The sequence below is a fragment of the Streptomyces mexicanus genome, from assembly GCF_902506575.1.
GTDB lineage: Bacteria > Actinomycetota > Actinomycetes > Streptomycetales > Streptomycetaceae > Streptomyces > Streptomyces mexicanus.
In genome coordinates this window covers 551,634-598,883 of record NZ_LR732544.1, presented here as the reverse complement: position 1 = coordinate 598,883, position 47,250 = coordinate 551,634, and the positions used below count along the sequence as shown (strand labels likewise).

The 47,250-nt window shown below is 73.4% G+C and carries 43 protein-coding genes and 1 pseudogene; 19 read left to right on the top strand and 25 right to left on the bottom strand.

Features of this window, described 5'->3' with window-relative positions:
• Nucleotides 1–846 (top strand): FAD-dependent monooxygenase (locus GV126_RS02755; protein ID WP_236569849.1); only part of this gene is annotated, 846 nt, incomplete at its 5' end.
• Between the two features lie 134 nt (nucleotides 847–980).
• Nucleotides 981–1,892, top strand: a complete 912-nt coding sequence (locus tag GV126_RS02750; RefSeq protein WP_159662360.1) for a Gfo/Idh/MocA family protein — start codon at nucleotides 981–983, stop codon at nucleotides 1,890–1,892.
• Here the strand turns inward: GV126_RS02750 and lnt are convergent.
• A complete protein-coding gene (lnt, locus tag GV126_RS02745; RefSeq protein WP_159662358.1) occupies nucleotides 1,810–3,384 on the bottom strand; it encodes an apolipoprotein N-acyltransferase in 1,575 nt (524 codons plus the stop codon). The two genes, GV126_RS02750 and lnt, sit on opposite strands and share 83 nt — an antisense overlap.
• A 215-nt stretch (nucleotides 3,385–3,599) precedes the next feature.
• Between lnt and GV126_RS02740 the strand changes: the two genes are divergently transcribed.
• Both GV126_RS02740 and GV126_RS02735 read left to right on the top strand, forming a co-directional pair.
• Complete coding sequence (locus GV126_RS02740; RefSeq protein ID WP_159662356.1) at nucleotides 3,600–4,211, top strand: DUF4291 domain-containing protein; 612 nt, start codon at nucleotides 3,600–3,602, stop codon at nucleotides 4,209–4,211.
• Nucleotides 4,212–4,254: 43 nt separating this feature from the next.
• Entirely contained in the window at nucleotides 4,255–4,995 is a 741-nt protein-coding gene (locus GV126_RS02735; RefSeq protein WP_159662354.1) for an SDR family oxidoreductase, read from the top strand.
• 230 nt (nucleotides 4,996–5,225) lie between these two features.
• On the opposite strand, the gene GV126_RS02730 is transcribed toward GV126_RS02735, so the two are convergent.
• Nucleotides 5,226–5,405: a hypothetical protein gene (locus GV126_RS02730; protein ID WP_159662352.1), complete on the bottom strand. Its 180-nt coding sequence runs from the start codon at nucleotides 5,403–5,405 to the stop codon at nucleotides 5,226–5,228.
• A 67-nt stretch (nucleotides 5,406–5,472) separates the two neighbouring features.
• Complete coding sequence (locus GV126_RS02725; protein WP_159662350.1) at nucleotides 5,473–6,267, bottom strand: TVP38/TMEM64 family protein; 795 nt, start codon at nucleotides 6,265–6,267, stop codon at nucleotides 5,473–5,475.
• A 44-nt stretch (nucleotides 6,268–6,311) separates the two neighbouring features.
• Between GV126_RS02725 and GV126_RS02720 the strand changes: the two genes are divergently transcribed.
• Nucleotides 6,312–6,713, top strand: a complete 402-nt coding sequence (locus GV126_RS02720) for an SseB family protein (protein ID WP_159662348.1) — start codon at nucleotides 6,312–6,314, stop codon at nucleotides 6,711–6,713.
• 101 nt (nucleotides 6,714–6,814) lie between these two features.
• On the opposite strand, the gene GV126_RS02715 is transcribed toward GV126_RS02720, so the two are convergent.
• Entirely contained in the window at nucleotides 6,815–7,231 is a 417-nt protein-coding gene (locus GV126_RS02715) for a MarR family winged helix-turn-helix transcriptional regulator (RefSeq protein WP_159662346.1), read from the bottom strand.
• A gap of 207 nt (nucleotides 7,232–7,438) precedes the next feature.
• Between GV126_RS02715 and GV126_RS02710 the strand changes: the two genes are divergently transcribed.
• The 5 genes from GV126_RS02710 to GV126_RS02690 all read left to right on the top strand — a co-directional run bounded on the left by GV126_RS02710 (nucleotide 7,439) and on the right by GV126_RS02690 (nucleotide 11,531).
• Nucleotides 7,439–7,726, top strand: coding sequence for a helix-turn-helix domain-containing protein (locus GV126_RS02710; protein ID WP_159662344.1), 288 nt, complete (start codon nucleotides 7,439–7,441; stop codon nucleotides 7,724–7,726).
• A gap of 124 nt (nucleotides 7,727–7,850) precedes the next feature.
• Nucleotides 7,851–8,321, top strand: coding sequence for a fluoride efflux transporter CrcB (gene crcB / locus GV126_RS02705; protein WP_159662342.1), 471 nt, complete (start codon nucleotides 7,851–7,853; stop codon nucleotides 8,319–8,321).
• Nucleotides 8,322–8,604: 283 nt separating this feature from the next.
• Entirely contained in the window at nucleotides 8,605–9,441 is an 837-nt protein-coding gene (locus GV126_RS02700) for an undecaprenyl-diphosphate phosphatase (protein WP_159662340.1), read from the top strand.
• 172 nt (nucleotides 9,442–9,613) lie between these two features.
• A complete protein-coding gene (locus tag GV126_RS02695) occupies nucleotides 9,614–10,345 on the top strand; it encodes a FadR/GntR family transcriptional regulator (RefSeq protein ID WP_159662338.1) in 732 nt (243 codons plus the stop codon).
• Between the two features lie 169 nt (nucleotides 10,346–10,514).
• Complete coding sequence (locus tag GV126_RS02690) at nucleotides 10,515–11,531, top strand: asparaginase (RefSeq protein ID WP_159662336.1); 1,017 nt, start codon at nucleotides 10,515–10,517, stop codon at nucleotides 11,529–11,531.
• 35 nt (nucleotides 11,532–11,566) lie between these two features.
• Here the strand turns inward: GV126_RS02690 and GV126_RS02685 are convergent, their stop codons facing one another.
• The gene (locus GV126_RS02685; RefSeq protein WP_159662334.1) at nucleotides 11,567–12,754 is read right to left on the bottom strand and encodes a D-alanyl-D-alanine carboxypeptidase family protein; all 1,188 of its coding nucleotides are present in this window, start codon (nucleotides 12,752–12,754) and stop codon (nucleotides 11,567–11,569) included.
• A 234-nt stretch (nucleotides 12,755–12,988) separates the two neighbouring features.
• On the opposite strand from GV126_RS02685, the gene GV126_RS02680 reads away from it, so the two are divergent.
• Nucleotides 12,989–13,717, top strand: a complete 729-nt coding sequence (locus GV126_RS02680; RefSeq protein WP_159662332.1) for a class I SAM-dependent methyltransferase — start codon at nucleotides 12,989–12,991, stop codon at nucleotides 13,715–13,717.
• A gap of 69 nt (nucleotides 13,718–13,786) precedes the next feature.
• Here the strand turns inward: GV126_RS02680 and GV126_RS02675 are convergent, their stop codons facing one another.
• Nucleotides 13,787–14,755 carry an acetylxylan esterase gene (locus GV126_RS02675; protein WP_159662330.1) on the bottom strand — a complete coding sequence of 323 codons (969 nt, stop codon included), beginning with the start codon at nucleotides 14,753–14,755 and terminating at the stop codon, nucleotides 13,787–13,789.
• Between the two features lie 261 nt (nucleotides 14,756–15,016).
• On the opposite strand from GV126_RS02675, the gene GV126_RS02670 reads away from it, so the two are divergent.
• Both GV126_RS02670 and GV126_RS02665 read left to right on the top strand, forming a co-directional pair.
• Entirely contained in the window at nucleotides 15,017–15,940 is a 924-nt protein-coding gene (locus tag GV126_RS02670; protein ID WP_159662328.1) for an NADP-dependent oxidoreductase, read from the top strand.
• The gene (locus tag GV126_RS02665; protein ID WP_159662326.1) at nucleotides 15,937–16,680 is read left to right on the top strand and encodes a GNAT family N-acetyltransferase; all 744 of its coding nucleotides are present in this window, start codon (nucleotides 15,937–15,939) and stop codon (nucleotides 16,678–16,680) included. Before GV126_RS02670 ends, GV126_RS02665 begins: the two co-directional genes overlap by 4 nt.
• 104 nt (nucleotides 16,681–16,784) lie before the next feature.
• Here GV126_RS02665 and GV126_RS02660 read toward each other — a convergent pair.
• Nucleotides 16,785–18,182, bottom strand: a pseudogene (locus tag GV126_RS02660) (phosphocholine-specific phospholipase C); the annotation flags it as partial.
• Nucleotides 18,183–18,352: 170 nt separating this feature from the next.
• Here GV126_RS02660 and GV126_RS02655 point away from each other — a divergent pair.
• Complete coding sequence (locus tag GV126_RS02655; protein ID WP_159662324.1) at nucleotides 18,353–19,639, top strand: MFS transporter; 1,287 nt, start codon at nucleotides 18,353–18,355, stop codon at nucleotides 19,637–19,639.
• 36 nt (nucleotides 19,640–19,675) lie between these two features.
• On the opposite strand, the gene GV126_RS02650 is transcribed toward GV126_RS02655, so the two are convergent.
• From GV126_RS02650 to GV126_RS02605, 10 genes are all read right to left on the bottom strand, one after another.
• Nucleotides 19,676–21,880 (bottom strand): discoidin domain-containing protein, encoded by a 2,205-nt coding sequence (locus GV126_RS02650; RefSeq protein WP_159662322.1) that lies wholly within the window; start codon nucleotides 21,878–21,880, stop codon nucleotides 19,676–19,678.
• A gap of 79 nt (nucleotides 21,881–21,959) precedes the next feature.
• Nucleotides 21,960–23,558, bottom strand: coding sequence for a glycoside hydrolase family 13 protein (locus GV126_RS02645; protein ID WP_159662320.1), 1,599 nt, complete (start codon nucleotides 23,556–23,558; stop codon nucleotides 21,960–21,962).
• Nucleotides 23,559–23,625: 67 nt separating this feature from the next.
• The gene (locus GV126_RS02640; RefSeq protein WP_159662318.1) at nucleotides 23,626–24,501 is read right to left on the bottom strand and encodes a carbohydrate ABC transporter permease; all 876 of its coding nucleotides are present in this window, start codon (nucleotides 24,499–24,501) and stop codon (nucleotides 23,626–23,628) included.
• Complete coding sequence (locus GV126_RS02635; protein WP_159662316.1) at nucleotides 24,498–25,463, bottom strand: carbohydrate ABC transporter permease; 966 nt, start codon at nucleotides 25,461–25,463, stop codon at nucleotides 24,498–24,500. The genes GV126_RS02640 and GV126_RS02635 overlap by 4 nt, the downstream gene beginning before the upstream one ends.
• Nucleotides 25,464–25,469: 6 nt before the next feature.
• Nucleotides 25,470–26,822: an ABC transporter substrate-binding protein gene (locus GV126_RS02630; RefSeq protein WP_159662314.1), complete on the bottom strand. Its 1,353-nt coding sequence runs from the start codon at nucleotides 26,820–26,822 to the stop codon at nucleotides 25,470–25,472.
• A gap of 144 nt (nucleotides 26,823–26,966) precedes the next feature.
• On the bottom strand, nucleotides 26,967–27,965 hold the full coding sequence (locus GV126_RS02625; RefSeq protein WP_185947206.1) for a LacI family DNA-binding transcriptional regulator: 999 nt from the start codon (nucleotides 27,963–27,965) through the stop codon (nucleotides 26,967–26,969).
• A 59-nt stretch (nucleotides 27,966–28,024) separates the two neighbouring features.
• Complete coding sequence (locus tag GV126_RS02620) at nucleotides 28,025–28,840, bottom strand: ABC transporter permease (RefSeq protein ID WP_159662312.1); 816 nt, start codon at nucleotides 28,838–28,840, stop codon at nucleotides 28,025–28,027.
• A gap of 41 nt (nucleotides 28,841–28,881) precedes the next feature.
• Complete coding sequence (locus GV126_RS02615) at nucleotides 28,882–29,727, bottom strand: ABC transporter permease (RefSeq protein ID WP_159673251.1); 846 nt, start codon at nucleotides 29,725–29,727, stop codon at nucleotides 28,882–28,884.
• A gap of 75 nt (nucleotides 29,728–29,802) precedes the next feature.
• Nucleotides 29,803–31,002 carry an ABC transporter substrate-binding protein gene (locus tag GV126_RS02610; protein WP_159662310.1) on the bottom strand — a complete coding sequence of 400 codons (1,200 nt, stop codon included), beginning with the start codon at nucleotides 31,000–31,002 and terminating at the stop codon, nucleotides 29,803–29,805.
• A gap of 123 nt (nucleotides 31,003–31,125) precedes the next feature.
• The gene (locus tag GV126_RS02605; protein ID WP_159673249.1) at nucleotides 31,126–31,593 is read right to left on the bottom strand and encodes a phosphatase domain-containing protein; all 468 of its coding nucleotides are present in this window, start codon (nucleotides 31,591–31,593) and stop codon (nucleotides 31,126–31,128) included.
• Nucleotides 31,594–31,756: 163 nt separating this feature from the next.
• Between GV126_RS02605 and GV126_RS02600 the strand changes: the two genes are divergently transcribed.
• On the top strand, nucleotides 31,757–31,990 hold the full coding sequence (locus GV126_RS02600) for a hypothetical protein (protein WP_159662308.1): 234 nt from the start codon (nucleotides 31,757–31,759) through the stop codon (nucleotides 31,988–31,990).
• A 124-nt stretch (nucleotides 31,991–32,114) separates the two neighbouring features.
• Nucleotides 32,115–33,113 carry an LLM class flavin-dependent oxidoreductase gene (locus GV126_RS02595; RefSeq protein WP_159662306.1) on the top strand — a complete coding sequence of 333 codons (999 nt, stop codon included), beginning with the start codon at nucleotides 32,115–32,117 and terminating at the stop codon, nucleotides 33,111–33,113.
• Between the two features lie 47 nt (nucleotides 33,114–33,160).
• On the opposite strand, the gene GV126_RS02590 is transcribed toward GV126_RS02595, so the two are convergent.
• Nucleotides 33,161–33,670, bottom strand: coding sequence for a hypothetical protein (locus tag GV126_RS02590; protein WP_159662304.1), 510 nt, complete (start codon nucleotides 33,668–33,670; stop codon nucleotides 33,161–33,163).
• Between the two features lie 209 nt (nucleotides 33,671–33,879).
• Between GV126_RS02590 and GV126_RS02585 the strand changes: the two genes are divergently transcribed.
• Nucleotides 33,880–36,210, top strand: a complete 2,331-nt coding sequence (locus GV126_RS02585) for an ATP-binding cassette domain-containing protein (protein ID WP_159662302.1) — start codon at nucleotides 33,880–33,882, stop codon at nucleotides 36,208–36,210.
• A 167-nt stretch (nucleotides 36,211–36,377) separates the two neighbouring features.
• On the opposite strand, the gene GV126_RS02580 is transcribed toward GV126_RS02585, so the two are convergent.
• The 4 genes from GV126_RS02580 to GV126_RS02565 form a co-directional block, all read right to left on the bottom strand.
• Nucleotides 36,378–37,415, bottom strand: a complete 1,038-nt coding sequence (locus GV126_RS02580) for a hypothetical protein (protein ID WP_159662300.1) — start codon at nucleotides 37,413–37,415, stop codon at nucleotides 36,378–36,380.
• Between the two features lie 130 nt (nucleotides 37,416–37,545).
• Nucleotides 37,546–38,295, bottom strand: a complete 750-nt coding sequence (locus GV126_RS02575; protein ID WP_159662298.1) for a succinate dehydrogenase/fumarate reductase iron-sulfur subunit — start codon at nucleotides 38,293–38,295, stop codon at nucleotides 37,546–37,548.
• Entirely contained in the window at nucleotides 38,292–40,241 is a 1,950-nt protein-coding gene (locus GV126_RS02570; RefSeq protein WP_159662296.1) for a fumarate reductase/succinate dehydrogenase flavoprotein subunit, read from the bottom strand. Before GV126_RS02570 ends, GV126_RS02575 begins: the two co-directional genes overlap by 4 nt.
• 1 nt (nucleotide 40,242) lies before the next feature.
• Entirely contained in the window at nucleotides 40,243–40,914 is a 672-nt protein-coding gene (locus GV126_RS02565; RefSeq protein ID WP_159673247.1) for a succinate dehydrogenase, read from the bottom strand.
• Between the two features lie 131 nt (nucleotides 40,915–41,045).
• Here GV126_RS02565 and GV126_RS02560 point away from each other — a divergent pair, with 131 nt between their 5' ends.
• Complete coding sequence (locus GV126_RS02560) at nucleotides 41,046–41,933, top strand: LysR family transcriptional regulator (RefSeq protein WP_159662294.1); 888 nt, start codon at nucleotides 41,046–41,048, stop codon at nucleotides 41,931–41,933.
• Between the two features lie 103 nt (nucleotides 41,934–42,036).
• On the opposite strand, the gene GV126_RS02555 is transcribed toward GV126_RS02560, so the two are convergent.
• A complete protein-coding gene (locus tag GV126_RS02555; protein WP_159662292.1) occupies nucleotides 42,037–42,927 on the bottom strand; it encodes an NAD(P)H-binding protein in 891 nt (296 codons plus the stop codon).
• A 168-nt stretch (nucleotides 42,928–43,095) separates the two neighbouring features.
• Between GV126_RS02555 and GV126_RS02550 the strand changes: the two genes are divergently transcribed.
• Nucleotides 43,096–43,974: a LysR family transcriptional regulator gene (locus GV126_RS02550; protein WP_159662290.1), complete on the top strand. Its 879-nt coding sequence runs from the start codon at nucleotides 43,096–43,098 to the stop codon at nucleotides 43,972–43,974.
• Between the two features lie 90 nt (nucleotides 43,975–44,064).
• Here GV126_RS02550 and GV126_RS02545 read toward each other — a convergent pair whose 3' ends face one another.
• The gene (locus GV126_RS02545; protein ID WP_159662288.1) at nucleotides 44,065–46,206 is read right to left on the bottom strand and encodes a putative bifunctional diguanylate cyclase/phosphodiesterase; all 2,142 of its coding nucleotides are present in this window, start codon (nucleotides 46,204–46,206) and stop codon (nucleotides 44,065–44,067) included.
• Nucleotides 46,203–47,036 carry an SAM-dependent methyltransferase gene (locus tag GV126_RS02540; protein ID WP_159662286.1) on the bottom strand — a complete coding sequence of 278 codons (834 nt, stop codon included), beginning with the start codon at nucleotides 47,034–47,036 and terminating at the stop codon, nucleotides 46,203–46,205. The genes GV126_RS02545 and GV126_RS02540 overlap by 4 nt, the downstream gene beginning before the upstream one ends.
• Nucleotides 47,037–47,250 lie beyond the last annotated feature (214 nt).

Here is a 47,250-nt window from a genome sequence, read left to right as displayed (position 1 = left end):
ACCGGGGTCGGTGAGGCGGGCGGGGGCGTCCGTGCGGACGGCCTCGGGCGGCAGGAGCGCGGCCAGGGTGTCGATGAGCGTGGCGCGGTGCAGCAGGACGAGGGGGCCGCCGACGGCATCCACTCCGCGACCCGTCGCACCCTCTTCCCCGGCCACCCCGGACCCGTCTACTCCGGGTTCACCACCTGGCGGCTGGTGATCTCCGTGCCCGGCGTCGCCTTCGCCTCCCACGAGACCTGGGGCGCGGGCCGGATCTGGGGCACGCATCCGCTCAAGGACGGCCGGGTGTACGCGTACGCCGCGGCCATGACCTCCCCCGGAGGGCACGCGGCCGACGAACGGGCCGAACTCCTGCGCCGCTTCGGCCACTGGCACGACCCGATCCCGGCCGTGCTCGCCGCCGCCCGGCCCGAGGACGTGCTGCGCCACGACGTCCACCACTTCGCCGAGCCCCTGCCGGCCTTCCACCGCGGCCGGGTCGCCCTCCTCGGCGACGCCGCGCACCCCATGCCGCCCACCCTCGGCCAGGGCGGCAACCAGGCCATCGAGGACGCCGTCGTCCTCGCCTTCCCCCACGCTCGCCTTCGCTCCAGCGGGAGGACCCCCATCGCCGACGACCTCGCCGCCTACACCGCCGCCCGGCTGCCGCGCGCCACCGCCGTCACGCGCCAGGCGGTCCGCGTGGCGCGCGTGAACATGATGGGCAACCGGGCCGGGGCCGCCGTGCGCAACGCGGTGATCGCCGCGGTGTCCCGGGCCCGGCCCGGGCTGTTGCTGCGCGGGTTCGACGGCATCGCCGACTGGCGGCCCGAGCAGCCGCCGTATGCTGCCGTGCGACAGCCGTGACCGCCGTGACCGGGTGACAGCCGTGACGCCGTGACGGCTGTGACGGACACGACCGGCATGACCGGCGCGATCGGCGTACCGGACGGCACAGGCGTGACGGGCGCGGGTGCGGGCGACATGGCAGGGGAGAACACGTGAAGGTCGGCTGCATCGGACTGGGCGACATCGCCACGAAGGCGTATCTGCCGGTGCTCGGCACGCGGCCCGGGGTGGAGCTGCATCTGCAGACCCGGACGCCCGCCACCCTGGAGCGGGTCGCGGACGGCCTGCACCTGCCCGCCGCGCAGCGCCACGCCGACCTGGACTCCCTGCTCGCCCAGGATCTCGACGCCGCCTTCGTGCACGCCCCGACCGCCGTCCACCCCGAGATCGTGACCCGGCTCCTCCAGGCGGGCGTGCCGACCTACGTCGACAAGCCGCTGGCCTACGAACTCGCCGACTCCCGGCGGCTGGTGGCGCTCGCCGAGGAACGGAACGTCTCCCTCATGGTGGGCTTCAACCGGCGCCACGCCCCCGGCTACGCGCAGTGCGCCGAGCATCCGCGCGAGCTGATCCTGATGCAGAAGAACCGCGTCGGGCTGCCCGAGGAGCCCCGCACGATGATCCTCGACGACTTCATCCACGTCGTGGACACGCTGCGGTTCCTGGTGCCGGGCCCGGTCGACGACGTCACCGTGCGCGGCCGGCTGCGGGACGGCCTGCTGCACCACGTCGTCCTCCAGCTCGCCGGGGACGGATTCACCGCGCTCGGCGTCATGAACCGCCTCAGCGGCTCCACCGAGGAGATCCTGGAGGTCTCCGGGCAGGACACCAAACGCCAGGTGGTCAACCTCGCGGAGACCATCGACCACAGGGGACAGCCGACCGTGCGGCGGCGCGGCGACTGGGTGCCGGTCGCCCGGCAGCGCGGCATCGAACAGGCCGCGCTGTCCTTCCTCGACGCGGTGCGCGCCGGGAAGGTGCTCAGTGCCCGGGACGCGCTGGAGACCCATGAACTGTGCGAGCGGGTGGTGCTGACGGTGCTGGAGCGCTCCGGCGCGGCCTGAGCGCCCGCGCCCCCTCCGTCGCGGCCAGCGCGGCGAGCACCAGCAGCGCCGCGTGCACCGGCCAGTCGCCGAGGCGGACGGACGGGGTGGTGCCGTGCGCGGTCGGCACGTCGTACACCCGGGCCGTGCTCGCGCCGGTGCCCAGCCAGGGGCCGACGCGCCGCCCGTCCGGCCCGTACACGGCCGAGACCCCGGTCAGCGTGGCGTGCACCATGGGCCGCCCGGTCTCCGCGGCCCGCAGCGCGGCCAGCGAGGCGTGCTGCTCGGGCGCCCAGCTGTGCTGGAACGTGGACGTCGACGACTGCGCCAGGAGCAGCCCGGCGCCGTCGTGCGCCAGGTGCCGGCTCATGTCCGGGAACGCGGTCTCGAAGCAGATCAGCGGCCCGACGCGCAGTCCGTGCCCGACGTCCATGACCACCTGCTCGCGGCCCCGGCCGCGGTCCTCGCCGGCGGCCTTGCCCACGGAGGTCGCCCAGCCGAGCACCGAACGCAGGGGTACGTACTCGCCGAAGGGGACCAGCCGCATCTTGTCGTAGCGGTCACCGGTCGGGCCGTCCGGACCGACGAGCACGGAACTCTTGTAGATCCCGGGCCGGTCCGAACGCCGCGCGTCGACGTTCACGAGCACGTCCGCACCCGTCGCCCGGGACAGCGCCGCCAGCCGCCGCGCCAGGTCCGGCCGCTCCCGCAGGTCGAATCCGACGCTGCTCTCGCCCCACACGACCAGGTCGGGACGCAGGCCCACCAGGCGGCGGGTCAGCTCCTCCTCGCGGTCGAAGCGCCGCTGTCCGCTGTCGGTGCCGCCGACCGTCCCCGGCTGTACGACGGCGACGCGGACGTGGCCGTCCACCTCCGGGCGCGGCGCCCACACCCAGGCCGCGGAGGCCGCCGCGGACGTGGCCAGCAGCCCGGCCACGGCGACGACCCGGGCCGCGCGGCCGACCACCAGCACGGCGACGGCCACGTCGACCGCCACCACCAGGAAGCTCAGCAGCCACACCCCGCCCACCGAGGCCAGCCGCAGCGCCGGCGCCACCTGCCACTGGCCGGCGCCGAGCATCCCCCACGGTCCGCCGAGCCCCTGCCAGGAGCGCATGAGTTCCACCGCCAGCCAGCCCGACGGCAGCACCACCAGGGCCGCCGCCGTCCGGCCCGGCGTCAGGGTCCCGCCCAGCAGCCGCCGCACCAGCCACCCCCACGGCGCCCACAGCAGGCCCAGCAGCGCCGCCAGCACCACCGTGAACACGTGCAGGCTGGGCAGCAGCCAGTGGTGCACCGCCAGCATGAAGCCCAGCCCGCCGCACCAGCCGTCCACGAGGGCCCGCCGGCCCGTCGGCGCGGCGCGGGCGAGCAGGATCCACGGCACCAGGGCGACGTAGGCGAACCACCACAGCGACGGCGCGGGAAAGGTGAACATCGGCAGTCCGCCCGCGAGCGCCGCGAGCAGGGCGCGACGCCACGGGGAGGTGAGCCACCGGCCGAACGTCTGCATAGAGCGCCCTCCTACCCCGGGGACCGCGGCGGCACTCCACGGACGGCTCCAGTGTGCGCACGCCGATGCCGGCGCGGCAGCCCGCCCGCGGGAACGGCGCCCGGTGACACGCCGGTTCACCGCGGCGCGTGCCGGGGTCCGTCCCGCCCCCGCGCACGGCGGACACGCGGATATTTCGGTGGCCGTCCGCGGCCGGCGCGGCCGATGCTGGGCGGGTGAACGATCAGTACGCCGCGGCGGAACCCCGGTTCCGCATCCGCGCCCGCCACACCGCCTCCACGGTCACCGTGTACCAGGCGTACCGCCCGGAGATCGGCCGGCCCGCGGCCCGCACCGGACGCTTCCCGGCTGCCTGGAAGCGCGACCGGATGACTTGGATCAAGCCGTCATTCCTGTGGATGATGTACCGCTGCGGCTGGGCCACCAAGGAGGGCCAGGAGACCGTCCTGGCCGTCGAGATCAGCCGGGACGGCTTCGAATGGGCGCTGCGCCACGCCTGCCTGTCGCACCACGTGCCGGCCCTGCACGGCGACCGCGCCGCCTGGCGGCGGCAGCTGCGGCAGGCTCCCGCGCGCGTGCAATGGGACCCCGAGCGCGACCTGCGCCTCGCCCCGCTGCCCCACCGCTCCCTGCAGCTCGGCCTGGCCGGGCAGGCCGCGGCACGCTACGCCGACGACTGGATCGTCGGCATCGAGGACGTCACCCCGCTGGCACGCCGGGTCCACGCACTGGTCCGCACGGGTGACCTGACCGGCGCGACCGCCCTGTTGCCCGACGAGCGCCCCTACCCCGTGCCCGACGAGCTGCTGACCCACCTCCGGCCCTAGGATGATCACGTACGGGCGCGGCACCGAAACAGCGGAGGTCCGCATGAAGCGTCTTGTCACCGTCGTCACCGGCGGCAGCCGGGGCATCGGCGCCGCCGTGTGCCGCAGGCTGGCGGCCGACGGGCACGACGTGGTGATCGGCTACGTCCATGACACCAAGGCCGCCGAGGCCGTGGCCGACAAGGTGCTGGACGCGGGCGCGCGCAGCGTCGTCGTACGGGTGGACACCTCCGTGGAGGCCGATGTCGACCGGCTCTTCGCCACGGCGGAGGAACGCCTCGGCCCGGTGACCGGGCTGGTGAACAACGCGGGGGTGACGAGCCCCCTGGGCCGCCTCGCCGACGCCGACACCGCCGACCTGCGCCGGGTCGTGGACGTCAACCTGCTCGGCACCCTGCTGTGCTGCCGCCGCGCCGCCCAGCTGATGGCACCGCGCCGCAGCGGCGTGATCGTGAACGTCTCCTCCGCCGCGGCCACGCTCGGCAGCCCCGGCGAGTACGTCCATTACGCGGCCACGAAGGCGGCCGTCGACGCGCTGACCGTGGGGCTGGCCAAGGAGCTGGGCCCGGACGGCGTCCGCGTCAACGCGGTCGCACCCGGCCTGATCGACACCGAGATCCACACCGCGTCGGGCGACCCGGACCGGGCCCGGCGCGGCGGTCCCGCGGTCCCGCTGGGCCGCGCGGGCCGGGCCGAGGAGATCGCCTCGGCCGTCGCCTGGCTCATGTCACCGGACGCCTCCTACACGTCGGGAGCGGTGCTGCGGGTGGCGGGCGGCCGCTGACGTTGCGGCCGGCCCGGGCCGTCGCGGGCACCGCCCGGCGCCCGGCCCCGGCGCGGTCACCGGTCCGGTACGGCCGAGAGGGCACCGGTCCCGGGGAGGGCCGGGTGTCTGATCGGGCGGCGCGTTCACGGGGCAGGCGGTGCACGCAGCGGGCGTGCGCCGCCGTCGGCCGGGGCGGGCGCCGGGCCCGCGGTGGCCCGTGGTCGGCGCCCGCGGGCGCGAGGGGGGTCCTAGGCCGCCTCGATCACCTCGCCGCGTACGGCGGCGGCCCACTCGACCACCAGCAGCTCGTACTCCGCGCGTTCCTGGGCGGTCAAGGACCCGCTCGAACGCAGCCAGAGCGCCCGGATCTGCTCGTTCAGCTCGGCAGCAGAGCGCACGGAACCAGGGACGATGGAATCGGGGGACATGCCCCAAGCCTAGGGGCAAGCACTGACGCTCCGCTACCGGACGGCTACGAAGCCGGCGGGAAGCCGCTCAGCGGCCGCGCAGACGGTGCCGTGCGCGCCAGGCCAGCGCCGTGCCCGCCAGGGCGGGCAGCGCGATGCAGGCCGCCGCGACGAGGAACGCCGGCGAGGTCGGCGCGGTGGCGCGGGCGCCGGCGACGACGTAGGCGGCGGTGTTCGGGATGGAGCCGAGCGCGGTCGCGCTCAGGAACGCGAGGCAGCTCATGCGGGAGACGGCGGCGCAGTAGTTCGCGGCCCAGAACGGCACCCCGGGGAACAGCCGGGCCGCGAGCATCGAACGGAAGCCGTGCCGGCTGAGCTGCCCGTCCGCCGCCTTCAGCAACCGTCCGCGCAGCAGCGGCCGCAGGGCGTCCTGCCCCAGCACCCGCCCCAGGCCGAAGGCGGCCCCCGCGCCCAGGACCGTGCCGGCCAGCGCCGCCGCGAGCCCGACCTGCGAGCCGAACAGGGCGCCCGCCGCCAGGTTCAGCAGCGGCCGCGGCACGAACGCCACCGTGCACACGCCGTACGCCACCGCGAACACCGCCGCCGCGGCGAGGCCGCCCAGCTGCGGCGGCCAGCCGTGCGCCAGCAGCCGCTGCGGCCGGAACAGCAGCACGCACGATCCGGCGCCCGCGAGCAGCACGAGCAGCAGCGACAGCCGGGACCAGGGCGACAGCAGGGCTCTGCCGCAGCGGGCGATGCGCCGCGCCCACAGTGCCGCCGGGGGCGGGGAGGCGGCGGTGAGCGGGACGGCGGGCTTCCCCCCACCCGCGGACGGTTGCGCCGCGCGTGGGTGGGGTACGCGAGCAGGGCTGTCCGGGCACACGCGCCCGGGCAGGCCGCACGACCGCCGCGACCAGGGAATCTGCCATGGAGACACCCGCCAACCACGAGAACGCCACGCCCGCCCAGCACGCGCTGGACGTGCTGGCCGAGAACGCCGAGGACTCGGAGGCGCTGGACACGCTCGCCGGCAGCGACGTGCTGGTCCCCGTGCCCGACGACGTCAGCGACGAGGACGCCACCAACCCGGCCGCCGTGGCGCTGCCGGTCCTGGAGCAACCGGGCGGCGTACCGGTGGTGCCCGTGTTCACCTCCGAACTGGAGATGTCCCAGCTGCTGCCCTTCATCTCCCGCTACCGGCTGGTGCCCCTCGGGGCCCTCGCCTCCCAGTGGCCGTCCGAGGACCTGTCGCTGACCATCGACGCCAGCTCCCCGCACGGCCTGACCCTCACCTCGGAGGGCGTCCGCACCCTGCTGGCCCGGCCCTGACCGGGGACATGGGGATATGGGCGCGGGGGGGCGCGGACCGCGACGGCTCCGGCGCCCCTGAGCCGCGCGGGCGCCTCGCCGCCCCGGTCGTCCGGGCGCCGCTAATCGGCCAGCATGCGGGCCAGCACGGCGCGCTGCAGGGGCAGCACCTCCGCGTGCAGGGCACGGCCCTTGCCGGTCAGCGCGACCCGGACCCCGCGCCGGTCGTCGGCGCACGTCGACCGCTCGACCAGTCCGTCGCGCTCCAGGCGGCCGATGAGCCGGGACAGCGCGCTCTGGCTCAGGTGCACCCGGGCGGCCAGGTCGTGCACCCGGCACCACCCGCCCGCGCCGTCGTTCCCGTCCCTGGCGTCCGCCCCGGGGGCGGCGGACGCCAGGACGTCCAGCACCTCGAAGTCGCTCGCGCCCAGGCCGAAGGGGTGCAGCACACGGTCGATCTCGCACAGCGTCCGCGCGTGCACCGCCAGGATGCCCCGCCACCTCTCCTGCAGATCGACGTCGGCCGCGTTCGCTCCCATAGGCGCATGCTAGTGCGCCGGCCGGTAGGTGACCCCGCCCGCGGTACCGGCCGCACCCGTCCCCTGCACCGGCCGCACCCGGCCTCCGGACCGGCCCCCGCCGTCCGGTACCGGACAACGGTCGGCGAGTACCGGACACGACGGGTCGGCCCGCGCCGGAGTGGGAAAACGCCCGTACGGGGACGGCCTCGACGACAGGAGGCGGCGATGCTGAGGACTCCCGCCGGCCGGACGCGCCTGGCCGTCCTGGAGTGGCTGAAGGACCCCGTCTCACCCGCGCCGAGGCGCCGGTACACCGACCCCGCCGGGAACGGCGTCACCGCGCGGGCGGTCGCCACCGCCCTGGGCCTGCCGCGCCGGGCCGCCCGGGCCCATCTCGCCCTGCTGGCCGACCTCGGCCTGGTCCGCGCTCACCGGATCCGGCGCCGCACGTACTACCGGCGGGAGGAGTTCCGCATCGCCGAGGTGGCGCGGCTGTGCGAGAAGGGCTGGTGACCGGGCGGGAGCCTCCCGCAGGCGCGGAAGGGGTCGTGCCCGGGCCCGGCCCGAGGCCCGGCGCTACCCTGGTGGCCGCGGCCGGGCCCGGCCCGGCGCGGGTCCGAGGAGGAGACGTACGACGATGACAGCCCCGCAGGCCGACGGCCTGCGCCTGCGCACGGCACCGCCGCGGCGGCGCGCCTGGCGCGCCCAGGCGCCGGTGGTCGCGGTGGTGGCCCTCGGCGGGGCGCTCGGCGCCCTCGCCCGGTACGCGCTCTCGCTGGCGTTGCCGACGCCGGCGGGCGGCTTCCCCTGGGCGACCTTCTGGACCAACGTCACCGGCTGCGCGGTCATCGGCGTCTTCATGGTGGTCGTCACCGACGTCTGGGCCGCCCACCGCCTGGTCCGCCCCTTCTTCGGCACCGGAGTCCTCGGCGGCTTCACCACCTTCTCCACCTACGCCGTCGACATCCAGAAACTGGTCTCCTCCGGGCACGCCCGCACCGGCCTGGCCTACCTCGCCCTGACCCTGTGCGCGGCGCTCGCGGCGGTCTCGCTGGCCGTGGCGGCCCCCCGCCCGGCCCTGCGGGGGGGAGCGGGGGCGACGGCGTGACGGTCTGAGGGGTCGAGGGGCCGACGGGTCGACGGGCCGACGAGCCGACGGGCCGACCGACTCGCGGGCTGAGGAGGTGACGGCCCGGCAGCCATTGGCCCGACGGCCCGAGGACCGTGTCACGAGTGTCGTGGCGGGGCTCGCGGCCGTCGGTGCGGGAGCCTCGATTTCAGCAGCCCGGCGGCCGCAGGTCACCGAGGCTTCACCTTGGCGTAGTAAGAGTGTCTGCGACGCAAGGCTGTCTACAACCCTGTCGACCAACTCTTCCCAAGAACTGGATCCCATGAGCGCCATCTCCGTCGGTCAGGCCGTCGTCCTCGGAGTCGTCGAGGGGGTGACCGAGTTCCTCCCCGTGTCCTCCACCGGCCACCTCAAGATCGCCGAGGGGCTCATGGACATCCCCGTGGACGACACGTCCGTGGTCGCCTTCTCCGCCGTCATCCAGGTCGGTGCGATCGCCGCCGTGTTCGTGTACTTCTTCAAGGACATCAAGCGCATCGTCTCCGCCTGGTTCCGCGGACTGACCCACCGCGAGGAGCGCTACCACCACGACTACAAGTTCGCCTGGTGGGTGATCGCCGCCACCGTTCCGATCGTCGTGGTGGGCCTGGCCGCCAAGCCCCTCATCGACGGCCCGCTCGCCTCGCTGTGGGTGGTCGCCGGCTCGCTGATCGTCGGCTCCGCGGTGATGTGGTGCGCGGACCAGATGGGCCGGCACAAGCGCGGCGAGGACGACACCTCGTTCAAGGACGCGATGCTGGTCGGCTGCTCCCAGATCCTCGCCCTGCTCTTCCCCGGCTTCTCGCGCTCCGGTGCCACCATGTCCACCGCGCTCGTCCTCGACCTGGACCGCGTCGCCGCGACCCGGCTGTCCTTCTTCCTCGGCATCCCGGCGCTGACCGGCGCCGGCCTGTACGAACTCAAGGACGCCCTGGGCGCGAGTGTGGGCGCCGTCCCGCTGGCCGTCGGCACGCTCGTCTCCTTCGTGGTCGCCTACGCCTCCATCGCCTGGCTGCTGAAGTTCGTCGCCAAGCACTCCTTCAACGCCTTCGTCCTGTACCGGATCGCCGTCGGCGTCCTGCTCTTCGGCCTGCTCGGCACGGGCGTGCTGAACGCCTGAGCGCCGCCGCGGCGGGGGCCGTACCCGCCGATGGCGGGGGCCGGACCGGCCGGGCGCGGAGTGCCTGACCGGCCAGGGCGCGCTGCCCGGACCGGACGGCTCCGGGCTCCCGCGGTCCGGCCCCCCGGCCCCCCGCTTGACAGGTGCGCCGCGTGCGCCGCACCATCGGCCCGTGAACCTGTCAGACAGCCAGACAGCAGTGCCGGTGCCGGTGCCGGTGCCGCGGCGCGTCAGCGCGATGGAAGCGGTGCTGGCCCACCTGCGCGGTGCGATCGAGCGCGGTGAGTACGCCGTGGGGGACAAGCTGCCCTCCGAGGCGGAACTGTGCCGCACCCTGGAGGTCTCCCGCCCGGTCCTGCGCGAGGCGCTGCGCGCCCTGCAGACCATGGGCCTGACCGTCTCCAGGACCGGCAAGGGCACCTTCGTGGTCGCCCGCGCCGTGCAGGACCCCACCTTCGGCGACTACGCCGCCCGGGACCTGATGGAGGTCCGCCGGCACATCGAGATCCCGGTCGCCGGGTACGCGGCACAGCGGCGCACCCTTGAGGACCTGGACCGTCTGACGCAGCTGCTGGAGCGGATGGAGCAGGAGACCGACACCACCGCGTGGGTCGCGCTGGACACCCTGTTCCACCTCTCCGTCGCCCAGGCCGCCCGCAACCCGGTGTTCCGCCGGGTCATCGAGGAGATCCGGGACGCGCTGGCCCGCCAGTCGGCGTTCCTGAACGAACTGGGCGGCCGGCGCGAGCAGTCCGACCGGGAGCACCGCGCCCTCGTGGAGGCCCTCGCGGCCGGCCGCGAGCAGGACGCGATCGCGGCGATGTCCCACCATCTGGACCGGGTCGAGAAGACCCTCACCGACATCGTGCGCGCGGCCCGCGCCCCCTCGGCAGCGGGGCCGTGAAGCCCGCGAGGGCCACGGCTCTCGCACACCCGCCCCACCCCCCACCCCGGGCGTGCCGCGCACGCCCACGACCCACGGCCCGGTGCGCAACCCGCACCGTCGAGCCACGGCCGGCGCGCCCACCCCGCGCGCCGGCGGATCCGTCCCTTCACGAGTGACCCAGGTAGTGATGCACAGCACTTCCCCCGCCGAGGCACCCCTCGTCCGCGAACCCCGCCACGTCCCCGTCGCCCACCTCGTCCGCGGCGGGGTGACCGAGGGCGTCCACTACGGCTCCGTCGTCGTCCTCGACGAGGACGGCCGGGCCGCCTTCCGGCTCGGCGACACCGAGGCCGCCTTCTACCCGCGTTCGGCGCTCAAGCCCCTCCAGGCCGTGGCCATGGTGCGCGCCGGGCTCCCGCTGGAGGGCGAGCTGCTGTCGCTGGCCGCCGCCAGCCACTCGGGCGAGGAGCGCCACCTCGACGGCACCCGGCGCATCCTCCGCCTGGCGGGCCTGGCCGAGGACCGGCTGCGCAACGTGCCCGACCTGCCCTTCGACCCGGCGGTGCGCGACGCCTGGGTGCGCGAGGGGCGCGGGCCCTCCCGGCTCGCGCAGAACTGCTCCGGCAAGCACGCGGCCATGCTGTACACCTGCACCATCAACGGCTGGTCCCTGGACGACTACCTCGACCCCGCCCACCCCCTGCAGCAGGCCGTCGCCGAGACCGTGGAGGACCTCACCGGGCAGCGCGTCGCCCGCGTCACCGTCGACGGCTGCGGCGCGCCCCTGTTCGCCGTCTCCCTGCACGGCCTGGCCCGCGCCGCCGCCCGGATCCCCGCCGCCGCGCCCGGCACACCCGAGGCCCGCGTCGCCGACGCGATGCGCGCGTACCCCGAGATGGCCTCCGGCGCCGGCCGGGACGTGGCCGCGCTGATGCGGGCCGTGCCCGGGCTGCTCGCCAAGGACGGCTTCGAGGGGGTGCAGGTCGCCGCGCTGCCGGACGGCCGCGCGGTCGCCGTCAAGATCGCCGACGGTGCGAACCGGGCCCGGATACCGGTCGCCGCGGCCGCCCTCGCCCGGGCCGGCGTCGCCCCCGCCCTGCTCGCCGATTTCGCGGGCGAGGTCGTCCTCGGGGGCGGCGAGCCGGTCGGCCGGGTCCGCCCGGTCCCGGCGCTGGAGGACACCTCGGTGCCGGCCTGCGCGTGAGCGGGCACCCGCGACCCCCGCGTCCCCCACGAGTGTCAGCCGCGGGTGATGCGGTGGCTGCGGCGTCGTAGGCGGGCCGGTACCGCGCCGAGGCCCAGGCCGGCCGCGCCGAGGCCGGCCGCGCCGGCGATCGCGCCCGTCTCCGGCCAGTTGGATTCCGGTTCGGTGTGCGGCTTGGCGGGCGCGACCAGCCGGGTGCCGTGGGCCACCGGGCGCAGCGCGTCGAGGGAGCCGACCGGGTCGACGCGGTCGGCGGCGTCGAACCCCCAGTCGAGCAGGGCCCGGGCCTCCTCGTAGACCTGCAGGCCGCCGCCCTGCTGCGGATGCATCACCGTGGCCACCAGGGTGCGGCCGTCGCGGCGGGCCGCGGCGATGAGCGTGTTGCCCGCGTTGGTGGTGTAGCCGTTCTTGACGCCGATCAGGCCGGGGTAGGGCGCCACGCCGTCGGCGCCGGTCAGCAGCCGGTTGGTGTTGGCGATCTCGAAGCTGGTGCCGTCGTTGCCGGGGAAGGTGGCGTGCGCCGTGGAGCAGTAGCGCGCGAAGTCCGGGTTGCGCAGCCCCATCCGCCCGAACACGGCCAGGTCGTACGCCGAGGACACCTGCCCGTCGGCGTCGTAGCCGTCGGGCGAGACGACGTGGGTGTCCAGTGCGCCCAGGGCGCGGGCCTTGGCCTGCATCTGCCGGGCGGTGTGCTCCCAGCCGCCGTTGAGCGCCGCGAGCACGTGCACGGCGTCGTTGCCCGAGTTGAGGAACCCCCCGCGCCACAGGTCCGACACCCGGTAGGTGTGGCCCGGGACGACGCCGACGAGGCTGCTGCCCTCGCCGATCCCGGCCAGCTCCCGCCCGCTGACGGTGTGTTGCGCGCCCCCGGGGGCGGAGGGGAGCACGGTGAGCGCGAACAGCGTCTTCAACGTGCTGGCGGGCGCCAGCCTCGTGTGCGCGTTGTGCGCGGCCAGCACCTCCCCGGTGTCGGCGTCGGCCACCAGCCAGCTCAGCGCCGACAGCTCGGGCGTCTGCGGCGCCCCGGCCCGGAGCCGGACCTGGGTGCCCTCGCGTTCCAGCAGGGCCGGCTGCGGCATCGGGGCCTCGGCGGGTCTCTCCCGCGCCCCGGGGTCCGTTCCGGCTCCGCCCGCCGCGGCCACGGGCGGGGCCGGCAGCAGGACGCTCGCCGCGCACAGGACGCAGGCCGACGCGGCAGCCCGAAAGGAATATCCGATCTTCATATCGAAAACGTAGGGAGGGATCGACGCAGGCGTGACCTTGCCGGAGGCCGAACGGGGGCCACGAGCACCCGGATGTCCCAGCGCGCACGGCCGTTCGGGTCGCCGCACCGCCTCGGCCGTGCCGCCCGGTGCCGGGTGCTCCCTCCCGCCGGGCCACCGCCGCACCGGCGGCACCCACAGGACGGGGACGCGGCACCCCGCAGGACGGCGACCCGGAGGGCTAAGCTGGCGCCGATGTTCAGCCCCGAAGGCCCCACGCTGCGCGAACTCGCCGTGCAGGCGCTGTCCTCCGTCGAGCGCGGCTACGACCTGCTCGCCCCGACGTTCGACCACACGCCGTTCCGGACCCCGGCACCGGTCCTGGCCGCCGTCGGCTCGGTGCTGGAGCGGATCGGTCCGTTCGACGACGGGCTCGACCTGTGCTGCGGCACGGGCGCCGGGCTCGACGTGCTCGCGCGGGTGTGCCGGCAGACGGCGACCGGCGTCGACTTCAGCGCCGGCATGCTCGACGTCGCCCGGCGGCAGCCGCCGGAGCCGACCGGCTGCCGGGTGTCCTGGGTGCGCGCCGACGCGCGGGCCCTGCCCTTCACCCCCGCTTTCGACCTCGTCGTCAGCTTCGGCGCGCTCGGCCACTTCCTGCCCGCCGAACTGCCCGCCCTGGCCGACGGGATCCACGCGGTCCTGCGGCCCGGCGGCGTGTTCGCCCTGCCGGTCCTCGCCCCGCCCGGCCCGGGCTCGGCGGCCTTCTGGACGCTGCTCGGCTTCGACGCGGCGATGCGGGTGCGCAACGCCGTGTGGCGGCCGCCGTTCGTCATGTACTACCGCGCGATCCGCTTCGGCGCACTGCTGCGGGAGCTGCGGCGCGCGGGGTTCCGGGTGGAGCTGTACGCGCTGCCCGAGTTCGGCCGCCGCGCCGACGGCAGCCCGCGGGCGCGCCTGATCGCGGCCCGCAGACTGCCCTGAGCCGAGACGGTGCCGTACCCGCGCGGGGACGGCCGGGACGGCCGCGACCCTGCGGCGCCGCCGCGGGGCTCAGGCGTACGAGCGCAGCCAGCGCATCCGGGCGGCGTCCTGGTACGGGCCGCCGCCCTCGTGGTCGTTGAACTCGTACACCTCGATCGACTTGTCGTCGTGCGCCCAGGCGTTGAACGCGGCGAACACGGTGGACGGCGGGCACGTCTCGTCCTCCAGCGCCGCCGAGAACAGCGCGGGAGCGCTGCCCCGGGCCGCGAAGTGGACCCCGTCGAAGTAGGACAGCGTGCGCAGCACGTCCTCGGTGCGCCCGCGGTGCGTCTTGAGGTACAGGCCGACCTCCCGGTACGGGTGACGGTCGGTCAGGGTCGTCGCCCGCGGGAAGTCGCACAGGAACGGCACGTCGGGGGCGACCGCCACGAGGTCCGGTACGAGGCCGCCCACCGCCAGGGCGATCCCGCCGCCCTGGCTCGCCCCGAGCGCCACGGTCCGCGACGCGTCGGTCAGCGGATGGGCGCGGGCCGCCTCCACGGCGCGCACCGCGTCGGTGAACACCCGGCGGTAGTAGTAGTTCTCCGGCGCGTCGATGCCGCGGGTCAGGAAGCCCGGGTAGGCCGGTGCGCCGCCCACCGGGTCGGCGGTGCCGCCCCCGCCGCCCCAGGCGCTGCCCTGCCCGCGGGTGTCCATCACGAAGTGCGCCCGGCCCGTCGACGCCCACAGCAGGTGCTCGTGCGGCAGGCCGCGCCCGCCGCCGTAGCCGACGAACTCCACGACCAGCGGCAGCGGCCCCTCGGCCCGGGCGGGCAGCGTCAGCCAGCCCTTGACGGGGTGGCCGCCGAACCCGGCGAACGTCACGTCGTACACCTCGACCGTGGTCAGGTCGGTGTCGACCGGTACGAAGCGCGCGTCCAGCTCGTGCTCGCGGGCCTCCTGGAGCGTCTTGGCCCAGAAGGCGTCGAAGTCCTCGGGTTCGGCGGACGCGCTGCGGTACTCACGGAGTTCGTCGAGAGGAAGGTCGAACAGGGCCATACGGGACCGCCTAGGGAAGCGACAGGGACACGGATGCGGTGATCACCGTACGGCGGCGCGCGCGGGACGCGCCAGACGGCCGACCGCGGGCCCGGCCCCGCCTCTACGGCCGCCTCGTTACGACCGTATGAAGCCTGCCGCGCCGCGGGAATAGCCCTTCGTCGATCTTCCTTGCAGGTGTGCGTGCGCCCGGCACCGGTGGCCCCGGCGACCGACGACGGCGGTGCGGGTGCGGCGCGAAGCGGAAGGAGAGTGCGAGCCATGCCGAAGGCGTACGTCTTCACCCGGGACGGCGGCCCGGAGACCGAGGCGCTGGTGGAGGTGGAGCGGCCCCGGCCGGGCCCCGGGGAGATCCTGATCGCGGTGCGGGCGGCCGGGGTGAACCCGGTGGACTGGAAGCTGCGGGAGGGCCTGCGCCGGCCCGGCGACGCCGAGCGGGTGTACCCGGTGGTGTTCGGCAGCGAGGCGGCCGGCGTCGTCGAGGAGGTCGGCGAGGGGGTGAGCGGCTTCGCGGTGGGCGACGAGGTCTTCGGCAACACGGTCACGGGCGGCTACGCGCAGTACGCGCTGCTGCGGGCCGGCGTCACCGCGCACAAGCCCGCCGAGGTGTCCTTCGTCGCGGCCGCCACCCTGCCGGTCGCCGCGGCCACCGCCTACGACGGGCTGCGCCAGCTCGGCCTGCCCACGGGGGCGACCGTGCTGATCACCGGCGCGGGCGGCGGCGTCGGCGCGGCCGGCGTGCAGCTCGCCCGGGCCTTCGGGCTGCGGGTGGTGGGCGTGTCGAGCGAGGCCAAGAAGGACTTCGTGGAGTCGCTCGGCGCGGTGCACGTGCCCTCCGGTCCGGGGTGGACCGAGCGGGCCCGGGCCGCCGCCCCGGACGGCGTCGCCGGCGGCTACGACCTCGTCGGCGGCGACGTGCTCACCGAGGCGGCGGGCCTGCTGACCGACCGGTCGAAGCTGATCACGGCCGGCGCCGCGCCGCGGGACGTCGAGGAACTGGGCGGTCGGCGGGTGGCCCGCGCCCGCACCACCGCCGTCCTGGACGCGGTGGCCCGGCTCGTCGCGCAGGGCGACCTGGACCCGCACGTGACCCGGACCTTCCCGCTGGAGCGGGCCGGCGAGGCGCTGCGCACCGTCGAGGACGGCCACGCCCGCGGCAAGATCGTGATCGAGGTCGCCGGATGAGCGGCGCCCGACCCGCGACGGACCACGTCCTCGACCACCCCGCCCTGGCCTCCCTGACCGGACCGCACGCGCACTTCGCCGAACGGCACGGGCGCATCCTGCGCTACCCGGTCGACGTCTCGCCCTGGCTGGCGCTGCCCGAGGAGCCGGACGCCGGCGACTGGGCCGACCTCGCGGCCCTGGCCGGACCCGGCGGCGAGGTCCCGCTGCTCGGCTTCCGCGGGAGCGTCCCCGAGGACTGGGAGGTCACCTTCGCCGTCGACGGCGTGCAGTTCGTGGACGACGGCCTGGCCGCCGCCCCCGACCCCGAGGCGGTCCGCCTCGGCCCGGCCGACGTACCGGAGATGCTGGACCTGGTCGCCCGCACCCGGCCCGGTCCCTTCCGGCCGCGCACCATCGAGATGGGCACCTACCTCGGCATACGCCGGGACGGCGCCCTGGTCGCGATGGCGGGGGAGCGGCTGCACCCGCCGGGCTGGACCGAGATCAGCGCGGTCTGCACCGACCCCGCCTTCCGCGGCCAGGGCCTGGCCACCCGGCTGATCCTGGCCGTCGCCCACGGCATCCGGGAGCGCGGCGAGACCCCGTTCCTGCACACCGGCGCGCAGAACACGGGCGCCATCCGGCTGTACGAGTCGCTGGGTTTCCGGCTGCGGCGCCGCACCGCCTTCCTCACGGCCCGCGCCCCCGAGCACCTCACCGCCGGCACCGACGACCGGCCCGCCGTACCGGTGGCATAGCCCGGGCGCACCGGGCGGTGGTCCGCACCGGTGGCCCGGCCCCCGCGCACCGGTCGGTCGCCGTCCCGGGAGCCGGTCCCCGCGCACCGGCCGGCCGCATGGGGGCCGGCCCCGGTGGGGGCGGCCCCCAGGCGGGTGTCCGGGCGGGAGAAGTCGAACGCGGCGGTCAGGTCGCCGCAGACGGTGCGCCGCCAGGGCGAGATGTTGGGCTCGTGCACCCCGAAGCGCCGCTCCATGAAGCGGATGACCGAGGTGTGGTCGAACGTCTCGGAGCAGACGTACCCGCCCTTGCTCCACGGGGAGACCACCAGCATCGGCACCCGCTGTCCCAGGCCGTAGGGTCCGGCGACGTTCGCGCTGCTGCCCTCGAACACGTCCGGTGCCGCGTCGACCGTGGACCTGCCCTGCGCGGCGGAGGCCGGCGGGAACGGCGGGGCGACGTGGTCGAAGAAGCCGTCGTTCTCGTCGTAGGTGATGAACAGGGCGGTCTTCGCCCACACCTCCGGCACGCTCGTCAGCGCGTCGAGGACCTGGGCGACGTACCAGGCGCCGTAGTTGGCGGGCCAGTTGGGGTGCTCACTGAACGCCTCGGGGGCGACGATCCAGGAGATCTGCGGCAGCCTGCCGGCCTTGACGTCGGCCCTGAGCCGGTCGAAGTAGCCCTCTCCGGTGCGGGCGTCGGTGCCGGTACGGGCCTTGTCGTACAGCGGGTCGCCGGGCCGGGCGTCGCGGTACTGGTTGAAGTAGAGCAGGGAGTTGTCGCCGTAGTTGCCGCGGTAGGCGTCGGAGATCCAGCCCCAGCTGCCGTTCGCGTCGAGGCCGTCGCCGACGTCCTGGTAGATCTTCCAGGACACCCCGGCCCGCTCCAGCCGTTCGGGGTAGGTGGTCCAGCCGTAGCCCTTCTCGTCGTTGCCGAGGACCGGGCCGCCGCCGGTGCCGTCGTTGCCGACGTAACCGGACCACAGGTAGTAGCGGTTGGGGTCGGTGGAGCCGATGAAGGAGCAGTGGTAGGCGTCGCAGAGGGTGAAGGTGTCGGCGAGCGCGTAGTGGAACGGGATGTCCTCACGGGTCAGGTACGCCATCGTCGTGGAGCCCTTGGACGGCACCCACTTGTCGTAGCGGCCGCCGTCGAAGGCGGCGTGCCCGTCGTTCCAGCCGTGCGGGAGGTCCTGGATGAACGCCAGGCCCAGGTCGTCGGCGTCGGGGTGGAAGGGCAGGATCTCCTTGCCGGAACCGTCCTTCTGGTACCAGACCGGCTTGCCGCCGGGCTGGGCGACCGGGCGCGGGTCGCCGAAGCCGCGGACCCCTCTGAGCGTGCCGAAGTAGTGGTCGAAGGACCGGTTCTCCTGCATGAGGACGACGATGTGCTCGACGTCCTCGATGGACCCGGTGCGGTGGTTCGCGGGCAGCGCGGCGGCCCGCTGGATGCTGGCGGACAGCGCGGTGAACGCCGTGGTGGCGCCCGCGATCTGCAGGAATCGGCGCCGGTTGACGTCGGGCATGGGTGGCGGACCTCCCGTTCGGGCAGCGGCCGCCGGCCGCTGGACGACCTGAAGTGGGTGATGCGAGTGTGACAAGCGCAGCCAACGGCAGAGAAGGGGCTGATGGCACTCATGTGAACGCCTTGCCACGTGAGGTGTGCGCAACCGGCCGGCCGGGGAAGGTCGCGTTCATGGCAGAGACACGGACGACGAGGCCGCCCCGGACCAAGCGCCCCGTACGGCAGCTGATGGCGGCATCGGTGGGCAACGCCGTCGAATGGTACGACTGGTACGCCTACACGTTTCTGGCCGCCTACATCGCCGACGCGGTCTTCCCCAAGGGGACCGGTGACTCCCTGGTGCCGCTGCTGTCGACGTTCGCCGTGTTCGCCGTGGGCTTCTTCATGCGGCCCGTGGGCGGGCTGGTCATGGGCGCGGTCGCCGACCGGCGCGGCCGACGCGCCGCGCTGACGGTGACCATCCTGCTGATGAGCGGCTCCAGCCTGCTGGTCGGACTGACCCCGACCTACGCCTCGGCGGGGCCCGTCGCCCCCGTGGTGCTGGTGGCGGCGCGGCTGCTGCAAGGTCTGTCGGTGGGGGGCGAGTTCGCGGCCTCGACCACCTTCCTGGTGGAGTCGGCGGGGCCGGGCCGGCGCGGACTGTTCTCCAGTTTCCAGTACGTCTCCACGACCGCGGGCCAGCTGGTGGCGTCGGGGATGGCGACGCTGCTCGTCGACACCCTCGCCGAGCGGTCCATGGACGGCTGGGGCTGGCGCGTGCCGTTCTGGTTCGGCGGGCTGCTCAGCCTGGTCGGCTTCTGGATCCGGCGCGGCGCGCAGGAGACCCGCAGCGACGAGCAGCGGCGGGCCCCGCGCCCCGGCCTGTTCGAGGCACTGCGCCGGCACCCCCGCGCGTCCCTGCTGATCGCCGGCATCACCGCGGGCGGCACCCTCGCCTACTACACCTGGACGTCGTACCTGCCGACGTACGCGGAACTCAACGCGGGCGTCGCCAAGTCCGACGCGCTGCTCGCGGGCACGGTGTCGCTGGCGTTCTTCGGGCTGCTCCAGCCGCTCGGCGGGCTGCTCTCGGACCGCTTCGGCCGCCGCCCGCTGCTGCTCTTCTTCGGCCTGGGCTTCGCGCTGCTGTGCGTGCCGCTGCTGCACGCGCTGGACGGCTCCTTCGCGGTGCTGCTGGTGGTGCAGATGGCGGGCATGGTCCTGCTGACCGGTTTCACCTCCGTCAGCGCAGCCGTCAACGCCGAGGTGTTCCCGCCCCGGGTGCGCGCGGCCGGCATCGGCTTCCCCTACTCCCTGGCCGTCGCCCTCTTCGGCGGAACGGCGCCGTACGTGGGCACGCTGTTCAAGCAGTGGGGGCACGCCGGGCTCTTCCCGTGGTACGTGGCCGCCCTGTGCCTGCTGTCCTCGCTGGTGTACCTGCGGCTGCCGGAGACCGCCCACCGTCCGCTGCACCGCTGAGGCGCCGCGCACGGTGGAACCGCCTCCGGGGGCCGGTCAGGCCGTCTGGTACACCTCCACCTCACTGAACTGGCCCGCCGGCCAGCCGGTGTTGGCGGAGACCGTCAGCCGCAGGTAGCGCAGGCTGGTGCCGCTGGGCAGGGGCACGGTGACGGTGTTGCCGGTCGCCGGGTCGAAGCGGTAGCCCTGGGCGCCGACCACCGTGGAGTAGGTGGAGCCGTCGGTGCTGCCGAGGACCGTGACGGTCTGGGTGCGCGCGCCCCAGGCGGACGACGGCGGCAGCTTGAGCACCAGCCGGCGCACGGCCTGGGCCGAGCCCAGGTCGACCGTCCAGGACTGCGGGAAGGCGTTGTTGGCGGACTCCCAGTAGCTGTTGGCGTCGCCGTCCACGGCCTTGCCGGGTGTGTACACGTCCTGGGAGCCGGTGGCGGTGGCCGGGCGGCCCTTGGCGAGGTTGCGGTTCGGGTCGGGGTCGGGGTTGCCCTGGCCGGGCTGCGGCCAGGTGGAGCAGTCCGACCAGGTGGTGTTCCAGCCGGAGTTGCTGCCGCCGTCGGTGAGCGTGAAGCTGCCCGAGCCGGAGGGGAAGGGGCAGTTGTAGATCCCGGCCGCGCCCACGTTCGTGGCGGTGACGTCGCGGAAGGTGGCCGCGCCCGGCGTCTCGGACTGGACGACGACCGTGCCGGTGTTCTTGACGGTTGCGCCGCTGACGGTGACGTTCTTGACGGGGTAGCCGTGGCCGCCGCCGGAGACGAACTCGAAGGCGCTGTAGGGGCTGTCGGTGATGGTGGTGTCGGTGATGTTCACCGTGGCGTTGATCGCACTGTCGTAGGAGTCGACGCGCAGCGCACCCATCGGGTGGTTCCAGTTGGGGTTCATCGCGCCGGTGCGCACCAGGGTGTTGCCGGCGGCGGTGATCGTGCCGGCCAGCGGGTTGAAGGGGTCCATGAACTTCTGGTTGGAGATGGCGATGCCGCTGCCCAGGGCGTTGGTGTCGGAGATCAGGTTGCCCTTGACGGTGATGTTCGTGCCGCCGTAGATCGCGATGCCGTTGGCGAGGTTGGGCTGGGAGATCGTGTTGTTCTCGAAGCTGCTGTCGGTGTCGGGGGCGTACAGGGACCACATGGCGAGGGAGTCGTCGCCCTGGTTGCGCAGGAAGTTGTTGCGGACCGTGACGCCCTTGGCGGTGCCGTTGAGGTTGAGGCCGTCGGCGGTGGTGTCCAGGATGCGGTTGTTCTCGACGACCAGGTTGTCGTTGGTGCCGGTCAGCCACAGCCCGCACTTGAGGTGCTGGATCCACATGCCGGACACGGAGGAGTTCGGGCCGAGCGAGCCGTTGACGAAGTTGTCCGGATTGGAGTCGACGCGCTCGGTGACCTCGCCGATGACCGCGAAGTCCTTGATGTGGACGTTGCCGGCGGAGCTGGACTGGTCGATGAAGCGGGAGGTGTGCACGACCGAGTACCAGCTGCCCGCGCCCTGCAGGGTGACGTTCTGCACGCCGTTGAGGGAGGACGTCAGTTTGTAGTCGCCCGGCGGGATCCACACCACGCCGCCCTGGGCGGCGGCGATGGCGTCGCGGAAGGCCTGCGTGGAGTCGCCCTGGCCGGTGGGGTCGGCGCCCTTGGCGACGACGGAGACGGACCCGGCGGGCTGCGAGGCTGCCGCCGGGACCTGCTCGAAGTCGGCGACGTCCACGGTGACCTGCGTGTTCGCCGCCTCGAAGGCGATCTTGTCGCCGGCCTGGACGTCGCGGCCGAGCAGCAGCCGGGCGTTGTCGTAGAAGTGGTGGGTCTTGGAGCCGGTGATCCAGCCGGTGTCGACGTAGGAGTACTTGGCGGTGACGGGCAGCGACTTGGCGAGTCTGGTGCCGTTGACGTAGACGTTCAGGGTGCCGGACTGGCCGTCGGGGACGCTGTAGGCGACGTTCACCGCGTTGGCCGCGCGGGGCACGGTGAACTCCACCCGCTGCCCGGCCGCCAGCCGGACGGCCTGGCGTCCGGAGGCCTCGGAGGCGAGAGTGCCCTGGGTGTAGTCCGGGCCGATCTTCGTGCCGGTGGTGGTGGCGGACTCGGCCTCGACCGAGGTGAACGGCAGGGTGGCCCCCGCGGGCGCGGTGGCGGGCGCGGCCGCCGGTGCGGCGGGTGCGCCGAGGGTGACGAGCATGCCTGCCGCGAGGGCGACGGTCGCGCCGATGGCCGGCAGCCGCCGGGCGGTCCTGGAGGTGCTGGTGTTGCCGTGCATGTGCCGATCCCTTCGTGTGGGGGTGCGGGGACAGCGGTGCAGGGACGGGTGGTGCGGGCCGGGGCCCGGCTGCGCGGGCTCAGGCGCGCAGCCAGACCGCCGTGTCCTGCGGGAGGCGGCCGTCGTCGTCCAGGGGGCCGCTGGCCAGCAGGAGTTCACAGTGGGCGGGCAGGGCCGCCGGGGTGGCCGACAGGTTGACCACGCAGGTCACCGCGGTGCCGCGGGTGAAGGCGAGGACGCCCGCGGCGTCGGGCAGCCAGGTCAGCGGGGCGTCACCGAAGGCGCGGCGCAGCCGGATCGCCCGCCGGTACAGGCTGAGCATGGAGTCCGGGTCGTCCGCCTGCCGGTCGACGGCGTACTCCGCCCAGCCGGCCGGCTGCGGCAGCCACGGCTCCTCGCGCGAACCGAAGCCGGCGTGGGGCGCGCCGGCGGTCCACGGCAGCGGCACCCGGCAGCCGTCCCGCCCGGGGTCGGTGCCGCCGGAGCGGAAGTGCATCGGGTCCTGGATGCGGTCCACGGGGATGTCGGCCTCGGGCAGGCCCAGCTCCTCGCCCTGGTAGAGGTAGACCGCGCCGGGCAGGGCCAGGGACAGCAGGGCCGCCGCGCGGGCCCGGCGGGTGCCCAGGGCCAGGTCGGTGGGCGTGCCGAAGGCCTTGGTGGCGAAGTCGAAGCCGGTGTCGGCACGGCCGTAGCGGGTGACGGTGCGCGTGACGTCGTGGTTGCACAGCACCCAGGTGGCGGGCGCGCCGACGGGGGCGTGTTCGGCGAGGGTGTCGTCGATCGCGGCCCGCAGCCGTGCCGCGTCCCAGGGGCAGGTCATGAACGCGAAGTTGAAGGCGGTGTGCAGTTCGTCGGGGCGCAGGTAGCGGGCGAAGCGCTCGCTGTCGGGCAGCCACACCTCACCGACGAAGACACCGCCGTACTCGTCGGCGACGCGCCGCCAGGAGCGGTAGATGTCGTGGAGTTCGTCGCGGTCGAGGTACGGGTGCGGGTCGCGGCCCGCGGTGAGATCCGGCAGCCGGGGGTCCTTGGCCGGCAGGGCCGCCGAGTCGATGCGCACGCCGGCGACACCGCGCTCGAACCAGAACCGCAGGATGTCCTCGTGCTCCTGGCGGACGGCCGGGTGCGCCCAGTTCAGGTCGGGCTGCTCGGGCGCGAACAGGTGCAGGTACCAGGTGCCGTCCGGCAGCCGGGTCCACGCCGGGCCGCCGAACTCCGACGTCCAGTTGTTCGGCGGGAGTTCACCGTGCTCGCCGCGTCCGGGCCGGAAGTGGAACAGCTCCCGCTCGGGGCCGCCGGCGCGGGCGGCGCGGAACCAGGGGTGCTGGTCGGAGACGTGGTTGGGGACGATGTCGACGATGGTGCGGATGCCCAGCTCGCGGGCCTCGGCGATGAGTTTCTCCGCCTCGGCGAGGGTGCCGAAGGCCGGGTCGATGGCCCGGTAGTCGGCGACGTCGTAGCCGCCGTCCTTCATCGGGGAGAGGTACCAGGGGGTGAACCACAGGGCGTCCACGCCGAGTTCGGCGAGGTACGGCAGCCGGGAGCGGACGCCCGCCAGGTCGCCGGTGCCGTCCCCGTCGCCGTCGGCGAAGCTGCGGACGTACACCTGGTAGATGGCGGCGGAGCGCCACCAGGCGTCGTCCGTCCGGCCGTTTCGGGCATGGGTGGGCTGTCCCACGGTGCGGTGCCTTTCTGTCTGGGGTCCGAAAGTGCCTGCGGCTGCCGCGGGCCGACCGCGATGCGGGTCAGCCCTTGGTGCTGCCCGCGCTGATCCCGGCGATGATGTGCCGCTGGAAGACGAGGAACAGCGCGACCATCGGGATGCTGGCGATCACCATGGCGGCGATGAGCACGGTCAGCGGGATGTTCTGCGACAGCTGGACCAGGGCCACGCTGATGGGCTGCTTGGCCGTGTCGGAGAAGACCATCAGCGGCCACAGGAAGTCCTGCCAGACCGCGACCAGCGCGAAGATCGACACCACGCCGAGCACGGGCCGGGACATCGGCAGCACGATCGACCACAGGATGCGCAGCTTCCCGGCACCGTCGATCTCGGCGGCCTCCAGCACGTCCCGGGGGATCTGGTCGAAGAACCGCTTGAGCAGGTAGAGGTTGAAGGCGTTGGCGACGGCCGGCAGCCAGATCGCGAGCGGGTCGTTGAGCAGGCTGGTGTGGAGGAACGGCAGGTCGGCGACGGTCAGGTACTTCGGTACGACCAGGGCCTGCGCCGGGACCATCAAGGTGGCGAGGATGCCGCCGAGGATCACCTTGCCGAAGGCGGGCCGCAGATTGGACAGGGCGTACGCGGCGGCCGTGCAGAACACCAGCTGGCAGGCCCAGGCGCCGGCCGCCTGCACGACGGTGTTCCACAGGTGCTGCGGCAGCTGCATCAGGTCCCAGGCGTCGGTGTAGGCGCTCAGGTGCCAGTGGCGGGGCACCAGGGTCGGCGGGGTCTCGGCGACCTCGTCCGGTGACTTCATCGCGCCGGTGACCATCCAGTACACGGGGAAGAGGAAGGCGAGGGCGAAGAGCACCACCACGCCGGTGAAGACGCTCCAGTACGCCGCCTTGCCGCGCGGGCGGGCCAGGGCCGCCGGGGAGAGAAGGGTACGGGTGCTCATGCGTACTCCTCGGTGGAGCCCGAGCGGGTCAGCCGCAGGTAGAGGGCGGAGAACAGCCCGAGCAGGACGAGCAGCATGACGCTGAGCGCGCAGGCGCCGCCGAAGTCGTTGTAGAGGAAGGCGTACTTGTAGATGAGGTAGAGCACGGTGACGGTGGCGTTCTCCGGGCCGCCGCCGGTGATGACGAACGGCTCGGTGAACACCTGCATGGTGGCGATGATCTGCAGGAGCATCAGCATCAGGATCACGAACCGGGTCTGTGGGACGGTGACGTGCCGCACGCGCTGCAGCAGGTTCGCGCCGTCCAGTTCGGCGGCCTCGTACAGCTCGCCGGGGATGGACTGCAGGGCCGCGAGGTAGATCAGGACGGTGCCGCCCATGTTGGCCCAGGTGGCGACGAGGACCAGGGACACCAGGGCGGTGTCGGCGCCGTTGGTCCACTGGGAGGTGGGCAGGTGCACGGCGCGCAGCGCCTCGTTGGCGAGGCCGGCGCCGGGGTCGTAGAACCACTTCCACAGCAGGGCGCTGACCACGGGCGGGATCATGACGGGCAGGTAGACCACGACCCGGAAGAACGCCTTGGCGTGCCGCAGTTCGTTCAGGACCAGGGCCAGCAGGAACGGCACGGCGAAGCCGATGAGGAGCGCCAGCACCGTGAAGGTGAGGGTGTTGCGCCAGGCGGCGCCGAACTCGGGGTCGTGCAGGACGCGGGTGAAGTTGGCGGTGCCGACCCACTCGGGCGGGTTGCCGGGTGTGTACTTCTGGAAGGCGATCACGACGGCGCGGATCGCCGGGTACCAGGAGAACAGGGCGAAGCAGACCAGGCCGCCCAGGAGGAAGGCGTAGGCGCGGGCCTGCTCGGCGAGGCGGCGCCGCCGCACGGTGCCCGCCGGGGGCGGTGCCGGCCGCGGGTGGGCGGCCGTCGCCCGGGCGGGGCGCCGCTCGGCCGTCTTCGTCGTCATGGCGGGTCAGCTCCGGGCCAGGATGCCGTCGATCTTGCCGGACGCGTCCTTCAGGAGCCGGTCGATGTCCGCGTCCTTCTTGGTGAGGACGGCGGAGACCACGCCGTCGAGGACGGAGTAGATCTGCTGGGCGTTCGGCGGCTCGACCTTCAGCTGGAGCGTGCTGTTGCCGTCCAGGAAGGCCCGGTAGTTCTCCACGGGGACGTTGGCGTTGGCCTTTTTGACCTGCTGGTCCTTGGCGTCGGCGGCGCCGGTGAACAGCCGCGGCTCGGGCAGGCCCACGGGCGCGTTGTTCTTCTTGGCGCGCGCGTAGTCGCCGAGGAAGCCCTTGCCGGGGGTGAGGAACATGTGGTCGAGCCACTTCAGGCCGGCGCGGATCTGGGCGGGTGTGTCCTTCTTGCTGAACATGTAGCCGTCGCCGCCGACCAGGGTGCCCTTGCCGCCGGGCATCGGGGCGAGGGCGAGGTCCTTGTAGTTGCCGCCCTTCTCCTTGACCAGGATGGGAATGTTGTCGGGGGCGGCCAGGTACATGCCGAGCTTGCCCGAGCCCATCATCAGCTGCACGTCGTTGATGACGAGCAGCTGCTTGGTGCCCATCGAGTTGTCGGTCCAGCGCATGTCGTGCAGGTTCTGCAGGACGGCGTGGCCCTCGGGGGTGTCGATCGTGGCCTTCTTGCCGTCGGCGCTGACCACGTCACCGCCTTGGGAGTACAGCTCGGCGGTGAAGTGCCAGCCGCCCTGGTTCTGGGCGCTGTAGTCGGCGTAGCCGACGGTGCCGTTGCCCAGTGCGGCGATCCTCTTGGCGTCGGCGCGGACCTCCTCCCAGGTGGTGGGCGGCTTGTCCGGGTCGAGGCCGGCCTTCGCGAAGAGCTTCTTGTTGTAGATCAGGCCCATCGAGTAGCCGGTGCGGGGGATGCCGTAGATCTTGCCGTCGACGGTGTAGATGTCGCGCAGCTGCTTCTGCAGGGTGGCGTAGCTCTTCAGTTCCTTGACGTACGGGGTGAGGTCGGCGGCCTGGCCGGTGTCGACGACGTGCTGGACGTCGGTGAAGTACGTGTAGAAGACGTTCTCCATCTGGCCGCCGGCGAGTTTGGCGTCGAACGTCTTGGGGTCCTCGCACGGGAAGGCGTCGTGCGCGACCACGTCGACGTCCGGGTTCTGCCGGGCGAAGGAGGCCAGGTCCTCCTCGAAGAACTTCCGGTCGACCTTGGCGCTCTTGGGCGGCTCGCAGTTGACCGTGATGCGGGTCTTGCCGCTCGCGGAGTCGTCGTCGTCGTTCGACCCGCAGGACGTCAGGGCGAGGGCAAGGGAGCAGACGCCGATCGCGGCGACGGCATGGCGGAACCCGGTGCTTCTCATCGGTGGACCCCTCTGGACAACAGCGGTGGGCGCCGCACACTCAAGCACCGGGATCAACGCTGCGCAAGATGTCGCGCAGAAACTGAAATTATTTGACAGGCCAGTGGATCTCCGAGACGACGCACTGTCCGAGGTGGGGGCCTCTCATGCGCGCGGTGCCTGTGCGGTGGACCCGCGCACCACCAGCTCCGGTTCGAACAGCAGCTCGTCGGCCGGCACCAGGCTGCCGCCGATCTGCGCGTGGAGCAGCTCCACGGCCGCCTTGCCCATGGACTCGATCGGCTGGCGGACGGTGGTGAGCGGCGGTTCGGTGCAGTTCATCAGCGCCGAGTCGTCGTAGCCGACGACCGAGATCCGTGACGGCACGTCGAGGCCGCGGCGGCGGGCGGCCCGCACGACGCCGAGCGCGAGCGGGTCGCTGGCGCAGATGAACCCGGTGACCCCCCGGTCGATCAGCTTGGTGGCGGCCGCGTGGCCGCCCTCGATGGAGAAGATGGCCCGCGCGACGTGCTCGTCGGGCAGGTCGGGGGCGATGGTGCGGGCCGCGGCCAGTTTGCGCGCGGAGGGCACGTGGTCGCCGGGGCCGAGGACCAGGCCGATCCGCTCGTGGCCGAGGGAGGCCAGGTGGCGCCAGGCCTGCTCGACGGCCACCGTGTCGTCGCAGGAGACGCCGGGGAACCCCAGGTGGGCGATGCCCGCGTTGATCAGCACCACCGGGATGTTGCGGTCGGCGAGCAGCCGGTAGTGGTCGTGCGGCGCGTCCGCCTGCGCGTACAGCCCGCCGGCGAAGACGACTCCGGAGACCTGCTGCTGCAGCAGCAGCTCGACGTAGTCCGCCTCGGAGACGCCGCCCTTGGTCTGCGTGCACAGCACGGGGGTCAGCCCCAGTTGGGCCAGTGCGCCGCCGATGACCTCCGCGAAGGCCGGGAAGATCGGGTTCTGCAGTTCGGGCAGGACCAGGCCGACCAGCCGGGCGCGTTCGCCGCGCAGTTGCGTGGGCCGTTCGTAGCCGAGGACGTCCAGTGCGGAGAGCACCGCCTGCCGGGTGGCCTCGGAGACCCCCGGCTTGCCGTTGAGCACCCGGCTGACCGTGGCCTCGCTGACCCCGACCTTCTTCGCCACTTCCGCAAGTCGTCGCGTCATGCGCGCAAGAATAGCGCAAAATTACGTAAGTAGTTTGCGTAACGTCGTGCGGGATCGCGTCAGACGCGGCTGCCGGACGCCGTGTCCGCCGACAGCCGCTGGGCGAGGTAGATCGGCACCACGGACAGCAGCACCAACACGGCCGCGACGACGTTGACCACCGGAGCCTGCTGTGGCCGGGTCATGTTGTCGAAGATCCAGATCGGCAGGGTCTCGACACCGGGCCCGGCGGTGAAGGTGGTCACCACGATCTCGTCGAAGGACAGCGCGAACGCCAGCAGCCCGCCCGCGAACAGGGCCGAGCGCACCAGCGGGAAGGTGACGTCGGCGAAGGCGCGGAAGGTGTGCGCGCCCAGGTCCATCGCCGCCTCCTCGTACGAGCCGGAGGTGCGGCGCAACCGGGCGACGACGTTGTTGAACACCACCACGATGCAGAAGGTGGCGTGACCGACGACCACGGTGAACAGGCCGAGGCCGACCCCGAGCGGCTCCAGCACCGTGGAGAACGCGGAGTTCAGGGCGATGCCGGTGACGATGCCGGGCAGCGCGATGGGCAGGACGACCACGAAGGAGACGGTGCCGCGGCCGAAGAAGCGGTGACGGGCCACCGCGAAGGCGATGAGCGTGCCGAGGACCAGGGCGATCGCGGTCGCGCCGAGCCCCGCCCTCACCGACGTCCACAGCGCGCCGCGGGCGCCGGAGTTGTGCCAGGCCACCGCCCACCAGTGCCCGGTCAGGCCGGGCGGCGGCCAGCTCGCGCTGCGGTCGGGGTTGAGGGAGTTGACGAGGACCAGCAGCAGCGGGACGTAGATGACCGCGAAGCCGACGGCGGCGGCGAGGCGCAGGGCGATGCGCGCGCCGCGGGAGAGCTGCATGACGGGGGACACCCCCTGGGACGACGGACGGGTGAGGGCGGTCAGAGGCTGCTGAGCGCGCCGGTGCGGCGCATCGCCAGCAGGTAGAGCACGATGACGACGACCGGGACGAGGCCGAGGGCGGCCGCCATGGGCAGGTTCAGCTCGATGTTGGAGTACACGAGGTTGCCGATGAGCTGGGTCTTGCCACCGACGATCTGCACGGTGATGTAGTCACCGAGACTGAGCGAGAAGGTGAACACCGAGCCGGCCGCGACCGACGGCAGCACCAGGGGCAGCACCACCGACCGGAAGGTGCGCCCGGGCCGGGCGCCCAGGTCGGCGGAGGCGTCGAGCAGGCCCGCCGGCAGCTGCTCCAGCGCGGTGTGGACCGGCAGGATCATGTACGGCAGCCACAGGTACGTCAGCGTCAGCACGGCCGCCGGCAGCCCGAACCCGGGCCCGGAGAGCCCGAAGGGTCTGAGCATCCAGTCCGCGAGGCCGCCCTCGGACAGGATCAGCCGCCAGGCGTACACCTTGACCAGGTAACTCGCCCACAGCGGGGTGAGGATGGCCACCACCAGCAGCGGGCGCCACCTCGGCCGGGCCACCCGCGCGGTGAAGAACGCCAGCGGAAAGGCGATCACCGCGCACAGCACCGTGACGGCGAGCGCGACGGCGACGCTGCGCACGATCACCTCGCGGTAGACCGGGGTGGTGAACAGGGCGCGGACGTTGTCGGTGGACCAGACCTTGACGACCTGGGAGGTGAAGGAGTTCGTCGTCCAGAACGCGGAGACGAACAGCACGGCGAGCGAGCCGAGGTAGAGCACGGCCAGCCACAGCAGCGGGGCGGCCAGCAGCAGGGACAGGCGCAGCCGGGGGCGGCGGTGCAGGGCTCCGGCCAGCCGCCGGACGGCGCCTGGCGGGCGCGGTCCGGCGGCCGGGTCGGCCTGCGGTGCCGGGGCGGTGGCGGTCACGGCTCAGCCCTTGATCTCGGTCCAGGCCTGCACCCACTTCGCGTACGGGACGCACTTGACGTCGGTGCGGCCGTCCAGGCACTGCTCGATGGGCGTGTTCCAGAAGGCGATCCGCTTCCAGTAGGCGGTGTCGCCGGCGTGGTAGGTGGCGCAGAAGCTCTTGTCGCTGGTCTGCTCGCACGCCTTGGCGTTGGCCGGGGCCTCGCCGAAGTACTCGGCGACCTGGGCGTTGACCTTCGGGGAGACGATCCAGTCCAGCCACTTGTAGGCGCAGGTCGGGTGCTTGGCCTTGGCGGAGACCATCCAGGTGTCGGACCAGCCGGTGGATCCCTCCTTCGGCACGAACGCCTTGACCTTCGCGCCTTCGGAGGCGGCGAGGTTGGCGATCACCTGCCAAGTGGTGCCGATCACGGAGTCGCCGCTCTTGAACGCGGAGACCTCCTTCAAGTAGTCGCTCCAGTACTCGCCGACGTTCTTGTTCTGCTGCTTGAGCAGGTCCACGGCGGCGTCGAACTGCTTCTGGTCCAGCGCGTAGGGGTCCTTGATCTTCAGCTCGGGCTTGGTGGCCTTCAGGTACAGGGCGGCGTCGGCGATGTAGATGGGCGAGTCGTACGCCGTGACGTGGCCCTTGTACGCGGAGGCGCCGTCGAAGACGGCCGACCAGGAGGTGGGGGCCGGTTTCACCTTCGCGGTGTTGTACATCAGCAGGTTGGCGCCGCGCCCGTGCGGGATGCCGTAGGCCGTGCCCTTGACGGAGTTCCAGGGCTGCATCTTCAGGTCGGGGAAGACGTCCTTGTAGTTCGGCACGAGGTCGGTGTTGACCGGGGCGGCGTCGCCGGAGGCGATCAGGCGCAGGGAGGCGTCGCCGGAGGCGGAGACGGCGTCGTACTCGCCGGTCTTCATCAGCTTGACCATCTCGTCTGAGCTGGCCGCGACCTTGGAGCGGACCTGGCAGCCGGTCTGCTTCTCGAAGTCGCTGACCCAGTCGACCTTGGGGTCGTTGGAACCGTCCTCGACGTAGCCGGCCCAGGCGATCAGGTTGACCTGACCCTCGGGCTTGCCGAGCTTCGTCGGCGCCTTCAGGTCGGGCGGGTTCAGGCCGGTGGACGCGGAGCCGCCACCGCCGCCGGAGGATCCGCAGGCGGTGGCGGCGAGGAGCAGGGCGGCGGCGACGGCCGCCCGGATGCTTCGGGTGAGGCGCACGGCGTGACTCCCAGGGGGACGGGGGCGGTTCAGCGGGCGTCGGGGGTCCTGCCCCGGTCGTGCGCGGGCCGCCGGGTCCTGCTGCGGCCGTACGCGGGTCGGCTCCTGGTCCCGGGTTGCCGCTCAGGTGCGGCCTTCGCGCTCCTGCGCGTCCCGCAGCTCCGTGGACGCGGCGGCCCAGCGGGCGCGCAGCACGCGGAACCCCGCCCGCTCGGCGTCGTCGCACACCAGCTCGTCGTCGTCCACGAGGACGCGGATCTCCCGGTCGCGGCCGAGCCGGCGCAGGATCTCCAGTTTGGTGCGGCGGGCGGGCCTGCGGTCCTCGTCGCGCCGCATGTGGACGGGCCCCGGGGGCAGTCCGTGGGCGGCGAGCCAGTCGAGCGTGTCCCGGCGGCAGCGCTCGGGCCGCCCGGTGAGGTACACGACCTCGCACTCGCGCGCGCTGTCGCGGGCCAGCGTGACGCCCTCGGGGATCGGCGGGTCCGCGGGCGCGGCGGCGAAGAAGCCGTCCCAGTCCCGGGGCCGCCGCCGCAGGAACCGCTGCCGGTGCGCGGTGTCGGCGAGGGTGTTGTCCAGGTCGAACACGGCCAGGGGCCGTTCGCCGCGGTCCGTCGAACCGCCGCCCGGCGTGCTGCCGCCCGTGGTGCTGCTGCTGTCCGTCACGACGCCACCCTAGACGGCGCCGGGACACCCCCGGACGACGCCGGGACGATGTCCGGATGCGTGAGCGGCCCGGGCGCCCGATGCTGGGAACATGTCCGGAGCGCTGCCCGTGACCGTGCACCCGCCGTCCCCGACGGGCGGTCGGCGCGTGCGCGTGAACGGCGAGATCCTGGGGCTGGCCTACAACGTCGCGGACGTCGCCGAGTTCCTGCGCCGCGCCGGGCTGGAGGTGGACCCCGCGGACGTCGCGGTCTCCCCGCTGATCGACTGGCGCGGCGGCGGACCGGAGTACTGGGGCCCGGAACCGGACGGCACCGCGCCCTGACCGTCGCCTGGCTCCACGGGCCGCCGCCTCGCTCTCCCGGCCCGCCCTGTCGCGGCACGGCCCGGCCCGGCCCGGCCCGGCACGGCCCCGGGAATCATGGCCGCTCCCGGTCGTTGAAAGATGTGTGAGTTCCCTGATCGCGTCCGTGCGCTTCTCCGTCCTCGACCGCTCCCGCACCCGGGAGGGACGTCCGGCCGCCGAGGCTTTGCGGGACACGGTGGCGCTGGCCCGGCAGGCGGAGCGGCTCGGCTACCACCGTTTCTGGGTGTCGGAGCACCACGGGGTGCCCGGTGTCGCCGGTTCCGCGCCGACCGTGCTGGCCGCCGCCGTCGCCGCGGCCACCCGCACGATCCGGGTGGGCACGGGCGGGGTGATGCTGCCCAACCACCAGCCGCTGGTCGTCGCCGAGCAGTTCGGCGTGCTGGAGTCGCTGTACCCGGGGCGCATCGACATGGGGCTCGGCCGCTCGGTGGGCTTCACCGACGGCGTGCGCAAGGCGCTGGGCCGGGACAAGCACGCGGCCGAGGACTTCGCGGCCCAGCTGGCGGACCTGCCGGCCTGGTTCGCGGGCACCTCCCCCACCGGGGCGCACGCGCGGCCCAGCGAGGGACTGCGGGTGCCGCCGTTCGTATTGGCGATGGGTGAGGGCGCGGTGATCGCGGCCCGCGCGGGCCTGCCGATGGTCATCGGCGACCTGCGCGACCGGGAGCGGATGCTGCGCGGCATCGACCGCTACCGCGCGGCCTTCCGCCCCTCCGCCTGGGCGCCGGAGCCGTACGTCGTGATCTCCGGCACCGTCGCGGTGGCCGCCACCCCCGCCGAGGCACGCCGGATCCTCCTGCCGGAGGCCTGGTCCATGGCCCACGCCCGCACCCACGGCACGTTCCCGCCCCTGCCGCCCGCCGAGCGGGTCGAGTCGCTGGTGATGACCGCCAAGGAACGCGAGCTGTACGAGTCGGGTCTGACCGGCCACATCACCGGCACCGAGGAGCAGGTCGCCGACGCGCTGGAGGCGGCTTTGAAGGACACCGGCGCCCAGGAGGTCCTGGTCACCACGAGCACCTACGACCGGCAGGCCCTGCTGGACTCCTACCGGCGCCTGGCAGCGCTGTTCACCGCGTAGCCCGGCCGGGCGGGGCCGACACGACGGCCGGCCCCGCCCGGTGCGCGTCAGCGGGCGGCGCGGTAGTAGGTCACATCCCAGTGCGAGCCCTCACGGGCGTAGATGTTGCCCGCCGGGGACTTGTACTGCTTCGCGTGGTCACCCTTGCGCTCGCCCACGTACCGGAACTTGTGGGTGATGTACGCGTTCACACACGACGTCAGCTTGATGTCCACCTTGTAGCCGTTCCAGTGGCTGTACGTGCCCGACGCGTGCCCCTTCTCCGTGCCGGCGGTCAGCGTCACGGCGCACTTGCTGGCCTTCTTGAAGTCGATCACGCCGGCGACGGTGCTCTTGTTGATCTGGTCGAAGGACGTGCACCTCTTGTTGTACCGGTTGCTGCACCGGCCCGACGAGACCCAGGTGACGCCCGCCCGTTTCAGCTGCTTCTCGGCAGCCGCCTGCGAGTACTTGGCGGGGGCGGCGGTGGCGGCGGTCGCGCTCGCCGCCAGCAGGCCCGAGGGGAGCAGCACCGCTCCGGCGGCGAGGGCGGCGGGACGGGCCATGCGTCGGCTCATGAGCATGTGTTCCTCTCGTGAGGGGTGGTCGTACGCCTCAGTCATTGCCCAAGGGCACTTTCCGGCATCCCTCGGCCCGGGGGGCGCGTGGTGGTGCTTCGGCGCAGCATGATCCTCGTCGCACGCCCTGCGGGGAGCGGCGACGTAGACTTGCGGGGTTTGTCCGCCCGGCCTGTTCCACCCGTGTCCGCCCCGTCCGGAGCCCCACCATGCACACCCCCCACGACCCTTTCGTCCGCGTCCGAGGTGCCCGGGAGCACAACCTCCAAGGGGTCGACGTCGACATTCCGCGGGACGCGCTGGTGGTGTTCACCGGGGTGTCGGGGTCGGGGAAGTCGTCGCTGGCGTTCGGGACCGTCTACGCGGAGGCGCAGCGGCGGTACTTCGAGTCGGTGGCGCCCTACGCGCGGCGGCTCATCCACCAGGTGGGGGCGCCGAAGGTCGCGGAGATCAGCGGGCTGCCGCCGGCGGTGTCGCTGGAGCAGCGGCGGGCGGCACCGACGTCGCGGTCGTCGGTGGGGACCGTGACGAACCTGTCCAACTCGCTGCGGATGCTGTTCTCCCGGGCGGGCACGTACCCGCCGGGCGCCGAGCGGCTGGAGTCGGACGCGTTCTCGCCGAACACGGCGGCCGGGGCGTGCCCGCGGTGCCACGGGATCGGGCGGGTGCACCGCACGACCGAGGAACTGCTCGTCCCCGATCCGTCGCTGTCGATCCGGGACGGCGCGATCGCCGCGTGGCCGGGTGCCTGGCAGGGCAAGAACCTGCGGGACATCCTCGACGCGCTCGGGTACGACGTCGACCGGCCCTGGCGCGAGCTGCCCGCCGAGCAGCGGCGGTGGATCCTGTTCACGGACGAGCAGCCGGTGGTCACCGTGCACCCGGTGCGGGACGCCGACCGGATCCAACGGCCCTACCAGGGCACGTACATGAGCGCCCGCCGGTATGTGCTGAAGACGTTCGCCGACTCCAAGAGCCCCGCGCTGCGGGCGAAGGCCGAGCGTTTCCTCGTCTTTGCACCGTGCCCGGACTGCGGTGGCAGCAGGCTGCGGCCCGAGGCGCTGGCGGTCACCTTCGCGGGGCGCACCATCGCCGAGCTGGCCGCGCTGCCGCTGACCGAGCTGGCTCGAACGTTGCAGGGCACGAGCGAGGTGGCCCGGGTCCTCACCGACGACCTGAAGTCCCGGATCGCCCCCGTGGTCGAGCTGGGCCTGGGCTATCTCAGCCTCGACCGGTCCGCGCCCACCCTGTCGGCGGGCGAGCTGCAGCGGTTGCGGCTGGCCACCCAGCTGCGTTCGGGGCTGTTCGGGGTGGTGTACGTGCTGGACGAGCCGTCGGCGGGGCTGCACCCGGCGGACACCGAGGCCCTGATCAGGGTGCTGGGCCGGCTCAAGGCCGCCGGGAACTCGGTGTTCGTGGTGGAGCACCACCTGGAGGTGGTGCGCGGCGCCGACTGGGTGGTGGACGTCGGTCCGCGCGCCGGGGAGCACGGGGGCCGGGTGCTGCACAGCGGGCCGGTGGCCGAGCTGGCGGAGGTGGAGGAGTCGGCGACGGCCCGGTACCTGTTCGGCCGCTCCCCCGCTCCGGCGCGCGCGGCCCGTGCCCCGCGCGGGCAGCTGACCGTCGGGCCGGTCACCCGGCACAACCTGCGCGGGGTGACGGCCGCGTTCCCGCTGGGCGCGCTCACCGCGGTCACCGGTGTGTCCGGGTCCGGGAAGTCGACGCTGATCGGGGCGATCACCGAGGACCTGCCCGGTGTCGGACGGCTGGTGTCCGTGGACCAGCGGCCGATCGGGCGGACCCCGCGGTCCAACCTGGCCACCTACACGGGGCTGTTCGACACCGTGCGGAAGGTGTTCGCGGGGACCGAGGAGGCGCGCCGGCGCGGGTACGGGGTCGGGCGTTTCTCGTTCAACGTGGTCGGTGGGCGGTGCGAGACGTGTCAGGGCGAGGGGTTCGTCAGCGTCGAGCTGCTGTCCCTGCCCAGCACGTACGCCCCCTGCCCGGACTGCGGCGGCGCCCGCTACAACCCGGAGACCCTGGAGGTGGCCCACCGCGGGCGGAACATCGCGCAGGTGCTGGACCTGACGGTGGAGGGCGCGGCCGAGTTCTTCGCGGACACCCCGGCCGTCGCCCGCAGCCTCGCCGCCCTCCTGGACGTCGGCCTCGGCTATCTGCGTCTGGGCCAGCCGGCGACGGAGCTGTCCGGTGGCGAGGCGCAGCGCATCAAGCTGGCGAACGAGCTGCAGCGCGGGCGCCGCGGACACACCCTGTACCTGCTGGACGAGCCGACGACCGGGCTGCACCCGGCCGACGTCGAGGTGCTGATGCGGCAGTTGCACGGGCTGGTCGACGCCGGGCACACCGTGGTCGTCGTCGAGCACGACATGTCCGTCGTGGCCGGTGCCGACTGGGTGATCGACCTCGGCCCGGGCGGCGGAGACGCGGGCGGCCGGATCGTGGCGTCCGGGCCGCCGGAGCAGGTGGCGCGGGCGCAGGAGAGCGCGACGGCGCCGTACCTGGCCCGTGCCCTGGGCTGAGGCGCGCCTCAGCCGGCGCGGGGCCGCGCGCGGGGCCGTGGTGGCAACGGTGCCGCACCGTTGCCACCGGCGGGCGGGCCGCCCGTGCCGGCGGCAGTCACCCGCCCGTGCCTGCCGCGGTCAGCCGGCCGTGGTGCGCGGCGGTCAGCCGGCCGTGCCTGCGGCGGTCAGCCGGCCGGGGTGCGCGGCGGTGCGCACCGGGCCGCCCACCGGGCGCTCTCCTCGGCGTCGAGGACGCGTTCGAGCACCAGGTCGCCCGTCATGCCGGGGAAGAACCGGCCCGCGGGCCAGCCGCGCTCGTACGGAGGCGGGTCCAAAACCAGCAGCCGGACGCCGTCGACGACGGGTATGTCGCTGGGCGTGCCCTCGTTCCAGATCCACTCGCCGTCGGGCGAGACGAGGTTGAACGAGCCGGTCGTGGGGACCTGGCCCGGTGCGTCGCGGCAGACCGCGGCCTCCTGGGCGGAGGGGGCCCGCCCCGGCAGGTGGCCGCCGCCCACGAGCACGTCGGCGAGCAGGGTGTGCAGCTGGAAGTTGTCGCCGATGCCGTGCATCCGCAGCGCGTAGCCGGTGCCGCTGCGGCGGTGGACGACGACGAGCGGCTCGTCGTCCAGCACCAGCAGGGCGTAGGCCAGGCATTTGAAGGGGCGCCCGGAGCACTCCTCCACGGCCGACAGCGCGCGCAGCAGCTCGGTGCGCCGGGCGGTGTCGAGCCCGGTGCGCACCGCGCGGTCCTGGAGCATCGCCACGCTCGCCATCTCCCACTGCGGCAGCGTCCACCAGGCCTGGGCGGCCTCCCAGCCGGTGCGCTCGACGACTCCGGGCTCGGGGTCGCCGGCGTCCGGGTCGGGCAGGTCGCCACCCCCGGTCGCCGCCCAGCGCTCGCAGAACGTCGCGGCGTCGGCGAGTGTCCCGGCAAGCCCGTCGAAGACGTGCGGTGCGCAGGGCACCGGGTCGGCGCCGCGCTCGACGCAGGCGCCGACCACCACGGCGAGCACGCCGCGGGGTCCGGGCGGCACAGCGGGCAGCAGCGCGGCGAGCCGGGGCGCGGCCTGCTCGATCTCGTGCTCGTCCGCTTCGCGGTAGCGGCGGTGCAGTTCCTGGAACGCCTGCGGGGACCGGTCGGCGTCCTGCTCACGGACAGCGGTCTCGAAGCCGCTGACGGCGTCGAGGAACCGCTCCCTCCCCTGGCTCGTGAAGATCATGCGGGAAGAGTACCGAGGGGGTACGACAACGGCCGTGCCCTGCGCGGGACGAGGCGAGGCGGGGCCGGAGACGAGCACCACGTCCGGCCCCGCCCGTCCGCCCCTCGGCGAACGTCTCGGCGGCTGCGGTCTACCGCTTGGCGACCTTCCGGGTCGCGCGCAGCCACTCCTTGTTCATGTGGGTGATGGAGGTGAGTGGGATGCCCTTGGGGCAGGCGGTGGCGCACTCACCGGTCAGGGTGCAGCCGCCGAAGCCTTCCGCGTCCATCTGGGCCACCATGTCCAGCACCCGGGTCTCGCGCTCGGGCGCGCCCTGCGGCAGGACGTTGAGGTGGTTGACCTTCGCGGAGGTGAACAGCATCGCCGCGCCGTTGGGGCAGGCGGCCACGCACGCCCCGCAGCCGATGCACTCGGCGTGCTCGAAGGCGTAGTCGGCGTCCGGCTTGGGCACGGGCGTGGCGTGGGCCTCGGGCGCGGAGCCGGTGGGCGCGGTGATGTAGCCGCCGGCCTGGATGATCCGGTCGAAGGCCGAGCGGTCCACCACCAGGTCCTTCACCACCGGGAACGCGGCCGCCCGCCACGGTTCGATGTCGATGGTGTCGCCGTCCTTGAAGGACCGCATGTGCAGCTGGCAGGTGGTGGTGCGCTCCGGTCCGTGCGCCTCGCCGTTGATGACCAGGCTGCACGCGCCGCAGATGCCCTCGCGGCAGTCGTGGTCGAAGGCGACGGGTTCCTCACCGGAGAGGATGAGCTGTTCGTTGAGGACGTCCAGCATCTCCAGGAAGGACATGTCGGGCGAGATGCCGTCCACCTCGTAGGTGGACATGGCGCCGTCGGCGTCGGCGTTCTTCTGCCGCCAGACGCGCAGGGTGAGCTTCATGCGTAGCTCCGCTGGGTGGGGTGGACGTACTCGAAGACCAGGTCTTCCTTGTGCAGGGTGGGGGCCTCGCCGGTGCCGGTGAACTCCCAGGCGGCCGCATAGGAGAACTCGTCGTCCTTGCGGGCCGCTTCGCCGTCGGGGGTCTGGGACTCCTCGCGGAAGTGGCCGCCGCAGGACTCGGTGCGGTGCAGGGCGTCCAGGCACATCAGCTCGGCCAGTTCCAGGTAGTCGACGATGCGGTTGGCCTTCTCCAGGGACTGGTTCAGCTCCTCGCCGCTGCCGGGGACCTTGATGCGCCGCCAGAACTCCTCGCGGATCTGCGGGATGCGCTCCAGCGCCTTGCGCAGACCGGACTCGTTGCGGGCCATGCCGCAGAACTCCCACATGAGTTCGCCGAGTTCGCGGTGGAAGGAGTCGGGGGTGCGGTCGCCGTCGACGGACAGCAGCAGGTTGAGCCGGTCCTCGGTCTCGGCGAGGACCTCCTGCACCACCGGGTGGTCGGCGCGCACCTCGTCCTTGTGCGGGTTGCGGGCCAGGTAGTCGTTGATGGTGGCCGGCAACACGAAGTAGCCGTCGGCCAGGCCCTGCATCAGCGCGGAGGCGCCGAGGCGGTTGGCGCCGTGGTCGGAGAAGTTGGCCTCGCCGATCGCGAACAGGCCGGGGATCGTGGTCTGCAGGTCGTAGTCGACCCACAGGCCGCCCATCGTGTAGTGCACGGCGGGGTAGATCCGCATCGGCACCTCGTAGGGGTTCTCCGCGGTGATCCGCTCGTACATGTCGAAGAGGTTGCCGTACTTCTCCTCGACCTTCTTGCGGCCCATGCGCCGGATGGCGTCCGCGAAGTCCAGGTAGACGCCCTGGCCGCCGGGGCCGACGCCGCGGCCCTCGTCGCACACGTTCTTCGCGGCGCGGGAGGCGATGTCGCGGGGCACCAGGTTGCCGAAGGACGGGTAGATGCGCTCCAGGTAGTAGTCGCGCTCGTCCTCGGGGATCTCGTTCGGCGGGCGGGTGTCGCCCTTGGCCTTGGGCACCCAGATCCGGCCGTCGTTGCGCAGCGACTCGCTCATCAGCGTCAGCTTCGACTGGTGGTCGCCGGTGCGCGGGATGCAGGTCGGGTGGATCTGCGTGAAGCAGGGGTTGGCGAAGTACGCGCCGCGCCGGTGCGCCCGCCAGATGGCGGTCGCGTTGGAGTTCATCGCGTTGGTCGACAGGTAGAAGACGTTGCCGTAGCCGCCGGAGGCGAGGACGACGGCGTCCGCGAAGTACGTGGAGATCTTCCCCGTGATCAGGTCACGGGCGACGATGCCGCGGGCCCGGCCGTCGATGACGATCAGGTCGAGCATCTCGGTGCGCGGGTGCATCTCGATGTTCCCGGCGGCGATCTGCCGGGACAGCGCCTGGTAGGCGCCGAGCAGCAGCTGCTGGCCCGTCTGGCCGCGGGCGTAGAAGGTGCGGGAGACCTGGACGCCGCCGAAGGAGCGGGTGTCGAGCAGGCCGCCGTACTCGCGGGCGAACGGCACACCCTGTGCCACGCACTGGTCGATGATCTCCACGGAGATCTGCGCGAGGCGGTGCACGTTGGACTCGCGGGAGCGGAAGTCGCCGCCCTTGACGGTGTCGTAGAACAGGCGGTGGATCGAGTCGCCGTCGTTGCGGTAGTTCTTCGCGGCGTTGATGCCGCCCTGCGCGGCGATGGAGTGGGCGCGGCGCGGGGAGTCCTGGTAGCAGAACTGGATGACGCGGTAGCCCTGTTCGGCCAGGGTGGCGCCCGCGGAGCCGCCGGCCAGACCGGTGCCGACGATGATCACCGTCTGCTTGCGCCGGTTGGCGGGGTTGACCAGCTTGGCCTCGAACCGGCGCTTGTCCCAGCGCTCGTGGATGGGCCCGGCGGGGGCCTTGGTGTCGGCGATCGGCTCGCCGGTCGTGTAGTCGGCGTAGGAGGTCATGTCAGCTCACCACTCCGGTCATCACGCCCACGGGGACGGCGATGAAGCCGGCCGTGAGCAGCAGTGCGAGGACGTTGGCGACGGTCTTCAGGGCGCGGTCGCGGGTGCGGCTGCCGACGCCGAGGGTCTGGGCGGCGCTCCAGAAGCCGTGCCGGATGTGCAGGCCGAGCGCCAGCATGGCGACGATGTAGATGACGTTGCCGTACCAGGTGGAGAAGGTGTCCACCACGTTCTGGTACGGGTGGCCGTCCTGGAACCCGCCGGAGTGCACGGTGCCCGTGGTCAGGTCGAGGATGTGCCAGACGATGAACAGCCCGAGGATGATCCCGCCCCAGCGCATGGTGCGGGTGGCGTAGCTCGCGCTCGGCCGGGAGTGCACGTACTTGCTCGGGCGCGCCTTGATGTCGCGGCGGCTGAGCTGGTAGGCGGAGACGGCGTGCGCGACGACGGCGACGATCAGCACCACGCGGATGATCCACAGCGTCCACTCGTAGTGCATGAACGGCTCGCCGATGGTGCGCAGCCAGTGGGCGTAGTGGTTGAACTCGCCGGCCCCGAAGTAGATCTTCAGGTTCCCGATCATGTGGACGATCAGGTACAGCAGCATGATCAGCCCGCTGACCGCCATCACGGTCTTCTTGCCGACGGTCGAGTCCCACACGGTGCGCGCCATGGACGGCCGTCGGTCCGTCCGCGTTGCCAGAGCCATGGCATGACGGTAGGACCGCGGCACCCCATCGGTCCAAGACATGGTGCAGCTGGTTTCGATAGGAGGCGACTATCAAGTGGGCTAGGCTGGTTTTTGTGCAGTTCCAACAGCTCCAGTACTTCGTGGCGGTCGCCGAGACCCGGCACTTCACCCGGGCCGCCGACCTGGTCCACGTCGCCCAGCCCTCGCTGTCCCAGCAGATCAAGGCGCTGGAGCGGGAGCTGGGCGCGGACCTGTTCCTGCGGGCCCGGGGCAACATCACGCTCACCGACGCCGGGGAGGCGCTGCTGCCGCTGGCCCGGCGGATCCTCGCCGACGCGGACACCGCCCGGCACGAGGTGCAGGAACTGGTGCAGCTGCGCCGGGGCCGGGTGCGCCTGGGCGCCACCCCGAGCCTGTGCACCGGCCTGCTGCCGGACGTGCTGCGCGCCTTCCACGACCGCTACCCCGGCATCCGGCTGCTGGTCGAGGAGGGCGGCTCGCACGACCTGGTGCGCGAGCTGGCCCGCGGTGCCCTGGACCTGGCCCTGGTGGTGCTGCCGCTGCCCAGCCCCTCCCCCGCGCTGACCACGGTGGAGCTGCTGCGCGAGGACCTGGTCGTGGTCTCCTCGCCGGAGGCGCCCGCGCCCGGCGGCCCGGGGCGGCGCACGGTGCGCATCGCGGACCTGGAGGGCGAGCGCCTGGTGATGTTCCGGCACGGCTACGACCTGAGGGAACTGACGGTGGCCGCGTGCCGCGCGGAGGGCTTCGAGCCGGAGTTCGCGGTGGAGGGCGGCGAGATGGACGCGGTGCTGGGTTTCGCCCGGGCCGGGCTCGGCGTCGCGGTCGTGCCGCGCATGGTGGCCACCCGCTCCGGGCGCGGCCTGCGCGTGACGCCGCTGGCCCGCCCGGGCCTGCACCGTACGATCGCGCTCGCCCACCGCAGCGACGTGGCCCCGCCGCGCGCGGCCCGGGAGCTGCAGCGGATGCTGCTGGAGCGGTGAGCCGGGCGGCGCACGGCAGCGGGCCGCGGGGCGCCGGTCCAGAGGGCGCCCGACTCAGGGGGCGCCCAGCTCAGGGGGCGCCCGGCTCAGGGGGCCGACCGGTTCAGCCGAGGACGGCCGGCCTCAGCACCTGCTCGCACCAGGTGCGGAAGCCGGTCGGCGCGTTCTCCGGCGTGCTCGGGACGACGGCGCCGTAGAAGCCCTGCTCGTCCAGGGCCCGCGCCATGTCGGCCAGCCCCTGCGCCGACGCCTCGCTCACCCCGTGGCCGAGCAGGCTCGCCCGGTAGTCGGCGAAGCCGACCAGCCGCGCCTGGACGGGACGGTTCAGCACCTCGCTCATCACCCGGGCCATGCCCTCGGGCGTCAGGTCGTCCGGCCCCACCAGCGGCACGTCCTCCTGCCCCGTCCACGTGCCGTCGCGCAGCAGCCGGGCCGCCGTGGCCGCGATGTCCTCGGTGGCGCAGGTCCGCAGGACGCGCTGCCCGGTCATCGCCAGGTAGAAGGCCCCCTGGTCGCGGATCGTCGCGGCCTGGCCCAGGAAGTTCTCCATCAGGAAGGGCGGGCACAGCGCCCGGTGGTGCACGCCCGTGGCCCGGATCCGCTCGTCCATGGCGAGGGAGGCGGAGATCTGCCCGGCGTTCTGCGCGATGCCGCGCCCCAGGGTGGAGACGGTGACCACCCGCTCCACCCCCTGCTCCTCGATCACCTGGCACAACGGCTCCGTGAAGGCCGCGAAGTGGCCCTCGACGCTCTCCGCGGTGGGTGTGGGCGGCACCAGCCAGAACACCTGGCCGGCGCCAGCACAGGCCCCCTTCAGCACGCCCGGGTCGGCGTGCGAGCCCTGGATCACCTCGACCCGCTCCCGGGCCTCGGGCGCCAGGCGCGCCGGGTCGCGCACGATCACCCGGACCGGCTCCGCGAGGTCCGGGGCGTGGAGGAGACGGGCGAGCAGCTGCCGGCCGATCTGGCCGGTGGGGGTGGTCACGACGATCACGCGATGCTCCAGAAGGCAGGAGGGAACAGGGAGCCGGCGGCGGACGGCGTGCGTCCGCTCGGGTTCCGGCCGGTATCGATCCTGTGCGCACCGCCCGCGGAACTGAAGGACCGATCCGCTCCCGGTCGTTACCCTGAAGGCAATACCGACCGGGGAGAGGGTGACGCCGTGGAGTCCCGCCCGCTGCGCTACTTCGTGACGGTGGCCGAGGAACTGAACTTCGCCCGGGCCGCCGAACGGCTCGGCATCTCCCCGCCGCCCCTGTCCCGGGCGATCCGCCGGCTGGAGGCGGACCTCGGGGTCACCCTGTTCGAGCGGACCACCCACAGCGTCGCCCTGACCCCGGCCGGCGAGGTGCTGCTCGGGGAGGCGCGGATCGCGCTGGACGCACTGGAGGCCGCCGGGCGCCGGGCCCGGCGCGCGGCCGCCGCGGACGCCGGGCTGGTCCTGGCGGTGAAGGCCGACGGTGACGCCGGCCTGCTGCAACCGGTCCTCGAACGGTACGCGGCCGACCCCGCCGCGGTGCCGGTCACGGTGCGCCTGTGCGCATGGCGGGAGTCGCACCGCCTGCTGCGCCGCGGGGAGGCCGACGTCGCCCTGGTCCACGACCCGTTCGACCGCACGGGCCTCGACAGCGAGACGCTGGTCGTCGAGGAGCGGGTGGCCGTCCTGGCCGCGCGGGACCCGCTCGCCGCCCGCGACCTGCTCTCCACAGCCGACCTCGGGCTGCGCCCCGGCGAGGTGCACCGCTTCCGGGACGGCGTACGCAGCGAGGGCCGCGACCTCGCCCAGATGCTGACGCTCGTCGCGCTGGGCGACATGGTCGGCCTGCTGCCCGCGTCCGTCGCCGACCGCTATCCGCGCCCGGACGTCGTCTACCGACGCGTCACCGACGCCCCGCCCGCGGTCCTGTCGATCGCCTGGCCGCAGCAGTCCCGCTCGACGGCCGTCGCGGCCCTGGTGCGGGCGGCGGTCGCCGTGGCCGAGGCCACGCGCACGCGGTCCGCCCTGACCGACTCAAAGGCGGCAGCGGCGGCCGCCGTCTGAGGCGGACGGGCACAGCCCTGCCCGGACCGGCGGGAGGCGCGTCGCATCGGCACGCACGCCGCGGCGTGCGTGCCGTGCCGGTCCGGGTGGTCAGCCCGTCGCGTCCGCCAGGGCCAGTTCGTGCAGGCGGTCCGGGGGGCCGGGGCGGGCGTAGTACCAGCCCTGGGCCGTGTCGCAGCCCAGGACGCGCAGCTGCTCGGCCTGGGCGCCGGTCTCCACGCCCTCCACGGTGACCGCGAGGTCCAGGCTGTGGGCGAGGGTGACGATCCCCTCGACGATCTTCAGGTCCACGGGGTCGGCGGGGAACTGCTGCATGCCCTGGGTGAAGGAGCGGTCCAGTTTGAGCACACGGACCGGCAGCCGGCGCAGGTTGGCCAGGTTGGAGTAGCCGGTGCCGAAGTCGTCCAGGGCGATGTCCACGCCCATCTCGGCCAGCCGGTGCAGCGGTTTGAGCAGGTCGTCGTCCGCGCCGATCAGCGCGGACTCGGTGACCTCCAGGCACAGCGCGTCCGGGGTCACGCCCGTGCGCTCCAGGATGTCGACGGTGTCCTGCACGAGGCCGGGGTGGCTGAGCTGGCACGGCGAGAGGTTGACGTTGATGCGCAGCGGCCCCGCCGCGCCGTCGCCGTGCCGCTCCCGCCACTCGCGGGCCTGCCGCACCGACTGCTCCATGACCCAGCGGCCCAGCGGCACGATCAGCCCGGTGTGCTCGGCGAGCGGGATGAACCGGTCGGGGCCGAGCACGCCGTGCTGCGGGTGCAGCCAGCGCACCAGCGCCTCGGCGCCGCGCACACTGCCGTCGCCGAGGTGCACCAGCGGCTGGTACTCGATGAAGAACTCGCCGCGCTCCAGGGCGGCCGGCAGGGCCGTGGTCAGGCCGTGCCGGGTGATGGCGCGGGCGTCGGCCTCCGGGTCGGCCAGTTCGAAGCGGTTGCCGCCGGCCGACTTGGCCCGGTACATGGTGATGTCGGCGCTGCGCAGCACCTCCGCGGCGGTGCGCTCGCCCACCGGGCCCTCGACCACGCCGATGCTGCCGCGCACGGTCAGCTCCCGGCCGTCGATGCGGACGGGCGCGACGAGCGCGTTCATGATGCGGGAGGCGAGGTCGTCGACCTCGCGCCGGCTGTCGACCGCGGTGGTCAGCGCCACGAACTCGTCGCCGCCGAGCCGGGCCACCATCTCGCGGGGCGCGCTCACGCACCCCTGCAGCCGGTCGGCGACCTCCACCAGCAGCCGGTCGCCGGCCGCGTGCCCGAGGCTGTCGTTGATGGTCTTGAAGCCGTCCAGGTCCAGGTAGCACAGGCCGAAGCGGCGGCCGTCGCCGGCGTTCAGCACCTTCTCCAGGCGTTCGAAGAACAGGGTGCGGTTGGGCAGGCCGGTCAGCGCGTCGTGGGTGGCCTCGTAGCGCAGCCGCAGGTTGAGCAGCCGGCGCTCGGTGGTGTCCTCCATCAGGGCCAGCTGGTACTGCGGGTTGCCGTCCGGGTCGCGCAGCAGGGAGACGGTGAGGTTGGTCCACAGCACCGTGCCGTCGGGCCGGGAGAAGGCCTTCTCCACGTGGTAGTGCTCGCGTTCGCCGCGCACCAGCTCCTCGTACAGCCGCCACACCTGCGGGGCGTCCTCCGGGTGCGTCCAGTCCCGCACGTTGCGGCCGCGCAGGATCTGCTCCGAGCCGCCGAACATGCGCAGCAGCGCGCCGTTGACCTGGAGGACATTGCCCTCCAGGTCGGCGATGCCGATGCCTATGGCCGCGCCTTCGAACACCGCCCGGAACCGGGCCTCGCTGGCGTGCAGGGCCTGCGCGACGACGCCCTGGGCGCGCAACGCGGCCTGCGCGATGGCCTCCTGCTCGGCGAGGGTGCGCCGGCGCAGCGCCCGCGCGAACCCGGCGGCCATGGCGTGCTGCAGCCGCGCGCAGCGGGCGCGCAGGTCCTCCTGGTCGCCGTCCTCGCCGCAGTAGAGCACCAGATAGGCGTCCACGCAGTCCAGGGAGCGGCTGAGCGCCTCGGGCGCGGTGCAGTGGGCGTCGCCCAGTGCCGCGCCGACCGCCTCGCCCGCCGCCGCGTCGAACGCCCTGGCCCGCAGGGCCTCGCTCAACCGACGCGCCAGCGGCAGGAGTCGCCGCTCGAACTCCGGACGGGTCAGCGACGTGGAGGTCACCGGGAAGACCGCCCGGCTCCAGATCGTCGTCAGCCGGCGCAGTCTGTCCTCCGGCCCGTCCGGCTGTGCCGTCACGCCCTGCGCCCGCTCTGCCGGGGGACGCGCCCCACGCCCGCGAAACCCGAGAAGGCGTAAGGGTCCTCGTCCTCCGGCGCCGTCTCCGGGCGCCAGAGCGGCATCGGCACCAGTCCGGGTTCCACCATGTCGTACCCCTCGAAGAACCGCGCGATCTCCTCGCGCGTGCGCATGATCAGCGGGTTGCGGATGTCTTTGTACACGTCGACCGCGCCCAGGCTCCGCTCCTGCGGCAACGGGATTCCCTCGTACGAGGCATGCGTGAGGATCAGCAGGCTGCCGGGCGCGAGGGCGTCGCGCAGCTCGGCGACCGCGCCGTGGGGGTCGTCCGTGTCGTCCACGAAGTGCAGTATGGCAACCAGAAGCAGCGCCACTGGCCGATTCAGGTCGATCAGCCGTTGCACCTGGGGGCTCGCGAGGATCTCATGGGGCTTGCGCAGATCGGCCGCGACGACGTCCGCGTCCTCGTTGTCGGCGAGGACCGCCTCGCTGTGGGTGACCGCCACCGGGTCGTGGTCCACGTACACCACGCGGCTGCCGGGGCGGGCGCTCTGGGCGACCTCGTGGACGTTGCCGAAGGTGGGGATGCCCGAGCCGATGTCCAGGAACTGGGTGACGCCCTCGTCCAGGGCGAAGCGCACGGCACGGCGCATGAACGCCCGGTTCGCCTGCATGATCTTCGGCAGGCCCGGCATGAACTCCATGGCCTTGCGGGCCGCTTCCCGGTCCACCTCGAAGTTGTGCGAACCGCCCAGGTAGTAGTCGTAGATCCGAGCGACGCTGGGCACCGAGATGTCGATGCTGCGCGGCGCCCAGGCGGGACGCTCCATCTTCTCTCCACAACGTAGGCGATCCGGTGTTCGAGCCGAGGCTACTGATCGCCCGCCCAACGGGCGAGCAGAAACGGAAATTGACCATCCGTTCCCGGTCACCACCTGCGGGCACGCGCCGTGGATGCCACCCGCCTCGCGGCGGATTGCACCGATGTGCGGACATGGTGAAGCGCCCCCTCCGGGCGGCGCGGAGGGGGCGCTTCACCATGTC

What these genes read in the sequence shown, in the direction of transcription:
- GV126_RS02585 (WP_159662302.1), top strand. Translation starts at nt 33,880, where the DNA reads ATGCACACCCCCCACGACCCTTTCGTCCGCGTCCGAGGTGCCCGGGAG.
- GV126_RS02650 (WP_159662322.1), bottom strand. Translation starts at nt 21,880, where the DNA reads ATGCACGGCAACACCAGCACCTCCAGGACCGCCCGGCGGCTGCCGGCC.
- GV126_RS02590 (WP_159662304.1), bottom strand. Translation starts at nt 33,670, where the DNA reads ATGAGCCGACGCATGGCCCGTCCCGCCGCCCTCGCCGCCGGAGCGGTG.
- GV126_RS02735 (WP_159662354.1), top strand. Translation starts at nt 4,255, where the DNA reads ATGAAGCGTCTTGTCACCGTCGTCACCGGCGGCAGCCGGGGCATCGGC.
- GV126_RS02640 (WP_159662318.1), bottom strand. Translation starts at nt 24,501, where the DNA reads ATGAGCACCCGTACCCTTCTCTCCCCGGCGGCCCTGGCCCGCCCGCGC.
- GV126_RS02630 (WP_159662314.1), bottom strand. Translation starts at nt 26,822, where the DNA reads ATGAGAAGCACCGGGTTCCGCCATGCCGTCGCCGCGATCGGCGTCTGC.
- crcB (WP_159662342.1), top strand. Translation starts at nt 7,851, where the DNA reads ATGACAGCCCCGCAGGCCGACGGCCTGCGCCTGCGCACGGCACCGCCG.
- GV126_RS02715 (WP_159662346.1), bottom strand. Translation starts at nt 7,231, where the DNA reads ATGGGAGCGAACGCGGCCGACGTCGATCTGCAGGAGAGGTGGCGGGGC.
- GV126_RS02620 (WP_159662312.1), bottom strand. Translation starts at nt 28,840, where the DNA reads ATGCAGCTCTCCCGCGGCGCGCGCATCGCCCTGCGCCTCGCCGCCGCC.
- GV126_RS02570 (WP_159662296.1), bottom strand. Translation starts at nt 40,241, where the DNA reads ATGACCTCCTACGCCGACTACACGACCGGCGAGCCGATCGCCGACACC.
- GV126_RS02670 (WP_159662328.1), top strand. Translation starts at nt 15,017, where the DNA reads ATGCCGAAGGCGTACGTCTTCACCCGGGACGGCGGCCCGGAGACCGAG.
- GV126_RS02700 (WP_159662340.1), top strand. Translation starts at nt 8,605, where the DNA reads ATGAGCGCCATCTCCGTCGGTCAGGCCGTCGTCCTCGGAGTCGTCGAG.
- lnt (WP_159662358.1), bottom strand. Translation starts at nt 3,384, where the DNA reads ATGCAGACGTTCGGCCGGTGGCTCACCTCCCCGTGGCGTCGCGCCCTG.
- GV126_RS02685 (WP_159662334.1), bottom strand. Translation starts at nt 12,754, where the DNA reads ATGAAGATCGGATATTCCTTTCGGGCTGCCGCGTCGGCCTGCGTCCTG.
- GV126_RS02665 (WP_159662326.1), top strand. Translation starts at nt 15,937, where the DNA reads ATGAGCGGCGCCCGACCCGCGACGGACCACGTCCTCGACCACCCCGCC.
- GV126_RS02625 (WP_185947206.1), bottom strand. Translation starts at nt 27,965, where the DNA reads ATGACGCGACGACTTGCGGAAGTGGCGAAGAAGGTCGGGGTCAGCGAG.
- GV126_RS02540 (WP_159662286.1), bottom strand. Translation starts at nt 47,036, where the DNA reads ATGGAGCGTCCCGCCTGGGCGCCGCGCAGCATCGACATCTCGGTGCCC.
- GV126_RS02680 (WP_159662332.1), top strand. Translation starts at nt 12,989, where the DNA reads ATGTTCAGCCCCGAAGGCCCCACGCTGCGCGAACTCGCCGTGCAGGCG.
- GV126_RS02730 (WP_159662352.1), bottom strand. Translation starts at nt 5,405, where the DNA reads ATGTCCCCCGATTCCATCGTCCCTGGTTCCGTGCGCTCTGCTGCCGAG.
- GV126_RS02690 (WP_159662336.1), top strand. Translation starts at nt 10,515, where the DNA reads ATGCACAGCACTTCCCCCGCCGAGGCACCCCTCGTCCGCGAACCCCGC.
- GV126_RS02600 (WP_159662308.1), top strand. Translation starts at nt 31,757, where the DNA reads ATGTCCGGAGCGCTGCCCGTGACCGTGCACCCGCCGTCCCCGACGGGC.
- GV126_RS02635 (WP_159662316.1), bottom strand. Translation starts at nt 25,463, where the DNA reads ATGACGACGAAGACGGCCGAGCGGCGCCCCGCCCGGGCGACGGCCGCC.
- GV126_RS02580 (WP_159662300.1), bottom strand. Translation starts at nt 37,415, where the DNA reads ATGATCTTCACGAGCCAGGGGAGGGAGCGGTTCCTCGACGCCGTCAGC.
- GV126_RS02655 (WP_159662324.1), top strand. Translation starts at nt 18,353, where the DNA reads ATGGCAGAGACACGGACGACGAGGCCGCCCCGGACCAAGCGCCCCGTA.
- GV126_RS02710 (WP_159662344.1), top strand. Translation starts at nt 7,439, where the DNA reads ATGCTGAGGACTCCCGCCGGCCGGACGCGCCTGGCCGTCCTGGAGTGG.
- GV126_RS02565 (WP_159673247.1), bottom strand. Translation starts at nt 40,914, where the DNA reads ATGGCGCGCACCGTGTGGGACTCGACCGTCGGCAAGAAGACCGTGATG.
- GV126_RS02720 (WP_159662348.1), top strand. Translation starts at nt 6,312, where the DNA reads ATGGAGACACCCGCCAACCACGAGAACGCCACGCCCGCCCAGCACGCG.
- GV126_RS02675 (WP_159662330.1), bottom strand. Translation starts at nt 14,755, where the DNA reads ATGGCCCTGTTCGACCTTCCTCTCGACGAACTCCGTGAGTACCGCAGC.
- GV126_RS02575 (WP_159662298.1), bottom strand. Translation starts at nt 38,295, where the DNA reads ATGAAGCTCACCCTGCGCGTCTGGCGGCAGAAGAACGCCGACGCCGAC.